Origin of the sequence: Nocardia araoensis NBRC 100135, assembly GCF_000308435.1 — a bacterium.
Lineage (GTDB): Bacteria > Actinomycetota > Actinomycetes > Mycobacteriales > Mycobacteriaceae > Nocardia > Nocardia araoensis.
On the sequence record NZ_BAFR01000130.1, the window covers coordinates 1 to 45,722 of the forward strand.

Genomic DNA, 45,722 nt, shown 5'->3' on the forward strand with positions numbered 1-45,722 from the left:
ATGTCCGCGCTCGCGTCATCGAGACTGCCGCCGCCCTCCTCGCCGAGATCGGGTCGCCGGGGCGCTGTTCGGCGAGCAGTTTTCGGATCAGCTCTTCGGTCTCGGTGTCCACGATGGTCACCGGGTCGGTCTCGTGGCTCTTGGACTGCACGGCGCCTTCGGCGGGCACGCCCGTGGGCCCGAACACTTCGGGACGGCGGGCACGAACGTGGGCGGCGGCCGTCTCGGCGATGTCGACCGCGATACGACGCAGGTCGGCTTCGTCGCCGCGCGCGACGATCGAGACGAAGGAGTCGGGGGTGTAGTCGGACACTGACGATGAGGTTTCCGGCACGCCCTTCATCGCATCACACATCCTCGCCGAACGCCCAGCCACGTGCTCCCATTACTCTTGTCGTGCACGACACAGCGCCGTCGTCGGGCATCCCGTTCGCACGCCCGCCGTGGCGTCCAGGGCCCCGTGCAGCGCTGTCATCACACCGGCCAGCACAGGGAGACGAGGGGTTAGTCATGTCCGCTCGGGGGCACGCATTCGGCATCGACATCGGCGGCAGCGGCGTCAAAGGCGCCACGGTCGATCTGGCCACCGGGGAGTTGGTCCACGAGCGGATCAAGATCGCCACTCCGCACCCCGCGACACCGTTCGCCGTGGCCGAGGCGGTGGCCGAACTGGTCGACAAAGCCCAGTGGACCGGGCCGGTCGGCATCACCCTGCCCGCGGTGGTGATCGGCGGCGTGGCGCGCACCGCGGCGAACATCGACAAGTCCTGGATCGGCACCGACGCGCGGGCGCTGTTCTCCGCCGCGCTCGGCGGCCGTCCGGTCACCGTGCTCAACGACGCGGACGCGGCGGGCATGGCCGAGGACCACTTCGGCGCGGCGCGCAATTTCGCGGGCCTGGTCATGCTGCTCACCTTCGGCACCGGTATCGGCTCGGCGTTGCTCTACCACGGCACGCTGGTGCCCAACACCGAACTGGGCCACCTCGAGGTCCAGGGCATGGAGAGCGAGCACCGCGCGGCCGCCTCGATCAAGGAACGCGACGGCCTCAGCTACGCGCAGTGGGCAGCGCAGGTCAGCCTGGTGCTGACGACGCTGGAGAACCTGTTCTTCCCGGTCGTCTTCGTCGCGGGCGGTGGCATCAGCAGGGATGCCGAGCAGTGGATTCCGCTGCTCACCAACCGGACGCCCGTCATCCCGGCCCGCCTGCGCAACACCGCGGGCATCGTCGGCGCCGCCATGGCGATCGCGGGGGGCGTCGCACCGTGAGGCGCGCGGGGACCGCGAGGATGCCGTTCCGGGCATCGTGCCGTAGGTACCCTGGTTAGATCGTTACAATGGAACGTGCCCGGCTGAGCCGGAGAAACCCCGACCGGCCCTCCGCCGGTGAAACCCGACAGATCGCTCCGCCGGAACAATACTCTGGCGTGACGCCGCACGAGACCGTCACGAAAGGGCGTACGTGGTAGCCACGAATACCCGTCAGACCGCCGAATCGGCCGATGCCGACTCCGCAGATGTAACCGCAGCACGGCCGGTCCGTAAGGCTGCCGCGAAGAAGGCTCCGGCGAAGAAGGCCGCCGCCAAGAAGGCGCCTGCAAAGAAGGCCGCGAAGGCGACCAAGGCTCCCGCGAAGAAGGCCACCACCAAGAAGGCGGGCCCCGACGGCGAGCCGGGCACCGACGAGGCGCTCGAGGACGAGTCGCTCGATCTCGATGACCTCGGCGATCTGGAAGTCTCCGAGGAGGACCTCGCCGACGGCGACGAGCTGGTCGACGTCGCCGAGGACACCGAGACCGAGGAAGCCGAGGGCGAGGAGTCCGACGAGCCGACGGCGGCCGACAAGGCCTCCGGCGACTTCGTGTGGGACGAAGAGGAATCCGAGGCACTGCGCCAGGCCCGCAAGGACGCCGAGCTCACCGCCTCGGCCGACTCCGTCCGCGCCTACCTCAAGCAGATCGGCAAGGTCGCGCTGCTCAACGCCGAGGAGGAGGTCGAACTCGCCAAGCGGATCGAGGCGGGCCTCTACGCCGCGGAGAAGGTGCGCGAGTTCGCCGAGCAGGGTGAGAAGTTGCCGGTCGCGATGCGCCGTGACTTCAACTGGATCGTCCGCGACGGCAACCGGGCCAAGAACCACCTGCTGGAGGCCAACCTGCGCTTGGTGGTCTCGCTGGCCAAGCGCTACACCGGCCGCGGCATGGCGTTCCTGGATCTGATCCAGGAGGGCAACCTGGGTCTGATCCGCGCGGTGGAGAAGTTCGACTACACCAAGGGCTACAAGTTCTCCACGTACGCCACCTGGTGGATCCGGCAGGCCATCACCCGCGCCATGGCCGACCAGGCCCGCACCATCCGCATCCCGGTGCACATGGTGGAGGTCATCAACAAGCTCGGCCGCATCCAGCGCGAGCTGCTCCAGGATCTCGGCCGCGAGCCGACGCCGGAGGAGCTGGCCAAGGAAATGGACATCACGCCGGAGAAGGTGCTGGAGATCCAGCAGTACGCGCGTGAGCCGATCTCGCTGGACCAGACCATCGGCGACGAGGGCGACAGCCAGCTCGGCGATTTCATCGAGGACTCCGAGGCCGTGGTCGCGGTGGACGCGGTGAGCTTCACACTGCTGCAGGATCAGCTGCAGTCGGTGCTGGAGACGCTGTCGGAGCGCGAGGCGGGCGTGGTTCGGCTACGCTTCGGCCTCACCGACGGCCAGCCGCGCACGCTGGACGAGATCGGCCAGGTCTACGGGGTCACCCGAGAGCGCATCCGCCAGATCGAGTCCAAGACCATGAGCAAGTTGCGCCACCCGAGCCGCTCGCAGGTCCTGCGCGACTACCTCGACTAGGTCGCACCGCCTCGACGCCCGCATTCGTTGTCCGCTCGAATCTTCCAGCGGTCGGCGAATGCGGGCGTCGCGCTTTTCCGCGTCCGAGCTGTGCGCCTGCACGCGGGATCGCAATAACCTCCAGCGCTCACGGTCATCCCTGACCGCTAGCCGAATATCTTGCTGGACAACACCTCCACTCACGATCGCACTCGCTGAGTACCGACCGGCCGACCCGGATCCGATGTGCGGTTACGCACGGCTCGGCCGCGTCGAACGGCCGCTCGACGGTCCGATCGCGCCACAAACGGGGGCACTTCGCCGCGCTCACCTCCCACCCGGCAGACTTGCGGGGTGGTTGCCTCGACCTCGACACCGAGCTGGCTGCGGTCACCGTGGACGCGGACCGTCGACCTGCGCGCCGAGTGGCGCGACGCGCAGGCCTGGCTGCGGCGTCCCGGGCTGGCGCGGCGGCTCCTGCCCGCGATCCGCGCGCACCTCGGGGCCGCGCCTGCCAGCACCGCCTACGCGTTCACGCTGTTCGTCACCTGGTGGACGCTGCGCGGAGTCGGTGACTCGGTGGAGCGCAGATTGATCTTCTCGGCGTCGACCAACCTCTACAACATGCGGCACAACCCGGTTCAGGTGCTGGTCGCTTCGGCTTTCTGGACCGACGGCGGCTTCCCCTGGACGACCATCGCCGGTTTCCTGGTCGTCATGGCATATGCCGAGCGCTGGCTGGGCACCGCGCGCTGGATCCTGCTGTTCGCGACCGGGCACATCGGGGCGACGCTGCTGACCGTCACCGGCATCTCACACGCCATCGACCGTGGCCTCATCCCGCTGCGGGTGGCCGTCGCCGCGGATGTCGGTACCAGCTACGGCTTCTCGGCCGTACTGGCGGCGCTGGCGTTCCGGTTCCGCGGCCGGGTGCGGCTGGTGTGGGCCGGTACGCTCCTCGTGACGCTCGGCGTGGCGCTGTGGGTCGAACCGACATTCACCGACTACGGCCATCTCTGTGCCGCCGTCATCGGGCTGGCGGTCGGCGCCATCGCGAGCCTGTTCTGGCACCGCTTGGAACGGACCGCCGCCAAGAGAGCCCCCGCCGCCCAGGACTGATCAGGAGACCTGCGGCTCGCGGCGGCCGCGGTTGCGCCACAGCGTCACCGCTGGCTCGACCACCCGCGCCGCGATCGGACCCAGCACCGCCATCAGGAGAACGTAGGTCGAGGCGAGCGCCGTGAGCTGACCGTCCATCGCGCCCGCGCTCACGGCCAGTCCCGCGATGACGATGGAGAATTCGCCCCGTGCGACCAGCGCGGCGCCCGCCCGGGCCCGGCCCATCTGCCGGATGCCCTCGCGTGCGGCGGCCCACCACCCGGTCGCCACCTTCGTCCCGGCCGTCACCGCCGCCAGCACGATCGCCCAGCCCAGCACCGGCGGGATCGCTCGCAGGTCGGTGTTCAACCCGAAGGCCACGAAGAAGATGGCCGCGAACAGGTCGCGCAGCGGTTCGAGCATCTTCGCCGCCGCGTGCGCGGTCGAGCCGGAGATCGCGATGCCGAGCAGGAACGCTCCGACCGCCGCTGACACGCTCAGCGCCGAGGAAACGCCTGCCACCAGCAGCGCCCCGCCGAGCAGCGTGAGCAGGAAGACCTCACGGTCGGCGCTGTCCACGATCGCCGAGACGTACCGCCCATAGCGCAGCGCTACCACGAGCACCAGCGTGATGGTGATCAGTGCCACCGCCAGCGCACGCAACCCGCTGATCCAGCTCAGCCCGGCCAGCACCGTGGTGAGGATCGGCAGGTAGACCGCCATCGCCAAATCCTCGAAGACCAGGATGGACAGGATCACCGGCGTCTCGCGGTTGCCCAGGCGCCCGAGGTCGTCGAGGACTTTCGCCACGATGCCCGAGGACGAGATGTAGGTGACGCCCGCCATCGTGATCGCGCCGTCGACACCCCAGCCCAGCATCAGCGCGACCACCGCTCCCGGTGACGCGTTGACCACGATGTCCACCAGACCGGCCGCCCAGGAACGGCGCAGGCCGGTCACCAGCTCCGCCGCCGTGTACTCCAGGCCGAGCAGCAGGAGCAGCAGCACCACGCCGATCTCGCCGGCGATATGGCCGAAGTCGTGGGCGGCCCGGAGTTCGATGAGACCACCCTGGCCGAAAGCGACACCGCCGAGCAGGTACAGCGGAATGGGCGACATACCGACGCGGCCCGCGACACGACCCAACATGCCGAGAACGAAAAGAACCGCTCCGAGCTCGATCAGGGCGAGCGCGGTGTCCGTCACGGTTCAGCCGTGCGTCAATATCTTCGCGGCGGCATCCAAGCCCTCCGGAGTGCCGACGACCACGAGCAGGTCGCCCGCGGTGAAGGTGAAATCGGGCCCGGGCGAGGGATGCAGCTGCCCGGCCCGCATGACCGCCACGATGGAGGCCTTCGTGCGGGTGCGCATCTCGGTCTCGCCGAGGGTGCGGCCGTCGTAGGGGGAATCGTCCCCGATCGGGAGCTGGCGGGTGGTGATCCCGGGCAGGTCGCGGTGGTCGTCGTTGAGCTTCGCGACCAGCTGGGGCGCGCCGAGCAGGTTGGCCAGGACCGCCGCTTCATCGGTGGTCAGCGGGATCTGCGCGGCACAGGCGTCGGGATCGTCGAGCTTGGAGACGATCAGGTCGATATCACCATCGCGGTGGGCGACCACGCCGATTCGGCGACCGGAACGCACCTCGAAGTCCTTCCGGACACCGATCCCGGGTAGTGCGGTGACGTCGACGTTCACGTCTTCCAGATTAGCCGGAACACCGTTCCCGCGAACGAATCGGTCATCACTTCGGCCGATGGCGCGTCGCAGGCGCTGTGCTGTGATGGAGACGTGTGGCGGTGGGCGGAGGTGCCGGAGCGGACGCGCGATGCGCTGGGCGCCGTCATCGCGTTCGCCGGCGGCGCGGCGCTGTACCTCGCGGGCCTGTCCACCATGACCGAGCGGGGCGAGCAAGTGCCGTTGTGGGTGCGGTGCGGTGTGCTGGCCGTCCTGTGCCTGGCGACCTTCTCCCGCCGCCGCGTGCCGATCGCGGCCATGCTGGCCGGACTCATCCCACTGGCCGTGGACATCCGGCTCGGCGCCACGGTGCCGGTGTGGATCGTCTACGCCGACTTGATCTACGCGGCCGTGCTGTACGCAGGCCGCCGGAGGTCGCGGATCACGGCTCTGTCCTGGTCGGCGCTCTCCGTCGTCGCCGTGGTGCTGACCCTGGCCCTGACCGGCGACCTGCGGTCGGTCGCGCTGGCGCTGGTGGCGGTGTTCAGTTTCGTCGCGACGCCGATCTGGTGGGCGAACTCGGTGCGCACGCACAAGGAGGTCGCGGACGCCGAGCGCACCCGCGCTCGAGCGCTCACCTTGGTCGCCGAACTCGACCGTCGCGCGGCCATCGCCGACGAGCGCACCACGATGGCGCGCGACCTGCACGACGTGATCGCCGGGCACCTGTCGGCCATCGCACTGCACTCGGAGGCGGCGCTCGGCGTGCTGGCCCGCCGGGACGCCGACCCGGCGGTGGCCGGGATCATGCGTTCCATCCGCGCCAACAGCGTCAGCGCACTGGAGGAGATGCGCACCATGATCGGATTGCTGCGCAGCGACGACGGCGCGGCGGAGGTGGCCGCGCCGCGCACACTCGCCCACTTGCCCATCCTGGTGGAGGCCGCACGCGCGGCGGGGATCTCGGTGCGGGTGCGCGAATCACTGGACGACGCAGCGCTGCCCAGCGCCGTCGACCAAGCCGCCTATCGCATCGTCCAGGAGGCTTTGACCAACGCCATGAAACACGCCCCGGGACAGGAGGTCTCCATCGACGTGCGCGCCGAGAAAGAGATACTCACGATATCCGTTCGCAACCGGACCGCAGCCGCGCGGCCGCAGCAGGCCGTGGCCCGAGCCGGGCGCCGCGGTTTGGTGAACATGCGCGAGCGGGCCGCGGCGCTCGGCGGAAGTCTGCGCGCCGGAACGGATTCCGGCCACTGGGAAGTCCTGGCTACCCTCCCGCTCGGCTGCGTGGGTGCCGCATGACGATTCGGGTGGTGATCGCCGACGACCACGCCGCGATCCGCGCGGGCCTGCGGATGATCCTGGAGGCCGAGGACGATATCGATGTGGTCGGCGAGGCCGCCGACGGCGATGTCGCGGTGGCCCAGGCCAAAGCGCTGCGGCCGCAGGTGGTGCTGATGGACGTGCGCATGCCGGGGGTGGACGGCATCACCGCGACCGAGCGGATCACCGGGGACGGCCTGGCGAAGGTGCTGATCCTGACCACATTCGACTTGGACGAGTACGTCTTTCGCACGCTGCGCGCCGGCGCCTCGGGGTTCGTGCTGAAATCCACGTCGGGCCAGGCGTTGGTCGCGGCGGTGCGCGCGGTCGCGGGAGGGGACGGCGTGCTGGCTCCGGAGGTGACGCGAGCGGTGATCTCGGCGTTCGCCGCGTCGAATCCGGCTGTCGCGCAATCGGCTCCCGCCGGGCTCGGCGAACTCACCGAACGCGAACGCGAAGTGCTCGATTGCCTCGGGGACGGCCTGTCCAACGCGCAGATCGCGGGTCGGCTGTTCATCGGTGAGACGACCGTCAAGACGCACGTATCCCGTGTGCTGACCAAACTGGGTGTGCGGTCGCGGGTTCAGGCCGCCATCGTGGCGCGCGAGATCCGCGACCGGTAGTCACGCCGGGAGCGGGGCGAATGTCCCGTCCGCCGTCGGCAGGTACTCCACGACTCCTGTGACCGCTCCCACCGGCAAGGGGCCGTACAGGTGCGGGAAGAGCATCGATTCCGGATCGGTCGGGACCCCCGGCTCCCATTTGATCGGCGACCCGACGCGGCGAGGGTCGATCCGCAGCAACACCAGATCACGCCGCCCGGCGAACAACCGATTCGCCGGCAAGTGCACCTGTTGCGGCGACGAGAGATGGATGAACCCCGCCTGGGCGAGCGAGGGCGCTCGGTACTCCCCCGTTTGCCGAGCGGATAACCATTCATCCAAAGTACATAGGTGAACAAGCGTGTGAGTGTCATAGGTCACGGGTAATCTCCCGGTAGACAACTGGATCGGCCGATCGAGAGTGTGACGCAGTGCACATCGACGACGGGACCTGGAACGTTCGCCCGTAGCGAAATCCCTGGTCGTGTTATCGAAAACACACTGCTTCCTTCGCGGGAACAAAGTCCCCCGTCCCGAACGTCTGACAGAGTAGTCATACCCCTGCTGGGAAGTAGCGGTAGCGAGCTCGTGGTGAGTGACCACGAGCCCCACACCAGGTGAACGGTCGTCGGGACCGGGAGCCAGGACGGAGGAGTCATGCCAGGAACCCTGACAAGCACCCCACTGACCGCGGTCGATCGTTGCGACCGCTGCGGGGCGGCGGCCCGTGTGCGCGCCGTACTGCCCGCAGGTGGAGAGTTGCTCTTCTGCCAGCACCACGCGAACGAACACATGGATCGGCTGCGTGAGCTGGACGCCGTGATCGACACGGAGTCCGCTCCCGCGCTCTGACCTGCTCCTCGCGTCCTGACACAACAGCATCGAACAACAGAACACGGTTTCCACCGGCAGCGGGCGACCCACAGGTCGCCCGCTGTTGGCGTGTCCGGCGGCGCTCAGTCCGCGCCGAGGATGCCGTCCAGCAGCCTGGCCAGGCCGTATTCGAACGCGCCGTCCGGGTCGGCCGGCGCCTGGTACAGCTCACCCACCGCCGCCCCGACGCGTGCGGCGAGCGGGAACCGGCTCGGCGGCATGACCTCGGCCAGCAGCGGACCGTGTACTTCCCACCACCGTGCGTCGCTCATGCGCGCGGTCTCGCGGGCCGCGGCCACCGCCATACGCGCGTTACCGGTGGCGAACTCCGACAGCACGGCGATCGCCCGGTCCATCGCCACATCCGGCAAGCCGAGCCCGTCGATCGCGGTCAACTGCCGCTCGTAGCGACGCATCCGTCCCGGCCCGAGCACGAGCCGCCACGGCGACACCTCGAGCAGCCAGGGATGGGCGAGGAGTTCCGCGCGGACCTGGCGGGCCACGGCGGCGAGGCGCTCACGCGGTGGGAGATCGGCGGGAATGGGCTCATCCTCTTCGGCCACCGCGTCGACCATGAGCACCGTCAGCGCGTCCTTGCTCGGCACGTATGTGTAGAGGCTCATCGGTCGCAGCCCCAGTTCGGCGGCGACCGTGCGGATGGAGACCTTCTCGTAGCCCTGCCGGTCGGCGAGCGCGACCGCCGCCGCGACCACCGCGTCCACGCTGACCGTCTGCTTCGGGCCGCGCCCGGCCGGACGCGCCGGTAGCTCGTGCCGCCACAGCAAGTCCATCAGCCGCCTGGCCTCGTCGGATATGACGTCGTCGCTCACGGGCTCCTCGGAACCGATCCGGTACGGTGTACGTTACTCCGTACACCATACGTTGATTTTAGGGGTGCGCCCTGCCAAGCACACATGCCACTTATCTACCGGACCGGCACATGTTCGCGCTGTGGACCTGGCTCGGACACGCCACCGGTGCGGCCCCGGCCGACCTGGGTGACCAGGAGACGCTCGCGCTGGCCGTCCCGGTCGCCGCGGACGGAGCCCTCGAGGTCATCGACGTCGATGCCGCCCTGGTGGATCCCGCGACTTTCGCCGACTCGAGCCTCGACCACCCGGGAGAGTCGGTCCTGGCCTGGCAACGGGTGGTGCGTTCCGTGCTCGCCGACCCCGCCGGGGAGTCGCCCGGCGCGGACGCCGAGGCCCTGCCCCTCGCCGCGCACGCCGTGCCCGATGCCTCCGGCACGGCCATCGTCTCCGCGCGACGCGCACTGGATGTTCTCCGCGATACCGAGGCGATCACCGCCGACCTGCGGGCCACGCTGAAAGCCCGGCTGCGGCCCTACCAGGCGCGCGGAGTCGGCTGGCTGCGCGAAACGGTGGCCGTGCACGGCGGCGCGGTGCTCGCCGACGAGATGGGGCTGGGCAAGACCGTGCAGACCATCGGCTTCCTGCTGGACCGGGCCGAGGCCGGGACGCAGCTGGTGGTGTGCCCGACGTCGCTGGTCGGCAACTGGGCCCACGAGATCGGCCGGTTCGCGCCGGGGCTGCGCGTGGTCGTGTGGCGTGGCGGCGCCGTCGACGCCGACGCGATCGTTGTCACCGGTTACCCGACGCTGCGCTTACACGGGCAACTGCTGGCGCAGCGGAACTGGGCGACGGCCGTCTTCGACGAGGCGCAGGCGCTGAAGAATCCCCGCACCCAGGTCGCGAAGGCGGCGCGCGCGATCGGCGCCGCCGCGACGGTCGCGCTGACCGGCACGCCGGTGGAGAACCATCTCGACGAGTTGTGGGCCCTGCTGCACCTGGTGGCACCCCGGCTGTTCGGACACCGCACGCAGTTCCGGCGGCGCTTCGTGCGGCCGATCCACGAGGGTTCGGCCGCCGCAGCGGCGCGGTTGCGCGACACCATCGAACCGGTGGTGCTGGCCCGCACGAAACGTCAGGTCGCCGCCGCCCTGCCCGCCAAGATCCACAGCGATCTGCTGTGCGACCTCACCGCCGAACAGGAACGGCTCTACGACCGACTACTCGACCGAGCCGTCGCCGATGGATTCGGCGCGGGCATCGAGCGCCACGGCCGCGTGCTCGCGGCGCTGACCGCCCTGAAGCAGGTGTGCAACCATCCCGGGCTGATCACCGGCGAACTCGACGAGCTGGCCGGCCGGTCCGGAAAACTCGACCTGTGCACCGATATCATCGCCGCCAATCTCGAAACCGGCAGCCCGACGCTGATTTTCACGCAGTACCGGCAGACCGGCGAGTTGCTGGTGCGACATCTCGCCGAGCAGTTCGGCGTGCGCGCGCCGTTCTTCCACGGCGCGCTCTCGCAGGCCGAACGCGCCGAGATCGTCACCAGGTTCCAGGCCGAGGACGGGCCGCCGGTGCTGGTGCTCAGCCTGCGCGCGGCGGGCACCGGTCTCACGCTGACCCGCGCCGCCGATGTCGTCCACTTCGATCGCTGGTGGAACCCGGCGGTGGAGGCGCAGGCCTCCGACCGGGTGCACCGGATCGGACAGACCCGCACGGTCACCGTCACCACCCTCACCTCGATCACCACCGTGGAGGAGCACATCGCGGGCATGCACGACCGCAAGGCGGCGCTGCGCGACCTCGGCGACGCGGCGGGCATCGCTGCGCTGGCCGCACTGGACGACGCCCAGCTGATCGAGATACTGCGCCGGAAGCGGGAGAACTGATGGCGGACAACGAATTCGGCTACACCGCATGGGGGATGGACTGGGTCCGGCTGGCGGAGCCGCTGCGTCAGACCCGGCCCGACCCGATGCTGCCCCGCGCGCGCAGCATCGCGCGCAACAACGGCGTGCAGGCCGCGATCGAAGGACGGGTGGTGCGCGCCACCATCCACCGGGGTGGCCAGGCGTCGGTGACGCAGGTGGAGGTCGCCCCGCTGTCCCGGCAGACCATCGCCGCGATCGCCGGGATCGTGCCGGACCCCAGCGTGCTGACCGACGACATGTACCGCGGGATCAGCGCGGCCGGGGTCTCGCTCGCGCCCGTCCTCGCGGGTACCGACTGCTCGTGCACGGCGCGCAAGACGCGGTGCGTGCACGTCCTGGCCGTTTTCTACGAGATGGCGCGGCGAGTCGACGAGGATCCTCGACTGGGCTTGGCGATCCAGGGCTACTTCGCTGCCGCGCCGCCGGATTCGGACGCGTCCGCACCGGCGACGCGGTGGACGCCGATCAGTGCGCTCGACCCCCGGCGATTCTTCACGACGACCCCGTGCTGAACCGCGGGCGCTCCGGCCGTCTGGCCCGGAAGCGGAAACCTTCGGTCAGTGGCGCACGCGGATCCGGCTGGCCGCTTCGCTGTCGCTGCTCGCCGCGGGGATGCCGATCGCGCGGATCGCGGGCCGGGTCGGTCATGCGACGCCGAGCGCGTACGTCGCGGCGTTCCGGCGGGACGTCGGTGTCCCGCCGGGACGGTATTTCGCCGGCTGATCAGGCGTTGGTGCCGCTGTCCACGGTGAGGAACGCACCGGTCACACTGCGACCGGACGGCCCGGCCAGGAAGGCCACCGTGGCCGCGACATCGTCGGCGGCGCCGAAGCGCCCGAGCGCGGTCAGGTCGCGCTGCCGCGCCGCGTGCGCGCCGTCGCCCGGATTCATGTCGGTGTCGGTGGAACCCGGCTGGACGAGGTTCACCGTGATCGCCCGCGGGCCCAGTTCGCGCGCCAGCGCCTTGGTGAAGCCGTTGAGGGCGGACTTGCTGAGGTTGTAGAGCGTCACCCCTTCGAACGGCGCGTGATCGGTCAGGTTGGTCCCGATGCTGATGATCCGTCCGCCGTCGGGCATGTGCGCGACGGCGGCCTGCGCACCGACGAACGCGGCACGAGCGTGCACGTGGAGCGCGTTGTCGATCTCCGCGACGGTGAATTCCCCGAACGGCTTCGCCGGGAAGATTCCCGCGTTGTTGACCAGGATGTCCAGGCCGCCGAGTTCGGACGCCGCACGGTCCACCGCCGCGCGCACAGCGGCGGCATCGGCGCTGTCGGCCTGGAGCGCGACGGCTCGGCGCCCGAGCGCCTCCACCTCGCCGACCACCGTCTTCGCCTGCCCCTCGGCGTGCTGATAGGTCAGCGCCACGTCCGCGCCCGCCGCGGCGAGGCGGCGCACGATCGCGGCCCCTATCCCGCGACTGCCCCCGGTGACCAGCGCGACCTTGCCCGTCAGCTCCGACATCGGTACTCCTTCTATTTTTGTGTCAATCAGTACACAAATAGCCAAGCCCATTCGCCGCCGCGATGTCAAGAGGTATATTTAACGATCGACACAGAAAGGTCCGGCATGGCTGAACGGGGACGACCGCGCGCCTTCGATCGCGCCGAGGCGTTGCGCCGCGCCATGGAGGTGTTCTGGGAGCACGGGTACGAGGGCGCGTCGATGAGCGACCTGACCGCCGCGATGGGGATCAACTCCCCCAGCCTGTACGCCGCGTTCGGCGGCAAGGAGGCGCTGTTCCGCGCGGCCGTGGACCTCTACGGGCACACCGACGGCGGCTACACCGCCCGCGCGCTGCGCGAGGAACCCACCGCGCGAGCAGCCATCGAGGCGATGCTGCGGGACAACGCGGTGGCCTACACCGAGGAGAGCAAGCCGCACGGGTGCATGGTCGTGCTCGCGGGCTCCACCTACACCACCCGCAACACCGGCATCCGCGACTTCCTGATCGACAAGCGGCGCGCGACGACCGAGGACATCCGACGACGGATCGAGCGCGGCGTCGCCGAGGGCGATCTCCCGCCCGGCACCGACAGCACGGCGCTCGCCGGCTTCTACACCACGGTTCTCTACGGCCTGTCCATCCAGGCGCGCGACGGCGCGACGCTGGCGGAACTCACCGCGTCCATCGACTGCGCCATGTCCGCCTGGCCCACCCCGGACCGCTGACGCGGACTACTTCCGGCGCAGCGCCGCGATGCGCTCGCCGAGTTGTTCGGCGCTGGCCAGCGCGGTCGGCGGCCCGCCGCACTCGCGGCGCAGCTCGCCGTGGATCACGCCATGCGGCTTCCCGGTGCGATGGTGGTGCATCGCCACCAGGCTGTTGAGTTCGCGCCGCAATTCGCCGAGCCGATCGGCGGTGGCGACCCGCTCCGCGGCGCCTGCCACCTGCGGCCCGGGATCGGGGACGGGCACGGACACGCTGCGATCCGCGACCTGTCTGGCCTGTCGCTCGCGCAACAGCGCGCGCATCTGCTCGGCGTCGAGCAGACCCGGGATTCCCAGATAGTCGGCTTCCTCGTCACTTCCGGCGAAGGTCGCGGTACCGAAGGAGGATCCGTCGTAGATCACCTGGTCGAGCTCGGCGTCGGCGGCCAGCGCGACGAAGGACTTCTCCTGTTCGCCCGGCTCGTCCTGCTGCTTGTTCGCGTCGATCAGCAGCTCGTCGTCCAGGCCGTTCTTCTCCCGGTGCGGCTTGCCGATGACGTGGTCGCGCTGCAACTCCAGCTGCGCTGCCAGATCCAGCAGCACCGGTACCGAGGGCAGGAACACGGTCGCCGTCTCGCCGGACTTGCGAGCACGCACGAAACGCCCGATCGCCTGTGCGAAGTACAACGGGGTGGAGGCGCTGGTCGCATACACCCCGACGGCGAGGCGCGGCACGTCGACGCCCTCGGACACCATACGGACCGCGACCATCCATGGCTGGGTGCTGTTGCTGAATTCGGCGATGCGGTGGGAGGAGGCGGGGTCGTCGGACAGCACCAGCGCCGGCTTCTCGCCCGAAATGTGTTCCAGCAGTTCCGCGTAGTCACGGGCACGGTCCTGGTCGGTGGCGATCACCAGGCCGCCCGCGTCGGGCATGCCGGAGGCGCGCTTCTGGCGCAGCCGGATGTCGGCGGCGCGCAGCACGGCGGAGATCCAGTCGCCGGCCGGATCGAGCGCGGTCCGCCAGGCACGGGCGGTCTGCTCCGCGTTCAGCGGCTCGCCGAGGCGGGCGGAGTACTCCTCGCCCGCGCTGTCGCGCCAATGCGCTTCGCCGGAGTAGGCCAGGAAGACCACCGGCCGCACCACACCGTCGGCGAGCGCCTCGGCGTAGCCGTAGGTGTGGTCGGCGCGGGACTTCGGGAAACCTGACTCGTCGGGTTCGTAGACGACGAACGGAATCTGGCTGTCGTCGCTGCGGAACGGGGTACCGGTCAGGGCGAGGCGGCGGGTGGCGTCGCCGAACGCCTCGGCGGTCGCGTCACCCCAGCTCTTGGCATCTCCCGCGTGGTGGATCTCGTCGAGAATGACCAGTGTCCTGCGATTCTCGGTGCGCACGCGGTGGCGCGAGGGATGCGCGGCGACCTGCGCGTACGTGACCACGACACCGTGATAGTCACCCGAGGTGCCACCGGTGGAGTTGGAGAACCGCGAGTCCAGGGCGATCCCGCTGCGCGCCGCGGACTGCGCCCACTGGTGCTTGAGATGTTCGGTGGGCGCCACCACGGTGATCTGGTCCACGGTGCGGTCGGCCAGCAGCTCGGCGGCCACCCGCAGCGCGAAGGTGGTCTTGCCCGCGCCCGGGGTGGCCACGGCGAGGAAGTCCCGAGGTTTGGTGGCCAGGTACTTCGTCAGCGCACGTCGCTGCCAGGCACGGAGGGAGCCTGCGCCGGCGGGGCCGGCCGCCTTCGAATCGCCCGGCGTCTCTGCCTCTCCCGCCACAGCGGCGCCACCCGACCCAGTCACGCAGACGACCCTAGCGGCCCGGCACGGCGTGTCGCCAAACCGACGCGGCAGGCGCGACGGGCATCACACGGCCACCAGCCAGGACGCTGGGAGTTCACCCCATGCCCACCGAGACGTCGCACGCACACTCCGATGCCGATCGACGAAGTGCGCGATGCTGTAAGCACGATGACCGAGCAGCACGCCATTCCGGGCGATCCGCCGCAGACCGACGCACCGTCGACCCGCGCCGCCGCCGTGCGCCCGCCCACCTGGGCCGATCGCGCGAGCGCGCGGACCGCGGTGGTGAGCAGGCGGGCCGCCGCGCTGACCATGCGGGTGGCGGAGAAGGCCTGGGCCGATTCCATCTTCGCGAAGTCGGCCGCGGCGGCGTTCTGGCAGACGCTCTCGCTGGCGCCCCTGTTGCTCGGACTGCTCGGCAGCCTCGGTTACGTGGGCGGATGGTTCGGCCCGGACACGGTGCAGATCGTCGAGTCCAAGATCATCGCGTTCAGCCGGGACCTGTTCAGCGCGAACGTGGTGACCGATCTCATCGAGCCCACGGTCCAGGACGTCCTCGGGCGCGGGCGCGGTGCGGTGGTGTCGGTGGGCTTCGTCCTGTCGCTGTGGGCCGGGTCGTCGGCGATGGCCACCTTCGTCGACTCGATCGTGGAGGCCCACGACCAGCAGGACGCACGGCACCCCGTGTGGCAGCGCATCTTCGCGCTGTTGCTGTACCTGCTGTTCCTGGCGGCGTCGGTGTTCATCCTGCCGCTGGTGGCGCTGGGGCCGACGCTGATCGGACGGGTGCTGCCCACCGCGTGGCGGGCGACCGGACTGCAACTGCTGGACTTCTTCTACTACCCCGGCGTCGGCCTGCTGCTGATCGTCGGGCTCACCACCCTGTACAAGCTGGCCCTGCACACCTCGTTGCCCTGGCACCGGCTCTTCGGCGGGGCGCTGGTGGCCGGCGTGTTCTTCATGGCGGCCAGCGAAGTGCTGCGCCGCTACCTGTCGTGGGTGAGCCGCACCGGCGTCACCTACGGCGCGCTGGCGACGCCTATCGCGTTCCTCCTGTTCACGTTCTTCCTTGGCTTCGCGGTGATCCTGGGCGCGGAGTTCAACGCGGCGGTGCAGGAGTTCTGGCCAGCCCGCGCGACGCGCATGGAGCAGGTGAAGGAGTGGATCGCCAATCAGGTGCGCGGAGAGAGCGGAGCCGACGAGGACACGGAGGATCGGGACGAGGCCGCGGCGGGTCAGGACGACGCGGGCTCCGACGGCCGACGCGCCGTGCTCGACCTGCGCGCAGCGCGGTCCTCGTCCGGCGAGTAGATCTTCGCCTCAGTCGCCCTTGCGTAGGCCGTCGTAGACCTTCTTGCACTCCGGGCACACCGGAGAGCCCGGCTTGGGCGAGCGGGTCACCGGGAAGACCTCTCCGCACAGCGCGACCACGTGGGTGCCCAGCACGGCGCTCTCGGCGATCTTGTCCTTCTTCACGTAGTGGAAGAACTTCGGGGTGTCGTCGCCCGTCGTCTCGTCGGTCGTCGTATCCGGGCGAACCATGGTGTCGGTGCTCACGCACTCCATGATGCCGCATCGCGCGACGACCCCGCTGACCACGGTGTCACCTCTGAGCCGACCACGAGGGCTCCCACCAGCAAAGGATGGGAATTCGACCTCCGTATGTGCGCGGACGGACCCCGAGTGGAAGACTCGGGGTATGCAGCAGAACGGCGATTCCCCATCCGCCGACGGCCGCGACCGCGAAGAGCACCCCGACGTGACGATGCCGACGCAGCCCCGCCGTTCCTCCGGATACTTCCCAGGCAATGACGACAAGCACCCCGCCTTGATCACCGAGGCGGCGCCCTCGCTGGAAGACCAGCACCGAGCCCGGGTGCGTCGGTACACGATCATCATGGCGTTCCGCATACCGTGCCTGGTCCTCGCGGCGATCGCCTACAGCGCGTTCGGCAACCCGCTGCTGTCCATCCTGATCATCGTCGCGTCCATTCCGCTGCCGTGGATCGCGGTGCTGATCGCCAACGATCGCCCGCCCCGCCGCAAAGACGAGCCCAGCCGATGGGACCGTCCGCGCACGGCCATCGAGTCGCGCCCGCACAACGCCATCGACAACTGACCCCGCCGGGAGGACCGGCTCACCACGGGCGGGTCACCGCGCGGCTGCCGGGGCCCTGCGAACGACCGCCGACATCACGGCGGCGGCGCCGCACAGCGCGCCCGCCAGATACCACGCGAGGTCGTAGCTGCCCTGGAGATCACGGATGACGCCCGCGCCGGTGGCCGCCACCGCCGAACCGATCTGGTGGGAGGCGAACACCCAGCCGAACGCGACCGGGCCGTCGGCGCCGAACAGTTCGCGGCACAGCACGACCGTCGGCGGTACTGTGGCCACCCAGTCCAAGCCGTAGAAGACGATGAACACCCACAGGCTCGGTTGCGTGTCCGGACCCAGCAGCGCCGGCAGGATCAGCAGCGACAGACCGCGCAGCGTGTAGTAGCCGATCAACAGATAGCGCGGATCGATCCGGTCGGTCAGCCAGCCCGAGGCGATGGTGCCCGCCACGTCGAAGACGCCGACGACGGCCAGCAGGCTCGCCGCGGTGGTCGGCGGCATGCCGTGGTCGTGCGCGGCACTGACGAAATGGGTACCGACCAGCCCGTTGGTGGACGCGCCGCACACCGCGAAACCGCCGGCGAGCAACCAGAATCCAGGACGACTCGCGATCGCGCCGAGCACCGTGAGCGCGCGCGACGCGCCACCGACGGCGGGTACGCGCAGGCCGACCGTGCTGTCCGGCTCGGCGCCGTAGGCTCGCGCGCCGAGGTCGCTCGGATAGTCCCGGATGAACAGCAGCACCAGCGGCGCCACGGCGAGCGCCGCGCCCGCGACGATCAGCGACGGCAGCCGCCAGCCGTGGGCGTGCGCGAGCGCCGAGACCAGCGGCAGGAAGACCAGCTGTCCGGTCGCGCCGGCGGCGGTGAGCACGCCGGTGACCAGACCGCGCTGCCGCACGAACCACCGGCCGGTGATCGTGGCGACGAACGGCATCGACATCGACCCGACGCCGACACCCACCAGCAGGCCCCAGGTCAGCACGAGGTGCCACGGCTGGGACATGAACACCGTCAGCCCGCTGCCCGCAGCGACCAGCAGCAGCGCGCAGGTGACCACCCTGCGGATGCCGAAGCGATCCATCAGCGCGGCGGCGAACGGCGAGATGAGACCGTACAGCAGCAGATTCAGCGAAACCGCTGCCCCGATGGTGCCGTGTGACCAGCCGAACTCCTCGTGCAACGGGTCCATCAGCACGCTGGGCACGGAGCGGAACCCGGCCGCACCGAGCAGGGCGATGAAACCCACGCCTGCGACCAGCCACGCCGGGTGCAAGCGCCGGCGCGGCGCGGAATCGAGGGAAACAGGAGTCGGCGTCTGCAGTTCGGTCACCCGTTGAGCCTGCCCGAACTATGTCCACGCATCGAGTGGCTGAAATGCCACATCCCATCAAATTCGTGCCAAACGCGGCGGCGCCGGTATTTTCTCGACATGGCGGGCACGTGTACCTAGGGTCGCATGAAGCCTCGCGCACCACGATCACCGGCCACGGTTTGTTGCGGGCAACGAGACAGGAGTGCACATGATTCGGTGGATCTGGGTCTTCCTGGACCGCCCGGCGCAGCGTTTCGACGACTGCGCGAAGTTCTGGTCCACGGTCACCGGCACCGAGCTCTCCCCTCGGCGCGGCGCGAACGACGAGTTCCTCACCTTGTTGCCGGACCCGGCGCTGTTCGCCGCGGCGAGCGTCAAGATGCAAGCGGTGACCGGCCTCGGCGGCGTCCACCTCGACCTGGACGTCGACGACATCCCCTCCGCCGTACGCACCGCGCTCGACCTCGGGGCGGAGCTGGTCGCCAACCATCCCGACTACGCCGTGCTGCGCTCCCCCGGCGGCCAGACGTTCTGCCTGACTCCCAGCGGCCGCGCGACGAGCACGCCCGCGCCCGCGGTGCGAGCTCCGGATGGCACGCTGTCGCGCCTGGACCAGGTGTGCCTGGACATCGGCCCCGACGACCACGAGGTCGAGACCCGGTTCTGGAAGCTACTGACCGGCTGGACCCATCAGCCCGGGAGGCGGCCGGAGTTCGCCCGGCTGCGCTCGGAAGACCGGCAGTTGCCCGCGCAACTGCTGTTGCAGCGCCTCGGTGAGAACCGCCCGACCAGCGCGCATGTCGATCTGGCCGCCAGCGACATCGATGCCACCGCCGCGTGGCACGAGTCGCTCGGCGCGACCGTGGTGGAACGCCACGAGCACTGGATCGTCCTGAGCGATCCCGGCGACGCGCTGTACTGCGTCACCGGACGCGATCCCAGCGGTGTCTGATCGCCCTCCCGCGAAAGCATCGCGGTGTGGTGATACCGCGGGCGCCTGATCCGCGCCCGGTGGCCGCGGTGGCAGAGTACCGGTGTGCCTACGAACCGATCGACGACCACCGGATCGCTGCTCACCGCGCTGTGCCCGGATCTGCGGGCCGCGCTCACCCGGGTGGGCTACGACGCCGACACCCTGCTCGAGACGCTCGGCGACGCGCACGCCGCACTGGGCCGGTCGGAGCCGGCACCGGTACGCCGCGCGGCCCGTGCGGCCGGTGAGCTGGGCACCCTCATCCGCCTGTTGCTGCTCGGCGACGCGCTGCCGGAGCGGGAGGTGGCCGCGGCGCTGGCGCCCGTGAAGGTGGATCGCGCGGTCGCGGCGGGCCTGCTGGACCGCGACGGCGACGAGGTGCGGGCGGCGCTCGATCTGCGGCCGCTGGACGCGGGCACGGGCACGCGGTGGGTCCTGTCGGACCTCGACGACTCGATGCGCAGGCGCACGCTGACCGAGCATCACGTCCTCGGCGTCGGCCACGCCTCTCTCTCGCTGCTGCGCGCCACCCCCACCCGGCCGGTCGGCACGGTGCTCGACCTCGGCACGGGGTGCGGCGTCCAGGCGGTGCACGCCGCCTCCTACGCGCGACGCGTGACCGCGACCGATGTCAATCCCCGGGCGTTGTGGCTGGCCGAGGCCACCGCGGCGCTCAACGAGCTGGACATCGAACTGGTGGAGGGTTCCTGGTTCGAACCGGTGCGGGGGAGGCGCTTCGACCAGGTGGTGGCCAATCCGCCGTTCGTGGTGGGTCCGGGGCGTGTCGAGCACACCTATCGCGATTCCGGCCTCGCGCTCGACGGCGCGAGCGAATTGGTCATCTCGCAGGCCGCCGACCTGCTCGCCCCCGGCGGCACCGCCGCGATGCTCGCCGCCTGGGTCCATGTGGACGACGAGGACTGGCGCGGGCGCGTGTCGTCCTGGTTGCCCGCGCACGGCGTCGACGCCTGGGTGGTGCAACGTGACGTGGCCGACCCCGCCCTCTACGTGGGCACCTGGTTGCGTGACGCGGGCGCGGACCCGCGTGATCCCGCCGCGCAGGCCCGTGCGGAGCGCTGGCTGGACGCCTTCGAGGCCGCGAACGTGGCGGGGATCGGGTTCGGGTTCGTCTATCTGCGCGCCATCGACGGGCCGACCGAACTTCTCGCCGAGGACCTCACCCACGGCTTCGACGATCCGCTCGGCGCGGAGGCCATCCGGTATTTCGAGCGCTCGGCCTGGTTGCGGGCCGTCGCCGGTGACGAAAATCTCGCCTGGTCTTCACGTTTCGTCGTGGACCCGGCGACCGCGCTGGAGCGGGTGTACCTGCACGGCGCCGAGGGATGGGCTCCAGAGGTCGCGCGATTGCACCGCGGCGACGGTCCCCGCTGGCAGCACGAAGTGGATGAGGCGACGATCTCGCTGCTGGCGGGAATGCGGGCCGAAGGCTTGCCGTTGTACGAGCTGATCGAACTGCTGGCGCTCGCCCATGGAGCCGACGAGGTGGGCGCCGAGTTCGCCGCCGACGCGTTGTCCGTGGTCACCGGCCTGGTGCGGCACGGATTGATCAAGCCCGTGTGAGGTAACGGCAACCGCGCGCCGGCCGGTGCAGGTCCTGGCCGGGGATCGTCCCCGCGCTGCGGCGCTTCTCAGGAACTTCTCAGACGAGAAGGGCGAAAACCGCTGCTCAGAGCGGTTTATGCCAGCCGTAACGGGGAACTTTCTCCCTGTCGGGTCCGTTTATCGGAGTGAGACACCACCGACAGGAGGCAAGTCATGACAAGCCCCGCCACCACTCGTGTGCGCACCAGCGATTCGGACCTCGACGCTCAGAGCCCCGCCGCCGACCTGGTACGTGTGTACCTGAACGGGATCGGCCGTACCGCGCTGCTCACCGCTGCCGACGAGGTCGAGCTGGCCAAGCGCATCGAGGCGGGCCTCTACGCGCAGTACCTGCTGGAAACCGGCAAGCGACTGTCGGCGTCCCGCAAGCGTGATCTCGCGATGATCGTCCGCGACGGTCAGGCCGCCCGGTCTCATCTGCTCGAAGCCAACCTGCGCCTTGTTGTCTCGCTCGCCAAGCGGTACACCGGCCGCGGCATGCCGCTGCTCGACCTGATCCAGGAGGGCAACCTCGGGTTGATCCGTGCCATGGAGAAGTTCGACTACGCCAAGGGCTTCAAATTCTCCACCTACGCCACCTGGTGGATCCGGCAGGCCATCACCCGCGGCATGGCCGACCAGAGCCGCACCATCCGCCTGCCCGTCCACCTGGTCGAGCAGGTGAACAAGCTGGCCAGGATCAAGCGCGAACTGCACCAGCAGCTGGGCCGCGAGGCCACCGACGAGGAACTGGCCACCGAATCCGGCATCCCGGTCGACAAGATCTCCGATCTGCTCGACCACAGCCGCGACCCGGTGAGCCTGGACATGCCGGTCGGCAACGACGAAGAGGCCCCGCTGGGCGATTTCATCGAGGACTCCGAGGCCACCTCGGCCGAGTCCGCGGTCATCGCGGGTCTGCTGCACCACGATGTGCGCAGCGTGCTCGCCACCCTGGACGAGCGCGAACAGCAGGTCATCCGGCTGCGGTTCGGTCTGGACGACGGCCAGCCGCGCACGTTGGACCAGATCGGCAAGCTCTTCGGACTCTCCCGCGAGCGGGTGCGTCAGATCGAGCGTGAAGTCATGGCGAAGCTGCGCAAGGGTGAGCGGGCCGACCGGCTCCGCGCCTACGCCAGCTGATCGTCCGGCGCCGGCCGCCTCGAGACAGCGCCGGCGTTCGGCCCGGTGACCCTTCCGCCGGGGTCACCTTCCCGCGCCGACCGGTATGCGCGCGTGCCCGTCCCCTCCGGGCGTCGCGCGAGCCGGTCGGCGGTGTCGTATCCCCCTCGGGCGCCCTCCGGGCAGGTCAGCTCTGATCCACCGCGATGTCGTATTTGACCGTGTCGCCCTCGACCGAGGTCACCGTCAGCATCACACCGAGCGTGTCCCCGCCCGCGGTGAGCGTGCAACGCATGATGGTCCCTTCCTTGCCGGTGAGATCGCCGGGGCAATCGATCGCGTCGGGTTCCTGTCCGACCTTCTCGGTGAGTGAGTCTTTGACCGACTTCTCCAAGTCGGCCTCGGTGACCTTCGGTGTGCCGATGCTGACGGAACACGCGGTGAGCGTCGCCGCGAGCAGCGACAGCAGGGCGATACTGCGGATCTTCATGGCGAGCGGACCTTTCCTTCGACGAATGTGACATCGTCCAGATCGCCGTAGGAGCGATCGTCCGTTATCGGACATGTCATCTATGACGTGTGCGGGCCGATGTCTCAGCCGTGCCACGCTTCCGGAAGACAGCTCGCCGAATATCCGCCGGAGTCAACCCAATCGCCGCGGCCCCGTGTCGAAACGGCTGGGCTCCGGGCCGATACGGGCACGCGCGTAGATGATTTCGGCCGAGGTCGGCGAGGCCAGCACCGGATCGAAGGACAATTCCCGCATCTCCGGCAGATCGTCGAACAGGGCTGAAATGCGCTGGGCAAGTTCGGCGAGAGCCGCTTTGTCCACCCGGGGGCTCGCCGGAGTACCCGACAGCAACGGCGCGGCCCGTGGCGCGTCGATCAGGGCCGTCGCCTCGTCGGCGGTCAACGGCAGTGCCCGATAGGCGCGGTCGCCGAGCAACTCGATGATCAGGCCGGACAGGCCGAACTCGATCACCGAGCCGAACGACGGGTCGTCCTGCACGCGCAGAATGCAGCCGACGCCCTTGGTGGCCATCTTCTGGATGTGCAGTACCGGATCACCGCACAGCTCGGCCAGATCCGCGTATCCCTGTCGCACCGCTTCGGGCCGCCACAGATCGAGCCGGACGCCGGTGAGGTCGGGTCTGCGCCGCCACAATTCGCCGGTCGCCTTGGCCGCCACCGGATAGCCGAGTTCTTCCGCGGCCGCGACCGCTTCCTCGGCGCTGCGCACCTCGCGGAACTCGACGACCGAAATGCCATAGCAGGCGAGCAGTTCCACCGTTTCCAGATCGGTGAGCCTGCGACCGCCCGTCCCGACCATCCAATCGGCGACCAATTGGCGCGCGCGGTCGGTGTCGATGCCATCCGGGCGCACTACTGGAGAGACCGGCCTGGTTCGCCATTCGGCGTATCGCCGCACCCTGGCCAGCGCCCGCGCCGCGCGTTCCGGATCCGGATACGACGGGATGGAGCCGTGCGCCGCCGTGGCGCCGGGACCGCGCACCGCGAGCAGGTTCGGGATCCCTTGCTCGGCGACGAACGTGGTGAGGATCGGCTTCTTCGCCTCGGGCACCGCGGCTACCGCCGCCCGGATCGCGTCGGCGAAACCGGCGGTCGGCAGCGGCACCGGCGGCGCGAAAACAACGATCACGGCGTCCGTCTCGTCCGAGCGCAGCGCTGCGACCAGCGCGTCCAGATACGCGCCCGGCGTCGCCTGCGGGCCGAGGTTGACCGGCTCACCGACTTCGAGGCCCTCCCCCTGTGCCGCGTCGACCGCCAGCCAGTTGAGCGCCGTGCTGTTGCCGACGACCGCCAGCCGCGAACCGCGGGGCAACGGCTGATAGCCCAGCAGAGCGGCGCAATCGAACAGTTCGGAGATCGAATCGACCTGGACGATTCCGGCTTGGGCGAACAGATCCCGCACGATCGAACGATCCATGTCCCCCGCGGGCTGGGCGACCGAGCGCCCGCTGCTCACCGCGACGATCGGCTTGGTCCGGGCCACCCGGCGCGCGATCCGGGAGAACTTGCGCGGATTGCCGAAACTTTCCAGGTACAGCAGCACCACATCGGTGTCCGGGTCGCTGTCCCAGTACTGCAAGAGGTCGTTACCGGACACGTCGGCACGGTTACCGGCCGACACGAACGTCGACAAACCGAGATTGCGGGCTGCCGCCTCGCCCAGGATGGCCGCGCCCAACGGCCCGGACTGGCAGAAGAACCCGATTCGTCCGCGACCGGGCAACACCGGCGCGAGCGTCGCGTTCATGGCGACCGCCGGATCGGTGTTCGCGATGCCGAGCGCGCTCGGCCCGACCACACGCATGCCGTGACCACGAGCGGCGGCCACGAGTTCGCGCTCGGCCAGCAGTCCCCCGTCGCCGGTCTCGCCGAAACCCGCGGTCAGCACCACGAGCCCTTTGACTCCCTTGGCCATGCAATCGTCGAGCACCGACCCGATCGCCGCGGGCGGCACCGCGACCACGGCGAGATCCACCTCGTCGGGGATTTCCCGGACCGTCGCGTACGCCCGTACCCCGCGCACCGACTTGCGGTTCGGGTTCACCGGGAACACCGGCCCCTGGAACAAGCCCGACAGCAGATTCGCCAGCACCGCCCCGCCGACCCGGCCGGTCGCGGGGGTGGCGCCGATCACCGCCACCGATCGCGGCGTGAGCAGATTGCCCACGCTGCGCGCCTCCGACGCGCGTTCGCGCGAATCACGCACCGACAGCAGCGCTTCGGTGGGGTCGATGGCGAACTCGAGATGCAGCACCGACCCGTCCCTGCTGCGCTCGACCTGATAGCCCGCGTCACGGAAGACCGTCACCATCACGGTGTTCTCCGCGAGCACCTCGGCGACGAAGGTCTCGATCTTGTTCTCGGCGGCGGCGCCGGCCAGATGCTCCAGCAGGATCGAGCCGAGCCCACGCCCTTGATGGCCGTCGGCGACCACGAACGCGACCTCCGCCGCCCGCGGCCCGTCCCGCTCCAGCAGCTCGTAGCGGCCCACCGCGACGATCGCCTCACCCAATTCCAGCACCAAGCCGACCCGGTCGTGGTAGTCGACATGCGTGGTCCGATACAGGTCCTTGGGCGAGATCCGCGGGTAGGGGCCGAAATACCGCAGATACCTGGTGCGATCCGACAGCGCGCCGTGGAACTCCTGCAGCCGATCGGCATCGTCGGGAGTGATCGGACGCAGTCGTACGACGCCACCGTCGGAGGCGAGCACGTCGGCGAACCAGTGTTGCGGCGGCGGGGGCGGGGTGGCGGGAGCGTCCGCGGTATCGGGGAAGTCAGTCACGGGGATCCTCCGGGTCCAGACCCAGCAACCCGAAAGTCGCTCGGCGGGTGGCCAGCACGGCCATGTCTACGGCGCGTTGGGCGCGATCGACCCGCGCGTCACCGGTCTCACCGGTACCGCCGGGTCCGTCCCATGGACGGTAGGCGACGTCACCGCCGTCGCCCATGGTGCGCGGCGGGTCCGCCCGCGGCACCGCCGCGCGGATCATGTCGATCCAGTCCTGCGGAATCGCCGTCGCGGGGTCGATGGTGCGATCCAACGCGGTGGCCAGCAAGTGGGTCCATGCCCGCGGGACCACCCGGACCAACCCGTATCCGCCACCGCCGACGGCCAGCCAGCGCCCTTCGGCATAGCGGTCGGCGAGCTCCCGCATGGCGCGGAAGGCCGCGCGCTGTCCGTCGACGGTGAGTTCCAGATCGGCCAGCGGATCTTCGCGATGGCTGTCCACCCCGCACTGGCTGACCACGATCTGCGGACGGAAGGCCGCCACCGCGCCGGGGACCACGGCGTGGAAACCGCGCAGCCACTGCGCGTCCCGGGTGCCTGGCAACAGCGGCAGATTGATCGACGTGCCCTCGGCCGCCCCCACCCCGGTCTCCTCCGGCCAACCGGTGTTGGGCCACAGGGTGGCCGGATGCTGGTGCAGCGAGATGGTCAGCACCCGAGGATCGGCGTAGAAGGCGCGTTGCACGCCGTCGCCGTGGTGCACGTCCACGTCGATGTAGGCGATCCGGTCGAAACCGTGGTCCAGCAGCCAGGAGATGGCCACCGCCGGGTCGTTGTACACGCAGAAGCCCGCCGCCGAATCGGCCATCGCGTGATGCATGCCACCGCCGATGCTCACCGCTCGCTTGGCGCGGCCTTCCGCGATCTCCCTGGCCGCGGCGAGGGTGCCGCCGACGATAGTGGACGCGGCCTCGTGCATACGCGGAAACACCGGATTGTCCGGGGAACCGAGGCCGTAGGGCGGGGCGGCCGGCGAACCCACCGGCGGCACGGCGCGTTCGACCGCGTCGAGGTAGTCGGGCGTGTGGATGCGCAACAGCTCCTGGCGTTCGGCGGCGGCGGGTTCGAGCACTTCGACGCCTTCGAGCAAGCCGAGACTGTCCGCCAGCGCCATGGTGAACTTCAGGCGCGCGGGCTGCATCGGGTGCTCCGGAGTCCAGCGGTAATCCAGGAACCGCTCGGTCCAGACGACGGTTCCGGGACGGCTCGTTCCGGGCGAAATCGGCGCCCGGGGTTCGCCGCGCGGTGCAGTGGCCATGATCGCAACGCTAGCGGGAAGTAAGGAACCCCGCGAAACGTTCCTATGCAGTACAAATACAAGAAAGTCCGCTCACGGCCGCCTGCCGTGCGCCGATCGCGTTCCCGCAATGCCGCCGGAGATGTCGTGCGCAGCGCGGAGCGACACGATCCGGCACACGGAGGCGCCGTCGTGCGTGGGTAGAATTCGTGCCGACGAAGGGGTAACAGGTGAAGGATCTGGTCGACACCACGGAGATGTATCTCCGTACCATCTACGACCTCGAAGAGGAGGGCGTAGTGCCCCTGCGCGCCCGGATCGCCGAGCGCCTCGAACAGAGTGGTCCCACCGTGAGCCAGACCGTCGCGCGCATGGAACGAGACGGTCTGCTGCTGGTCGCGGGCGACCGTCATCTGGAACTGACCGAGAAGGGGCGCAGCATGGCCGTCGCGGTCATGCGCAAGCACCGGCTGGCCGAACGGCTGCTCGTCGACATCATCGGCCTGGACTGGCAGAACGTGCACGCCGAAGCCTGTCGCTGGGAGCACGTGATGAGCGAAGACGTCGAGCGCCGCCTGGTCGAGGTGCTCAACCACCCCACCACCTCCCCGTACGGCAACCCCATTCCCGGCCTGGACGAACTGGGCATCATTCCACCCGCCGCCGCCGACGAGACGCTGCTTCGCCTGTCCGATCTGCCACACGGCCAGCAGCACGCCGTCGTCGTGCGCAGGCTCGCCGAGCACATCCAGACCGACCCGGAGGTCATCGGCAGGCTGCGCGAGGCGGGCGTGGTGCCCGACGCCCGCGTCACCGTGGAGACGAAGCAGGGTTCGGTGATCATCACCGTGCCCGGCCACGACGGCTTCGAACTGCCCGACGAGATGGCGCACGCCGTCCAGGTGAAGCTGGCCTGACACGTGAAACTTCTCGTCACGGGTGGCGCGGGTTACGTCGGCGGCGTCTGCGCACAGGTTCTGCTGGAAGCCGGCCACGAGGTGGTCGTGGTCGACGATCTGTCCACCGGCAACGCCGAGGGCGTGCCCTCCGCCGCCCGGTTCGTCCAGGGTGACGTGGCGGTTGCCGCGCCGGAACTGCTGGCCACCGAACCCTTCGACGGTGTCCTGCATTTCGCGGCACAGTCGCTGGTCGGCGAGTCGGTGCAGCAGCCGGAGAAGTACTGGCACGGCAATGTCGTGAAGACGTTCGAACTGCTGGAGGCCATGCGGCGCGCGAACACACCGCGATTGGTCTTCTCCTCCACCGCCGCGGTCTACGGGGAACCGGAGCAGGTTCCGATCACCGAGGACGCCCCGACCCGCCCGACCAACCCGTACGGCGCGTCGAAGTTGGCCATCGACCATGCCATCACCTCCTACGCCATCGCGCACGGACTGGCGGCGACCAGTCTGCGGTACTTCAACGTCGCGGGCGCCTACGGCGGGCTGGGCGAGAACCGCTTGGTGGAAACACATCTCATCCCGCTGGTCCTGCAGGTCGCGGCCGGGCATCGCAAGGCGATCTCGGTCTTCGGTACCGATTGGCCCACCCCTGACGGGACCGCGGTCCGCGACTACATCCACATCCGCGATCTCGCTCAGGCCCATCTGCTGGCCTTGGACACCGCGGAGCCGGGCACCCACCGGATCTACAACCTCGGCAGCGGCACCGGATTCTCCGTTCGCGAGGTGATCTCGGCGTGCGAGCGCGTCACCGGCCTGCCGATCGCCGCGCAGGACGCGCCCCGCCGTCCCGGCGACCCGGCGACGCTCATAGCCTCCAGCGAACGCGCCATCGCCGAACTCGGCTGGCGTCCCGAGCACAATGACCTCGACGAAATCGTCACTGACGCCTGGGCTTTCCTCCGGTCGCTCGGCTCCCGCGCACACAGCGCGAAATAATCCGCTGCGTACTGCCCGAGTCGGCTCCGCACCGACTCGGGCCGCCGCGGCGGCGCCACTGCCCCGCAACCGCCTCGACGCCGTACGCCCGGAGGAAGCACTCCACTCCGCCGAATCGTCGCGGTGATCCGGTACCGGCCACACCGGCCCGGTACGACCGACTCGCATATCCGGCTTCACGGTGTCGGTTCCCCGAGGTCGACACCGAGGCCGGCGGCGGTCCGGTAGCCGCTGTGCGCCAAGCGGCGCAACTGTTCCGGGCGCATGCCCAAGCGCAGCGAGGTGTCGAGCAGCATCGCCATCGGATGTCCCGGATCCGCCTCCAGCGCGGCTTCCAGGGCGATGCCCGCCAGCGGTCCGTCACCACGGACATAGGCGCTGTAGCCGAGCAGAGCGGCGGCCTCGGCACGATCCGTTCCGGTCAGCGCGCGGGTCAGCGCGGTCCACACCGCCTCGGCCGCGGCGGCATGGTCGCCGACGGCCAGGGCGAACATCGTGTCCCGCACCGCCCGATCACGCAGAGCCACCGTGATCTTCGCGAGTTCGGGCGCCATCAGCGCGGCGCCCGAGGCGGTGTTGGCGATCTGCCACAGCACATAGTCCAGCGCTTGCCTGCTGTATCCGATCGGGTCGCCGCGACGCGCGGCTCGCGCACAGCGCTCCCCAGCGCGGGCGAGCGCATCGGTCAAGTGCGCCGCCACCTCGGCACGGGCCGGCGGGTCCGGAGCGACCAGATCGGTGAGCTCGGAACGCGAACCGCGGATCGGCCTGCCCTCCAGCACATGGGTCAGGGTCACCAGGGACGCCGCCGGGTCCCGGAGCACCCCGCGCCGCTGCGGTCCAGCCAACGTCCACCAGCGCTGACCCGCGGCGATCGCACGCACCGCCCATACTCCGGCCAGCGCGATGTCACACGCCGCCAGCCGCCTGCCCAGCGAGCCGGCCAGCACGTCGAATCTTCCCGCCGCGCATCCCTCCCCCTCGGCGCCCGGCTCCACGGCACGTTCGTCGACGACGACGGCCATGACTTCGGCTGCCTGGTCGTGCGCGCAGATCCGCGCGACCGCGGCCGCCAGCGTCGCACCCCGCACACGCCGGCCACCGGGCGAATCCAGATCGAACCGCACCACCGCGTCGACCGTCGCACCGCCGGACGTCCCGTGCCGGAGGACGAGCACGACCACCGACCGTTCCGGAGTGAACCCGAGCATCGCGGGCACCGCGGCGATCAGGTCTGCCGGATCCTCCACGCAGACAACGTGTTCCGGAGCACCATGAAACTGCGGAGGATCTTCGCGGCACCGAGCGGGCCGAGATCGGCCACCGGGGTTCCAGGCACCTGCCGCGCCCTCCGCCGCACGCGAATGCACCTGCCGCGCAACCATCGCGGCGGGATCGACGCGCGGTACGGCGTCGGAAGGACCGCCGCGCATCGCTGGATGGTTACGGCCGGAGCCCGGCCGGAATTCGTCGTCCATGCCGGTATGTCCGGCATCGACCGGTTCGGGGGCTCGGAAGGGGTTCGCGGAAGTGGTCATGCTCCGACCATGCGGCTGGGCGGTCGCCGGTCTTCGACGCCGACCTGGCGATTCCGCTGCCCTGGGGATCGGCTTCGCGCTGTGCACGACTCGACCGATACGACGGCGGTCTCGCGATTCGTGTCGGAGGCGCCTGCTACCGTGCCGCCCGCTACCCTTCGCGCACTTTGCGCACCGCCACGGCGAACAACTCGTCCAGCGCCGCGGTATCCGGTTCGCTCTCGGCGAAAGACATGTAGGTCACCGAGATTCGCACGTCCCCCAGCTGCGCGACGTGCGTGCGCATGGATTGGGTCAGCCGGGCGCCTCCGGATTCCGGCCGCACGGTTCTGCGCAGCGAAAGTGTGTCGTCCGCGGCGACCGGCGGCGGCGAGGCAGGCTCGGACGTCACGGTGGTGGCGGCGCCCGCTCGGTTGACCCGCACCGAGCCGCACTGCTCCAGCCGGGCGCGCACAGCTGCCAACGGTTCGCCGGTGCGGGTCAATTCGACGGTCAGCGTGGCGCGCGTGGCATCGTCCGTGCCGACCACCATCGCGGTGCGATCTGGCCCGAAGTCCTGGCTCGGCGGCACACACCGGCCGGGCTGGACATTCGCACCGCGGCCCATCCCGTCCAGGTCTCCCGCCGCTTGCGCCACGGCTTCCTGGGGCAGCACCACCGCCGTGTACGGCGGAGGGAACTGGTTCGGATCCGGCAGCAGTGTCGGCAATTCGGCGCCCACGTGCCGGGTCACCGCGATCGGCGCCGACGCGACCGGGCGCCCCGGCACCGTCGACCCGCATCCTGCGAGCAGTACCGCGCAGACGACGGGTACCATCCGGTCCAGCCGCATGCGCCTCGAATCCGCCACGGTCACATCCCCACTGTGCCAAACTCCTGGTGTCCGGTCGGCGATGCCACGCCGCCGGGCCGGGAATGCGCGGCCCACCGATGCTGTTGGCTCGGAGTGAGGGTCGGTGTCCGGCCGTGCGCGGTGACCGCCACGGGTATGGGGGACAATGGACAGTGGTCCCCGGTTCGGACGACTGCTCGTCTCGCACCACCAGGGTTGGCGAACGATCGGGCAGGCAACCACACTGGCGCGTGCGGCACGCGTCCGGGCCGCAGGAGCCGCGCAGGAAGGAGTACGCGATGGACTACGAGTCGCGAATGTACGAACTGGAGTTCCCAGCTCCGCAGTTGTCGTCCGCCGACGGCGCGGGCCCAGTCCTGGTGCACGGGCTGGAAGGCTTCACCGACGCCGGGCACGCGGTGCGACTCGCGACCACGCACCTGCGCGAAAGCCTCGAAAGCGAACTGGTCGCCTCGTTCGACGTGGACGAACTGCTGGACTACCGGTCGCGGCGTCCGCTCATGACGTTCAAGACCGATCATTTCTCCGATTACGCCGAGCCGGAACTCAACCTCTGGGCACTGCGCGACACCGCGGGGACCCCGTTCCTGCTGCTCGCGGGTCTGGAGCCGGACCTACGCTGGGAGAAGTTCACCACCGCGGTGCGGCTGCTCGCCGAACAGCTGGGCGTGCGGCGCAGCATCGGCCTGAGCGCCATTCCGATGGCGATTCCGCACACGCGCCCGCTGGGCGTCACCGCGCATTCCTCCAACCGCGACCTGATCTCCGAGCACCAGCGGTGGCCGGGTGAGCTGCAGGTTCCGGGCAGCGCGTCCTCGCTGCTGGAATTCCGCATGGCGCAGCACGGTCACGAGTCGGTCGGCTTCTCGGTGCACGTACCGCACTACCTGGCGCAGACCGCCTACCCGGAGGCCGCGCAGACGCTGCTGGAGAACGTCGCCGACAACGCAGGCCTGGAGATCCCGCTGGCCGCGCTCGGCGAGGCCGCCGCCCGGGTACGCGAACAGGTCAACGAGCACATCGCGGGCAACGTCGAGGTGGAGACGGTCGTACACGCGCTGGAGCGACAGTACGACAGCTTCGTCACCGCGCAGGAGCGGCAGTCCAGCCTGCTGGTGGGTGACGGCGAGCTGCCCAGCGGTGACGAGCTGGGCGCCGAGTTCGAGCGATTTCTGGCCGAGCAGAGCCGTAACAACGGCGACGACGAGGGCGAACAGAACTGATCCGCTCGGCCGCCCGGCCCGGATCGCCCCTGCACGCGTGCCCGCGGACGAGGCCGTAGGGTTGTCGGAGTGGATCTGACCGAACTGCTCGACATCCCGGGGACCGACGCCGACGCGCTCTACGAGTCGTTCGGCATGTGGGCCGCCGAGCAGGGCACCCCGCTCTACCCCGCTCAGGACGAAGCGCTGCTCGAGCTGGCCTCCGGATCCAACGTCATCCTCGCCACCCCAACCGGTTCCGGGAAGTCGCTGGTCGCGGTCGGCGCGCATCTGTTCGCCCTCACCCAGGGTCTGCGCACCTACTACACCGCTCCGATCAAAGCGCTGGTGAGCGAGAAGTTCTTCGCCCTCTGCGATGTCTTCGGAGCCGACCGCGTCGGCATGGTCACCGGCGACGCCGCGGTGAATCCCGAGGCGCCGATCATCTGCGCGACCGCGGAGATCCTGGCCAATCTGGCGCTGCGCGAGGGCGCGGACGCCGATGTCGGCCAAGTCGTGATGGACGAGTTCCATTTCTACGCCGACCCCGATCGGGGGTGGGCCTGGCAGGTCCCCCTGCTGGAACTGCCCCGCGCCCAGTTCCTGCTCATGTCGGCCACCCTCGGGGAGGTCGATTTTTTCGCCCGTGACCTGGAGCGAAGGACCGGCCGCTCCACCGCGGTCGTCGCGGGCACCGAGCGCCCGGTGCCCCTGACTTTCTCCTATGCCCGCACTCCGATCACCGAGACGCTCGAAGAGCTGGTCACCACCCACCAGGCCCCGGTGTACGTCGTGCACTTCACCCAGGCCGCCGCGCTCGAGCGGGCCCAGGCGCTGACGAGTGTGAACTTCGCGACGCGCGCCGAGAAGGACGCGATCGCCGACGCGCTGGGCGAGTTCCGCTTCGCCGCCGGCTTCGGCAAGACCCTGTCGCGGCTGATCCGGCACGGCATCGGCGTGCATCACGCCGGCATGCTGCCGAAGTACCGGCGGCTGGTGGAGCGTCTGGCCCAGGACGGCCTGCTGAAGGTGGTCTGCGGGACCGACACCCTCGGCGTCGGCATCAACGTGCCCATCCGCACGGTGCTGCTCACCGGGCTGACCAAATTCGACGGCGTCCGCACGCGCAGGCTCAAGGCGCGGGAATTCCACCAGATCGCGGGTCGCGCGGGCCGGGCGGGTTACGACACCATGGGAACCGTCGTCGTGCAGGCTCCCGAGCACGAGGTGGAGAACACCCGGCTGCTGGCCAAGGCGGGCGACGATCCCAAGAAGCAGCGCAAAGTGCAGCGGCGCAAACCGCCGGAAGGCTTCGTCTCCTGGAGCGAGGAGACCTTCGACCGCTTGGTCGCCGCGCAGCCGGAACCGATGGTGTCGCGTTTCACGGTCACCAACGCCATGCTGCTGAACGTGATCGCCCGGCCGGGCAACTGCTTCACCGCCATGCGGCACCTGCTCGAGGACAACCACGAGCCGCGTCCCGCCCAGCGCAGGCACATTCTGCGCGCCATCCGCCTGTATCGCGCACTGCGCGACGCCGGGGTGGTGCAGCAACTGCCGGAACCCGACGCGCAGGGCCGCCGCGCCCGCCTGACCGTCGACCTGCAGCGCGACTTCGCCCTCGACCAACCGCTGTCGCCGTTCGCGCTGGCCGCGCTGGACCTGCTGGACAAACAGTCCCCGAGTTATACCCTCGACGTGGTGTCGCTCATCGAATCCACGTTGGAGGATCCGCGCCAGCTGCTGATGGCCCAGCAGCACAAGGCGCGCGGCGAGGCGATCGCCGAGATGAAGGCCGACGGCATCGACTACGACGAGCGGATGGAACTGCTCGAAGAGGTGACCTGGCCCAAGCCGCTGGCCGAACTGATCGAACCGGCCTACGAGACCTACCGCGCCGGGCACCCGTGGGTGTCGGAGTTCGCGCCCGCGCCCAAGTCGGTGGTGCGGGACATGATCGAACGCGCCATGACCTTCGCCGAGCTGATCTCCTTCTACGAGCTGGCCCGCTCCGAGGGCGTGGTGCTGCGCTACCTCGCCGACGCCTATCGGGCGCTGCGGCGTACCGTGCCGGAGTCAGCGCGCACCGAGGAGCTCGACGACATCACCGAGTGGCTCGGAGAGCTTGTGCGCCAGGTCGATTCGAGCCTGCTCGACGAATGGGAGCAACTGACCAACCCGGGTGCGGAGACCGACGCCGACCAGCTCGCGTTCGGCGCCGAAACCGTTCGCCCGATCTCCGCCAACGAACGCGCGTTCCGGGTGATGGTCCGCAACGCGATGTTCCGCCGGGTCGAACTGGCCGCGCTGCGCCGCTGGGACGAGCTGGCCGATCTCGGCGCCGGCCCGGACTGGGCCGAGGCGCTCGCGGACTACTACGCGGAGTACGAGCGCATCGGCACGGGACCCGACGCCAGGGGGCCGCAACTGTTCCAAGTGGAACGAAGACCCGGATTCTGGCACGTGCGGCAGGTGCTGGACGATCCGGCGGGCGACCACGGCTGGTCGATCGACGCGGTGGTCGATCTGGCCGAGTCCGACGCTGCGGGCGAGGTCGTCTTCGACGACGTCACCGTGTCCGCCGGCTGACCCCGCACCGCCTACCGGTCCACTGTCCCCGCAGGTCAGCAGCTCCGTCGCGTCCGAAGGACGGGGGTGCGCGACCATATGGCGAATCCAGGTTTCGACGGATTCGTTACTGGGTAGGGGCCGCTGATACTCTCTCCCCCGCTGCCGAAGCGAAAGATCAACTATGCCCGAATCGCCGTACCTTGTCATCCATCCCGAGCGTGTCCGCCAGAATTACCGCGCGCTCGACGGCGCCCTGTCCCCGGGCACGGGTGTCACGACGAGGATCCGTTTCGCCGTGAAGGCGAGTCCGGTGCCGGAGATCGTGCGGCTGCTCGACGAGGAAGGCGCGGAATTCGACGTCGCCAGCATCGGCGAGATCGACCTCTGCCTCGGGCTGGGTGTGGCGCCGGAGCGGCTGTGCTACGGCAACCCGATCAAGAAGGCCGCCCACATCGCCCGCGCCTACGCCCTCGGGGTGCGCCGCTTCGCCTTCGACACCGAGGACGACCTGCTGCGCATCGCCGAGTACGCGCCCGGCTCCGAGGTGGAGTGCCGCTTCCTCGCCTCGGCGCCGGAGTCGCGCACCCCGTTCGGCACGAAGTTCGGCTGCAGCCCGGGCGAGGCGTTCCGGCTGCTGGTCCGGGCCAGGGATCTCGGGCTGGTCGTGGCCGGACCGTACTTCCACGTCGGCTCCCAGCAGCTGGACCCCACCGCGTGGCGGATCGGGATCGAACAGGCGGGCCGGATCGCCGAGGCACTGGCCGACAAGGACATCTCGGTCAGCTCGGTGAACATCGGCGGCGGGCTGCCGATCTCCTACGCCGACCCAGCGCCCGCGCTGGGTGAGATCGCCGCGGTGGTCAACCACGCGGCGACCGAATTCCTCTCCGGCAACACCGGATTGGTCGTCGAACCGGGCCGGGCACTGGTCGGTTCGGCGGGCACGATCCACGCCGAGGTCGTCGGCGTCCGCACCGCGCCGGACGGCCGGCGCTGGGTGTATCTCGACATCGGCCGCTACAACGGCATGGCCGAGACCGAGAACGAGTACATCGCCTACCGGTTCGTCACCGACCGGGACGGCGACCCCGTCGACGAGGCGGTGGTGGCCGGTCCGACCTGCGACGGCGACGATGTACTGTATCAACGCACGCGAGTCCTCCTACCGACCACGTTGCGAGCCGGTGATCGCGTTCGAATCCTCGACACCGGTGCCTATACCGCGAGTTATTCGTCGGTGTCCTTCAATGGTTTTCCGCCCTTGACCGTTCATGTCTCGGGCGCTGAGCGAGAGTGAGTTTGCCCATGACGGCGGAATTCACCGGTTGGCATGTGCTGGCCGAGTTCGGTGGTGTCGACGCAGACCTCTGCGACGATCTCGAACGACTCGAATCGGCGTTGCGTGAGTCTCTGATCGCGGCGGGCGTCACCATCTGCGATGTCGTACACAAGAAGTTCGAACCGCAGGGGGTGACCGTCCTCGCGCTGTTGTCGGAGTCCCACGCCTCGATTCACACCTATCCGGAGTCCGGCGACATCTTCGTCGACGTCTTCACCTGCGGCAGCATCGGCGCCGGCGCCTCGAAGGCGGTCGAGCTACTGCGAGACGCGTTGGCGCCCAAGGATGTTCGCATGCAGGTCATCCGCAGGGGACACGGCGGTCAGCGGATCGAGGAACCGGTGGGCGCGGGCCTGACCCGCATCTGGGACCTGCACGAGGTGATCGTCGACACCAACACACCGTTCCAGCACATGGTCATCGCGCGGACCGAGCAGGGCATCAGCCTGTTCTCCGACGACGACCGCCAGTCCACCGAGTTCTCGCAGCTCACCTACCACGAGGCGATGATGGTCCCCGCCTTCGTGCTGGCCGAGAAGCTGGACAAGGTGCTCATCATCGGCTCCGGCGAGGGTGTGGCCAGCCAGATGTCGGTCGCCGCGGGCGCCACCCTCGTCGACCACGTCGACATCGACCAGCTCGAGGTCGAGCTGTGCGCCGAGCACCTGCCCTACGGCTACACCAGCGACGAGCTGGCCGCGGCGGTCAAGGGCGAGGGGCCGATCAAGGTGCACTACGCCGACGGCTGGGACTTCCTGGCCGAAGCCGAGCGGGCGGGCACCCGCTACGACGTCGTCGTGATCGACCTGCCGGACGAGCGCGTCGAGGACGCGCAGCACAACCGCCTCTACGAAGCGGAGTTCCTGTCCCGATGTCGTGCGCTGCTCGCGCCCGGCGGCGTGCTGTGCGCCCAGGCCGGCTGCGCGACGATGTGGCGCAACGAGACCCTGAAGCGGTCCTGGCAGCGTTTCCACGAGCAGTTCGGCACCGTGGTGCACTACGGCAGCGACGAACACGAGTGGTCGTTCCTGTTCGGTCTGGTGGACCGGGTCGACGACCCGGTCGGCGGGATGACCGATCGCCTGGCGCTGCTGCCCTACAAGCCCGAAACCATCGACGCCAGGGCGCTGGAGCGCGGCGCGATCGAGCCGCACGCCCTGCGGGTCTAGACGACGGCGCCCGAATGCGCCGGTTCCGGATCCGGGACCGGCGCATTCGCCGTTTCGAACCGATCAGAGCCGCGCCGGGTCCGCGGGCGGCCGCGGCGCCGTCGCCCGAACGGTCCGGCCGACAGGCCGTGCTCGCGGGTCACGCCTTCGTCGGTGACTTTGATGTTCACATAAGGCATTTCAGGCCGCCCTTCCAGAGATGTACCCGCCGTCGACGGGGAGGATGTGTCCGGTGGTGAAGGCCGCGTCGGCGAGATACAGCACCGCGGCCGTCGTTTCGGCGACTTCGCCGATACGGTTCAACAGCGCGAGTCTGCCCGACGCAGGCTCGTCGCCGTCGCCGAACAGCGGCGTGCGGATGATGCCGGGGGCAACGGCGTTGACCCGGATGCCGTCGGAGGCGAGTTCGGCGGCGAGGCTGGTGGTGAGCGCGTGCACGCCGCCCTTGCTGACCAAGGCCGCTGAGGCGGGCAACCCGGCGAGAGCGTGATCGATCAGCACGGTGCCGATGTTGACGATGCTGCCGCCCCTGGCTTGGGCCAGGAACCGCCGCACCACGGCCTGCGTGGTGAAGTACGTGCCTTTGAGGTTTCCGTTCAGATAGACGTCGAGATCTTGCTCGGTGACATCCACGAACGGTTTGGCTCCGAAGACGCCCGCGTTGTTGACCAGCACATCCACACCGCCGAACCGTTCCACCGCGACGCGCACCAAGGTCGTCGCGGTGGTGGCGGCGCCGATATCGCCCGGCACCGCGGCCACTCGCTCCGGGGCGCCGAGTTCGGCGGCCACCCGGGTCAGCTTTTCCGCGTCTCGGCCGTTGAGCACGACATTGTCGCCGCGTTCCACGAACGCCCGTGCGATATCGCGACCGATCCCGCTGGAGGAACCGGTCACGATGACGGTCTTCGCCACAGTGATCCTTTCTTCTATACGACCGGTCGTCTCGGAACAGGTAGCCGAATACGCCGGACAGTGGTGCTGCCGGGAATCAGGGCAGGAAGTAGTCACCGAGGAGGCGATCGAGACACTTGTGCAGCGGAGCGAGGGTGCGCTCCATCTTCATCCTGATCACCGCCCCTTCCCAGGATTCGAGCAGGAGATCGGCCAGTTCGACCGCCTCGATGTCGGCGCGGATCGTGCCGAGGCGCTGCGCCTGCGCGAGTTGCTCGGCGACGCGATCGCGCCACGCGCGCCAGGCCGCCGACAGCGATTCGCGTAACAGCTCACTGCCTTCCAGCTCGCCCCCCAGATTCGCGATGAGGCAGCCGCCGGTGAAATCCGTCGCGACGAAGTCGTCCATCAGCCGCCCGAAGAACGCTCGCAAGCCGCTCACCGGATCCGGCGCCGCGCCGAACGCTTCGGTCAGATTGCGCTGCACACAGACGGAGTGATGCTCGATGATCGCGCGACCGAAACTCTCTTTGCTGTCGAAGTAGTTGTAGAACGAACCTTTCGGCACACCGACCTTGTCCAGGATCTGTTTGATCCCGGTGCCGTGGTATCCGTTGGTCAGGAATCCCGCGGCGCCCTCTTCGACGAGAAGCCGCCGGGTGTCCTCACTGCGCCGGGGTCGTGCCATGTGCCGACTATACGACCGGTCGTCTTGGAATTGCAACAGCGCGCGGCGGCCTCACGCCACAGGACCGGACCACCCGGGCCCGGCCGAGTCCCAGAAGCTCGCCGGGTCGCGCCGCCAGCGTGCGGACCGGGCGGCGAAGGACGCGAGATGCTCGGCGGCGAAGCGGTCGCGTTCCCAGTCCGCCGGGTCCGCCGCCACCGTCCAGACGTAGGTCCACACCGGAGCGTTCCGGCCGTCGAGGCGCACCTGGCGCAGGTCGTACTCGTCGTCCTCGAACGCGTCGAGAGTCGTCCACTCGGTCGCGCTGAGACCGCTCAGCACACAGCCGCGGGCGCACCCCTGTGCCGCGGCGACCAGTCCCGGATACAGCCGCCGCGGCAGCGCGGCGGCGCGCCATCCGCTCAGCTCGGCCTGCTCCAGCGACGGCACCCGTCCGAGCAGCGCCGTCAGTACCTCGGGGAACTGCAGCGTGCCGTAGACGAACAGCGCATGATCCGATCCGATCAGGCGACCCAGCCGCCCACCTCCCAGCGCCGCCGATGCCAACTCGCCTCTCCTCTCACCTGTTCTCCGCTGCGCCCCGGGTTCGACGCGGCTACATCGGCCGTTGCGCCCGGACGATGGCGGCCAGGTATTCGTAGTCGTCGGCGCGGGCACTGGACGCGCGGAAGACCAAGCCGATGGTGCGGCCGGGGGCGGGCGCGGAGAAGTGCGCCACATCCAGCGTGCCGCGGGCGGTCTCCGTCGGCACCGCCATCTGCGGGATCAGCGTCACGCCGAGGCCGCCCGCTACACACTGGACCACGGTGGACAGGGACGCGGCCCTGGTATCGCCGACAGCGGCCGGGTGCACATCGGCCGAGCGGCACGCCTCCAAGGTCTGGTCACGTAGGCAGTGTCCCTCGTCGAGCAACAGCAGTGGCTGGGCGTCCAGCACCGACGCCACGAGGTCGCTGCGCCCGGCCAATTCGTGGCCACGCGGGGTGACCAGCACGAATTCCTCGGAATACAGTGGGATCTCGACCACGCCCGGCATCTCGGTCGGCACCGCGAGCAGCGCGACGTCCAGCACGCCGGTGCGCAGCCCGTCCAGCAGCCGCGCGGTCTGGTCCTCGATGATCTGCGGGCGCAGCTCGGGCAGCCGCTTGCGCAGCTCCGGCAGCAAACCGGGCAGCACATAGGGGGCGACCGTCGGGATGATGCCCATCCGCAGGATGCCGCCGAGCCTGTCACCGGTGGCCGACGCGACGAAACGGTCCGCGGCCTCCAGCGTCGCCATTGCCTTGGGCAGCAAACGCATCCCGGCGGCGGTCACCAGCACGCGCCGGGTGCTGCGTTCGATCAGCTGGAGCCCGAGTCCGTGTTCCAGTGCGGCGAGCGCCTGCGATAACGTGGGCTGACTCACACCGAGACGGGCGGCCGCGGTGCCGAAATGGCGATATTCCGCGATCGCCACGAACGCACGCAGCTGTGACAGGGTGGGCTGATAAGTCTGATCAGTCACCCCTATCAGTGTAGTGCCACTGATCACCTTTACCTTTTACCGCCCCTTGGGCAAGATCGCCCATGAGCTTTTCACCCGCGGTGTGAGTACCGGGTCCGAGCCGGTGGCTCGCTTGCCGCAACGGTCCCGCAATGCCGCAGAACACCATTGGCAACCAAATGACGAGGAGACGAGCATGGCCCTGCTGACCATCGGCGACCAATTCCCGGCATACAACCTCACCGCGGTGATCGGCGGTGACCTGTCGAAGGTCGACGCTCAGCAGCCTGACGACTACTTCACCCGGATCACCAGCGACGACCACGCGGGCAAGTGGCGGATCGTCTTCTTCTGGCCGAAGGACTTCACCTTCGTGTGCCCGACGGAGATCGCCGCGTTCGGCAAGCTCAACGACGAATTCGAGGACCGGGACGCCGTGGTGCTCGGCGCGTCGGTGGACAACGAGTTCGTGCACTTCCAGTGGCGCGCACAGCACGAGGACCTCAAGACCCTCCCCTTCCCCATGCTCTCGGACCTCAAGCGTGAACTGGCCGCGGCCACCGGCGTGCTCAACGCCGACGGCGTCGCCGACCGGGCCACCTTCATCATCGACCCGAACAACGAGGTCCAGTTCGTCTCCGTCACCGCGGGTTCGGTGGGCCGCAATGTCGACGAGGTGCTGCGTGTGCTCGACGCCCTGCAGTCCGACGAGCTGTGCGCCTGCAACTGGAAGAAGGGCGACCCCACCATCGACGCGGGCGAACTCCTGGCCGCCAGCGTCTGAAAACCGCCGTCGCACCCGGATTTCCGGGTTCGTCCCACCCCACACCATCGAGAACCGACCTGGTCCACGCACGGACCGCTTCGAGTAGAGGAATCGCCGAATGAGCATTGAGAACCTGAAGAACTCCCTTCCCGAGTACGCCAAGGACCTCAAGCTCAACTTGTCATCCATCGCGCGCACCACGGTGCTGAACGAACAGCAGCTGTGGGGCACCCTGCTCGCGTCGGCGGCCGCGACCCGGTCGACGACCACGCTGCGCGAGATCGCCGAGGAAGCCGCCGACGTGCTGTCGGCGGAGGCGTACAACGCCGCGCTCGGCGCCGCCTCGATCATGGGCATGAACAACGTGTTCTACCGGGGCAAGGCGTTCCTCGGCGGTCGCTACGACGACCTGCGGGCCGGACTGCGCATGCAGATCATCGGCACGCCCGGCGTCGACAAGGCCGATTTCGAGCTGTGGTCGTTCGCGGTCTCCTCGATCAACGGCTGCGCGCACTGCCTCGAGGCGCACGAGCACACGCTGCGGGAAGCGGGCGTGTCGCGCGAGGTGATCTTCGAATCGCTGCGCGCGGCCGCCATCGTGGCCGGTGTCGGCCAGGCCGTGCAGTCGACCGAGGCCCTCACCGCGGCCGCGATCTGATTTCGCCGGAGAAGAGGCCCCCGTCCTGCGACGGGGGCCTCTTTCGCGCTCCCGATGTGGTCTGGACGACAGCTCTCGCCCGCGGCAGCCGAGTAGGCTCGGCGAGCATGAGCACACAGGTAGATGTGGTGCGAGTGTTCACCGACGCCGCCGGGCGGTTCGGCAACGAGCTGGGTATCGCGCGGGCGGCCGACGTGGCCGCGGCCGACCGGCAGGCGCTGGCCGCCAAGGCCGGATACAGCGAGACGGTGGTCGTCGAAGAGCCGGTCGACGGCACCGCCGCGGTACGGATCTACACCCCCACGATGGAGCTTCCGTTCGCGGGTCACCCTTCGGTGGGAACCGCATGGTGGTTCGCGGCGCGGGGCATCCCGGCGCGCACGCTGGATGTCCCCGCGGGCCCGGTGGCCGTGGAGCTCACCGAGGGGCTGACCTGGATCACCGCTCGGGGCGAGTGGGCACCCCCGTTCACCTTCCATCAACTGGAGGACGTCGAGGAGCTGGACGCCCTGCGGCCGGAGGAGTTCCCCGGCGGCCCGCACTACCTGTGGGCATGGACCGACGAGCATCGCGCCGCCCTGCGCTCGCGCATGTTCGCGCCGACCATGGGTATCGCCGAGGACGAGGCGACCGGCGCCGCGGCCGTGGCATTGACGGCGTTGCTGCGCAAAGGGCTGGTCATCACGCAGGGCAAAGGCTCTCAGTTGTTCACCCGGTGGGACTCCGATGGCTGGGTGCACTTGGGCGGCCGAGTCGTGGCGGACCAGCCCGTGGAGATCTGACGCCGCTCAGGGCAGGGTCACGCCCACGAGGGGATCGCCGCTCGGCGCGTCCGAGCCACCGTCCGGCTCGACGCTCACCGCGAGCACCTCGCCCGACCGGAAACCGGTGACGAACGGCCGCTCGATCGAGGGCACATCACTCAGTAGACCCGCCGAGCGTGGTTGTCCGTCGGGACCCACCAGCCACACCTGGTACACCCGGCCCCGCGGCGGCGGAGCGACCTGATCGAAGACGACGACGGCGCGTCCGAGTTCGGGTGAGGCGTCTACGACGAGCAGCCCGCCCCCGGCGAACGATCCGTTCACCGTTCGCATATGCACCCGGTCGGCAGCGGCCGGGTCCGAGCGGGAGTCGATGAGCTGTGCGGTCACCACGCTGCCACCGATCACCAGACACAAGACGGCCGCGATGGCCGCCGCCCAGCGCAGCGGCGGCCACCACGACGCGATCCGCGTGATCGACCGCTCGGCGCGCTCGTCGGGCAGCGCGGCCAGAATGCGGCGTTCCAGCTCCGGCGGCGGCGCGAGTTCACCGAGCACGGCCAGTCGGCCCATGACGTCGCGCACCTGCCACACGGTGTCCGAGAACGCCTGCCGCACCTCCGGAGCGGCGGCAGCGAGGCGGGCATCGATGTGCCTGCGTTCGATATCGGCGACCGCGTCCAGCGCGCAAGGGTAGGCGAGGTCGATGAGGTCCGCCTCCGACCGCGGCGAGGTGTCAACCATCGGTGCCGTCCCCGGACAAACATTTCTCCAATCGTTTCAGCCCGTCGCGGATGCGGGTCTTGATCGTGGGCAGCGGCACCGAGAGATGATCGGCGACCTCTCGGTAGGTCCACCCGCCGTAATAGGCCAATGTGATCGCTTCGCGCTGGGTCGGAGTCAGCGTATCCAGGCAGCCGGCCACCTGTTGCTCCTCGATGCGCTGGGTGACCGACTCGGCGACGACATCGTGGGCGCGCCCGAGCTGCTCGTGCGCGTAGACCAGGTCCCGGATGGTGGCCGAACTCTCCGCGCGGACCCGGTCCACCGCCCGGCGATGGGCGAGCATCATGAGCCAGCCGACGGGACTGGCCAGCGTGGCATCGTAGCGATCGGCCATCGACCACACCTGGAGGTAGACCTCCTGGGTCACCTCCTCCGCCGCGGCGTGACTGCGTAGGACGCGCACCGCGAGGCCGAACACCCGAGGGCTGGTCAACTGATAGAACTCGGTGAACGCGCCGCGATCGCCCGCACCGGCGGCGGCGAGCAACGCCGCGAGCTCACGGCTCGAACGGGTGGCCTGCGCGCGGTCGTAGCCGCTGGGCAGCGGGCACGCGAGCACCGGGTCATCGGTTTCCTCTCGCGCACGCGCCGGACCGCCGGAGCGATGGAGTGAAGCAGAACCGTGTTCGTTGCTCATGGCCGAATCCCGTGCCTGCATGCACAGGGGTTCGGTATGCGGAGGAAACCGGATTGGTCGCGGTCACCGAATGATCACGGCCACCAGCATGTAGGCGGTGCCCGCGTCCATCACCACGTGCGGCACCGCCGCCCACGGTTTCGCGGGACCGGTGAGGGCGGCGACGCAGCCGCCGGAACGCACCAGCAGCCGCAGCGGCCCCGGCACGTGCGCCCGCGTCCCGCCGGTACCGGCGGTGAACGTGACCAGGAGCGCGTCGAGGAGGAACAGGACGGCGAGACCGAGCGCGGGTCCGGCGGCCGGACCGCCGACATGGCCGGTAGCCGTGTGGCCGGACATCGCGTAGAGCATCGCCGCGGCGGCGACGATGTGGTAACCGAGCGGTACCAGCCGGTCGATCGGCAACGGCCGCCCCTGGGCGGCGTGCTCCGCGGCGCGGATCGTCAGCAGTCCGGCGAACACCACGGCCATCGCCGTCAGCACGCCGCGCACCGCGTGCGGGCTCGCGCCCGAGGGAAACAGCAGCATGCCGAGCATGACCAGGCACATCACCAGGTGCGCCGCGTCGGACTCGGAGTGCCCGGCCGAGACCTCCGATGCCGGAGGCGTTTCCGGGACGGATCCGGCCGACGACGGCGTCGCTGCCGCCGCGACCCGCGACAGCACGATCCCTGCGGCGATCACGAACGCCGCCACCACCATCCACCGCAATACGGCATACTCCTGCACGAACTGCGCCACACCCCACCACCTCTCAGCACGGCGACCACGGTCGTCGCCCTTCCATGCTCGCATCCCGGAGCGGTCGGGGTGTCAGTTTCGGATCGCGCACTTCAGATACGGTGTTGCGAGAAGCCATCTTGAAATGCGCTGTCGGACAGAGGCCTATGTGCGAGCGCTAGCCGCCGTCGTATCGACGCTCCGCGGCGTGCTCGGCCGTGTCGCGGGAAGTCTGCTCCGCGCCTCGATCGGCTGGTTGCACAATGCTCAGGTGCGGCCTCGGCGACTGCCCAGGATGATGGGAGCCGTGTCCGACCAGACCGAGCACTACACCACCGAGATCGAGCGCGACGGCCTGCGCATCGTCGTCGACGACCTGACCGGACCGGAGATCGCGGCATTGCTCACCGAGCATCTCGCCGAGATGGCCGCGCACTCGCCCGCGGAGAGCATGCACGCGCTGGACCCGGCAGCGCTGCGCCGTCCCGGCATCACGTTCTGGACCGCATGGGACGGTGCGGCCCTCGCGGGATGCGCCGCGCTGAAACGCCTCGACGACGACCACGCGGAGATCAAATCCATGCGCACCGCCGGGACGCATCAACGCCGTGGCATCGGTTCCATACTGCTGCGTCATCTGCTGGCCGAGGCCACCGAGCGCGGCTACCGCCGCCTCAGCCTCGAAACGGGTGCCCATGATTTCTTCCGGCCCGCACGGCGGCTCTACGCCGCCCACGGCTTCGCCGATTGCGCGCCGTTCGGCGACTACCGCCCTGATCCGCACAGTGTCTTCATGACCCGCGCACTGTGACGATGGGTCCGGTGCACGCCGCCCGACGCGTCAGACATCGTTCAACGCGCGGGTGAACCCGTCGACGAGCTCGGTGACCTGGTCGTCGGTCATGACGAAGGCCGGGGAGACCTGCATCGCCCCTTGGCCCGCGGCGCGACTGGAGATGCCGTGCGCGCGCAACGT

The 45,722-nt window shown here is 69.5% G+C and carries 45 protein-coding genes and 2 pseudogenes; 25 read left to right on the forward strand and 22 right to left on the reverse strand.

Annotated features, from left to right (window positions below):
• Positions 1 to 343: pseudogene (locus ON21_RS17355) on the reverse strand (inositol monophosphatase family protein); the annotation flags it as partial.
• A gap of 167 nt (positions 344 to 510) precedes the next feature.
• Between ON21_RS17355 and ppgK the strand changes: the two are divergent.
• From ppgK to ON21_RS17370, 3 genes are all read left to right on the forward strand, one after another.
• Positions 511 to 1,269, forward strand: a complete 759-nt coding sequence (ppgK, locus tag ON21_RS17360) for a polyphosphate--glucose phosphotransferase (RefSeq protein ID WP_039799162.1) — start codon at positions 511 to 513, stop codon at positions 1,267 to 1,269.
• A gap of 193 nt (positions 1,270 to 1,462) precedes the next feature.
• The gene (locus ON21_RS17365) at positions 1,463 to 2,842 is read left to right on the forward strand and encodes an RNA polymerase sigma factor (protein ID WP_039799163.1); all 1,380 of its coding nucleotides are present in this window, start codon (positions 1,463 to 1,465) and stop codon (positions 2,840 to 2,842) included.
• 333 nt (positions 2,843 to 3,175) lie between these two features.
• Positions 3,176 to 3,940: a rhomboid-like protein gene (locus ON21_RS17370; RefSeq protein ID WP_039799164.1), complete on the forward strand. Its 765-nt coding sequence runs from the start codon at positions 3,176 to 3,178 to the stop codon at positions 3,938 to 3,940.
• Here the strand turns inward: ON21_RS17370 and ON21_RS17375 are convergent, their stop codons facing one another.
• Together ON21_RS17375 and ON21_RS17380 are read right to left on the reverse strand one after the other, a co-directional pair.
• Entirely contained in the window at positions 3,941 to 5,125 is a 1,185-nt protein-coding gene (locus tag ON21_RS17375) for a cation:proton antiporter (protein WP_039799165.1), read from the reverse strand.
• Positions 5,126 to 5,128: 3 nt separating this feature from the next.
• The gene (locus tag ON21_RS17380) at positions 5,129 to 5,611 is read right to left on the reverse strand and encodes a cation:proton antiporter regulatory subunit (RefSeq protein WP_039799166.1); all 483 of its coding nucleotides are present in this window, start codon (positions 5,609 to 5,611) and stop codon (positions 5,129 to 5,131) included.
• Between the two features lie 111 nt (positions 5,612 to 5,722).
• Between ON21_RS17380 and ON21_RS17385 the strand changes: the two genes are divergently transcribed.
• Complete coding sequence (locus ON21_RS17385) at positions 5,723 to 6,898, forward strand: sensor histidine kinase (protein ID WP_245562636.1); 1,176 nt, start codon at positions 5,723 to 5,725, stop codon at positions 6,896 to 6,898.
• On the forward strand, positions 6,895 to 7,542 hold the full coding sequence (locus ON21_RS17390; RefSeq protein WP_039799168.1) for a response regulator transcription factor: 648 nt from the start codon (positions 6,895 to 6,897) through the stop codon (positions 7,540 to 7,542). Before ON21_RS17385 ends, ON21_RS17390 begins: the two co-directional genes overlap by 4 nt.
• On the opposite strand, the gene ON21_RS17395 is transcribed toward ON21_RS17390, so the two are convergent.
• Positions 7,543 to 7,902, reverse strand: coding sequence for a DUF952 domain-containing protein (locus ON21_RS17395; RefSeq protein ID WP_039799169.1), 360 nt, complete (start codon positions 7,900 to 7,902; stop codon positions 7,543 to 7,545).
• A 276-nt stretch (positions 7,903 to 8,178) separates the two neighbouring features.
• On the opposite strand from ON21_RS17395, the gene ON21_RS17400 reads away from it, so the two are divergent.
• Complete coding sequence (locus tag ON21_RS17400; RefSeq protein ID WP_036538000.1) at positions 8,179 to 8,373, forward strand: DUF7455 domain-containing protein; 195 nt, start codon at positions 8,179 to 8,181, stop codon at positions 8,371 to 8,373.
• A gap of 104 nt (positions 8,374 to 8,477) precedes the next feature.
• Here the strand turns inward: ON21_RS17400 and ON21_RS17405 are convergent, their stop codons facing one another.
• Entirely contained in the window at positions 8,478 to 9,185 is a 708-nt protein-coding gene (locus ON21_RS17405; RefSeq protein ID WP_039799210.1) for a TetR/AcrR family transcriptional regulator, read from the reverse strand.
• A 149-nt stretch (positions 9,186 to 9,334) separates the two neighbouring features.
• Between ON21_RS17405 and ON21_RS17410 the strand changes: the two genes are divergently transcribed.
• Genes ON21_RS17410 through ON21_RS37175 form a run of 3 tightly spaced genes read left to right on the forward strand, consistent with a single transcriptional unit; the run spans position 9,335 to position 11,860 of the window.
• The gene (locus ON21_RS17410; protein ID WP_039799172.1) at positions 9,335 to 11,095 is read left to right on the forward strand and encodes a DEAD/DEAH box helicase; all 1,761 of its coding nucleotides are present in this window, start codon (positions 9,335 to 9,337) and stop codon (positions 11,093 to 11,095) included.
• The gene (locus ON21_RS17415) at positions 11,095 to 11,649 is read left to right on the forward strand and encodes an SWIM zinc finger family protein (RefSeq protein ID WP_039799174.1); all 555 of its coding nucleotides are present in this window, start codon (positions 11,095 to 11,097) and stop codon (positions 11,647 to 11,649) included. Before ON21_RS17410 ends, ON21_RS17415 begins: the two co-directional genes overlap by 1 nt.
• Positions 11,606 to 11,860, forward strand: coding sequence for a helix-turn-helix domain-containing protein (locus tag ON21_RS37175; RefSeq protein WP_245562637.1), 255 nt, complete (start codon positions 11,606 to 11,608; stop codon positions 11,858 to 11,860). Before ON21_RS17415 ends, ON21_RS37175 begins: the two co-directional genes overlap by 44 nt.
• Here ON21_RS37175 and ON21_RS17420 read toward each other — a convergent pair whose 3' ends face one another.
• Positions 11,861 to 12,601, reverse strand: coding sequence for an SDR family NAD(P)-dependent oxidoreductase (locus ON21_RS17420; protein ID WP_039799175.1), 741 nt, complete (start codon positions 12,599 to 12,601; stop codon positions 11,861 to 11,863).
• 105 nt (positions 12,602 to 12,706) lie between these two features.
• Here ON21_RS17420 and ON21_RS17425 point away from each other — a divergent pair, with 105 nt between their 5' ends.
• Entirely contained in the window at positions 12,707 to 13,309 is a 603-nt protein-coding gene (locus ON21_RS17425) for a TetR/AcrR family transcriptional regulator (RefSeq protein WP_039799176.1), read from the forward strand.
• Positions 13,310 to 13,315: 6 nt separating this feature from the next.
• On the opposite strand, the gene ON21_RS17430 is transcribed toward ON21_RS17425, so the two are convergent.
• Positions 13,316 to 15,067, reverse strand: coding sequence for a DEAD/DEAH box helicase (locus ON21_RS17430; protein ID WP_039799178.1), 1,752 nt, complete (start codon positions 15,065 to 15,067; stop codon positions 13,316 to 13,318).
• Positions 15,068 to 15,259: 192 nt separating this feature from the next.
• Between ON21_RS17430 and ON21_RS17435 the strand changes: the two genes are divergently transcribed.
• On the forward strand, positions 15,260 to 16,402 hold the full coding sequence (locus ON21_RS17435) for a YihY/virulence factor BrkB family protein (RefSeq protein ID WP_086006438.1): 1,143 nt from the start codon (positions 15,260 to 15,262) through the stop codon (positions 16,400 to 16,402).
• Positions 16,403 to 16,411: 9 nt separating this feature from the next.
• Here the strand turns inward: ON21_RS17435 and ON21_RS17440 are convergent, their stop codons facing one another.
• A complete protein-coding gene (locus ON21_RS17440) occupies positions 16,412 to 16,648 on the reverse strand; it encodes a DUF3039 domain-containing protein (protein WP_039799212.1) in 237 nt (78 codons plus the stop codon).
• A 208-nt stretch (positions 16,649 to 16,856) separates the two neighbouring features.
• On the opposite strand from ON21_RS17440, the gene ON21_RS17445 reads away from it, so the two are divergent.
• A complete protein-coding gene (locus tag ON21_RS17445) occupies positions 16,857 to 17,210 on the forward strand; it encodes a DUF3099 domain-containing protein (RefSeq protein WP_039799213.1) in 354 nt (117 codons plus the stop codon).
• Between the two features lie 33 nt (positions 17,211 to 17,243).
• Here the strand turns inward: ON21_RS17445 and ON21_RS17450 are convergent, their stop codons facing one another.
• Positions 17,244 to 18,539: an MFS transporter gene (locus ON21_RS17450; protein WP_039799179.1), complete on the reverse strand. Its 1,296-nt coding sequence runs from the start codon at positions 18,537 to 18,539 to the stop codon at positions 17,244 to 17,246.
• Between the two features lie 190 nt (positions 18,540 to 18,729).
• Here ON21_RS17450 and ON21_RS17455 point away from each other — a divergent pair, with 190 nt between their 5' ends.
• From ON21_RS17455 to ON21_RS17465, 3 genes are all read left to right on the forward strand, one after another.
• The gene (locus ON21_RS17455) at positions 18,730 to 19,473 is read left to right on the forward strand and encodes a VOC family protein (protein WP_039799181.1); all 744 of its coding nucleotides are present in this window, start codon (positions 18,730 to 18,732) and stop codon (positions 19,471 to 19,473) included.
• An 84-nt stretch (positions 19,474 to 19,557) separates the two neighbouring features.
• Entirely contained in the window at positions 19,558 to 21,075 is a 1,518-nt protein-coding gene (locus ON21_RS17460; protein WP_083880691.1) for a DUF7782 domain-containing protein, read from the forward strand.
• Positions 21,076 to 21,270: 195 nt separating this feature from the next.
• Entirely contained in the window at positions 21,271 to 22,239 is a 969-nt protein-coding gene (locus ON21_RS17465; RefSeq protein WP_039799182.1) for a sigma-70 family RNA polymerase sigma factor, read from the forward strand.
• A 166-nt stretch (positions 22,240 to 22,405) separates the two neighbouring features.
• Here ON21_RS17465 and ON21_RS17470 read toward each other — a convergent pair whose 3' ends face one another.
• From ON21_RS17470 to ON21_RS17480, 3 genes are all read right to left on the reverse strand, one after another.
• On the reverse strand, positions 22,406 to 22,708 hold the full coding sequence (locus ON21_RS17470) for a DUF4333 domain-containing protein (RefSeq protein ID WP_039799183.1): 303 nt from the start codon (positions 22,706 to 22,708) through the stop codon (positions 22,406 to 22,408).
• Between the two features lie 153 nt (positions 22,709 to 22,861).
• Complete coding sequence (locus tag ON21_RS17475; RefSeq protein WP_039799186.1) at positions 22,862 to 25,534, reverse strand: bifunctional acetate--CoA ligase family protein/GNAT family N-acetyltransferase; 2,673 nt, start codon at positions 25,532 to 25,534, stop codon at positions 22,862 to 22,864.
• Positions 25,527 to 26,798 (reverse strand): acetoin utilization protein AcuC, encoded by a 1,272-nt coding sequence (locus ON21_RS17480; RefSeq protein ID WP_083880692.1) that lies wholly within the window; start codon positions 26,796 to 26,798, stop codon positions 25,527 to 25,529. Before ON21_RS17480 ends, ON21_RS17475 begins: the two co-directional genes overlap by 8 nt.
• 209 nt (positions 26,799 to 27,007) lie before the next feature.
• On the opposite strand from ON21_RS17480, the gene ON21_RS17485 reads away from it, so the two are divergent.
• Both ON21_RS17485 and galE read left to right on the forward strand, forming a co-directional pair.
• Positions 27,008 to 27,694 (forward strand): iron-dependent transcriptional repressor DtxR, encoded by a 687-nt coding sequence (locus ON21_RS17485; RefSeq protein WP_039799187.1) that lies wholly within the window; start codon positions 27,008 to 27,010, stop codon positions 27,692 to 27,694.
• A 3-nt stretch (positions 27,695 to 27,697) separates the two neighbouring features.
• A complete protein-coding gene (gene galE / locus ON21_RS17490) occupies positions 27,698 to 28,678 on the forward strand; it encodes a UDP-glucose 4-epimerase GalE (protein WP_039799188.1) in 981 nt (326 codons plus the stop codon).
• A 176-nt stretch (positions 28,679 to 28,854) separates the two neighbouring features.
• Here galE and ON21_RS17495 read toward each other — a convergent pair whose 3' ends face one another.
• Together ON21_RS17495 and ON21_RS17500 are read right to left on the reverse strand one after the other, a co-directional pair.
• Positions 28,855 to 29,928 (reverse strand): DUF4192 domain-containing protein, encoded by a 1,074-nt coding sequence (locus ON21_RS17495; RefSeq protein WP_039799217.1) that lies wholly within the window; start codon positions 29,926 to 29,928, stop codon positions 28,855 to 28,857.
• 439 nt (positions 29,929 to 30,367) lie between these two features.
• Entirely contained in the window at positions 30,368 to 31,066 is a 699-nt protein-coding gene (locus tag ON21_RS17500; RefSeq protein WP_306307703.1) for a sensor domain-containing protein, read from the reverse strand.
• Between the two features lie 281 nt (positions 31,067 to 31,347).
• Between ON21_RS17500 and ON21_RS17505 the strand changes: the two genes are divergently transcribed.
• The 4 genes from ON21_RS17505 to speD all read left to right on the forward strand — a co-directional run bounded on the left by ON21_RS17505 (position 31,348) and on the right by speD (position 37,350).
• Positions 31,348 to 32,292 (forward strand): PAC2 family protein, encoded by a 945-nt coding sequence (locus ON21_RS17505; RefSeq protein ID WP_039799219.1) that lies wholly within the window; start codon positions 31,348 to 31,350, stop codon positions 32,290 to 32,292.
• Between the two features lie 69 nt (positions 32,293 to 32,361).
• Complete coding sequence (locus tag ON21_RS17510; protein ID WP_039799190.1) at positions 32,362 to 34,860, forward strand: DEAD/DEAH box helicase; 2,499 nt, start codon at positions 32,362 to 32,364, stop codon at positions 34,858 to 34,860.
• 163 nt (positions 34,861 to 35,023) lie between these two features.
• Positions 35,024 to 36,139, forward strand: a complete 1,116-nt coding sequence (locus tag ON21_RS17515; RefSeq protein ID WP_039799192.1) for a type III PLP-dependent enzyme — start codon at positions 35,024 to 35,026, stop codon at positions 36,137 to 36,139.
• 8 nt (positions 36,140 to 36,147) lie between these two features.
• Entirely contained in the window at positions 36,148 to 37,350 is a 1,203-nt protein-coding gene (gene speD, locus ON21_RS17520) for an adenosylmethionine decarboxylase (protein WP_039799193.1), read from the forward strand.
• Positions 37,351 to 37,530: 180 nt separating this feature from the next.
• Here speD and ON21_RS17530 read toward each other — a convergent pair whose 3' ends face one another.
• The 4 genes from ON21_RS17530 to ON21_RS17545 form a co-directional block, all read right to left on the reverse strand.
• Positions 37,531 to 38,265, reverse strand: a complete 735-nt coding sequence (locus tag ON21_RS17530; RefSeq protein WP_218004101.1) for an SDR family NAD(P)-dependent oxidoreductase — start codon at positions 38,263 to 38,265, stop codon at positions 37,531 to 37,533.
• Between the two features lie 76 nt (positions 38,266 to 38,341).
• The gene (locus ON21_RS17535) at positions 38,342 to 38,932 is read right to left on the reverse strand and encodes a TetR/AcrR family transcriptional regulator (RefSeq protein WP_039799197.1); all 591 of its coding nucleotides are present in this window, start codon (positions 38,930 to 38,932) and stop codon (positions 38,342 to 38,344) included.
• A gap of 51 nt (positions 38,933 to 38,983) precedes the next feature.
• Positions 38,984 to 39,478, reverse strand: a complete 495-nt coding sequence (locus tag ON21_RS17540) for a gamma-glutamylcyclotransferase family protein (protein ID WP_218004102.1) — start codon at positions 39,476 to 39,478, stop codon at positions 38,984 to 38,986.
• 49 nt (positions 39,479 to 39,527) lie between these two features.
• Entirely contained in the window at positions 39,528 to 40,436 is a 909-nt protein-coding gene (locus ON21_RS17545; protein ID WP_039799198.1) for a hydrogen peroxide-inducible genes activator, read from the reverse strand.
• Positions 40,437 to 40,611: 175 nt separating this feature from the next.
• Here ON21_RS17545 and ON21_RS17550 point away from each other — a divergent pair, with 175 nt between their 5' ends.
• From ON21_RS17550 to ON21_RS17560, 3 genes are all read left to right on the forward strand, one after another.
• Entirely contained in the window at positions 40,612 to 41,199 is a 588-nt protein-coding gene (locus ON21_RS17550; RefSeq protein WP_039799199.1) for a peroxiredoxin, read from the forward strand.
• 100 nt (positions 41,200 to 41,299) lie between these two features.
• The gene (gene ahpD, locus ON21_RS17555) at positions 41,300 to 41,839 is read left to right on the forward strand and encodes an alkylhydroperoxidase, AhpD family (RefSeq protein ID WP_039799200.1); all 540 of its coding nucleotides are present in this window, start codon (positions 41,300 to 41,302) and stop codon (positions 41,837 to 41,839) included.
• Between the two features lie 107 nt (positions 41,840 to 41,946).
• Positions 41,947 to 42,621: a PhzF family phenazine biosynthesis protein gene (locus ON21_RS17560; RefSeq protein ID WP_039799202.1), complete on the forward strand. Its 675-nt coding sequence runs from the start codon at positions 41,947 to 41,949 to the stop codon at positions 42,619 to 42,621.
• A gap of 6 nt (positions 42,622 to 42,627) precedes the next feature.
• On the opposite strand, the gene ON21_RS17565 is transcribed toward ON21_RS17560, so the two are convergent.
• The 3 genes from ON21_RS17565 to ON21_RS17575 form a co-directional block, all read right to left on the reverse strand.
• Positions 42,628 to 43,347: an anti-sigma factor gene (locus ON21_RS17565; RefSeq protein ID WP_039799204.1), complete on the reverse strand. Its 720-nt coding sequence runs from the start codon at positions 43,345 to 43,347 to the stop codon at positions 42,628 to 42,630.
• Positions 43,340 to 44,026: an ECF RNA polymerase sigma factor SigK gene (gene sigK, locus ON21_RS17570; RefSeq protein ID WP_039799206.1), complete on the reverse strand. Its 687-nt coding sequence runs from the start codon at positions 44,024 to 44,026 to the stop codon at positions 43,340 to 43,342. Before sigK ends, ON21_RS17565 begins: the two co-directional genes overlap by 8 nt.
• Before the next feature lie 63 nt (positions 44,027 to 44,089).
• Positions 44,090 to 44,767: a DUF5134 domain-containing protein gene (locus ON21_RS17575; RefSeq protein ID WP_039799208.1), complete on the reverse strand. Its 678-nt coding sequence runs from the start codon at positions 44,765 to 44,767 to the stop codon at positions 44,090 to 44,092.
• 286 nt (positions 44,768 to 45,053) lie between these two features.
• Between ON21_RS17575 and ON21_RS17580 the strand changes: the two genes are divergently transcribed.
• Positions 45,054 to 45,557 carry a GNAT family N-acetyltransferase gene (locus tag ON21_RS17580; RefSeq protein ID WP_245562638.1) on the forward strand — a complete coding sequence of 168 codons (504 nt, stop codon included), beginning with the start codon at positions 45,054 to 45,056 and terminating at the stop codon, positions 45,555 to 45,557.
• 30 nt (positions 45,558 to 45,587) lie between these two features.
• Here ON21_RS17580 and ON21_RS40160 read toward each other — a convergent pair.
• Positions 45,588 to 45,722 (reverse strand): annotated as a pseudogene (locus ON21_RS40160) (aspartate aminotransferase family protein); the annotation flags it as partial.

Coding starts and splice junctions, on each gene's coding strand:
- ppgK (WP_039799162.1), top strand. CDS start 511: ATGTCCGCTCGGGGGCACGCATTCGGCATCGACATCGGCGGCAGCGGC.
- ON21_RS17390 (WP_039799168.1), top strand. CDS start 6,895: ATGACGATTCGGGTGGTGATCGCCGACGACCACGCCGCGATCCGCGCG.
- ON21_RS17400 (WP_036538000.1), top strand. CDS start 8,179: ATGCCAGGAACCCTGACAAGCACCCCACTGACCGCGGTCGATCGTTGC.
- ON21_RS17405 (WP_039799210.1), bottom strand. CDS start 9,185: ATGGACTTGCTGTGGCGGCACGAGCTACCGGCGCGTCCGGCCGGGCGC.
- ON21_RS17410 (WP_039799172.1), top strand. CDS start 9,335: ATGTTCGCGCTGTGGACCTGGCTCGGACACGCCACCGGTGCGGCCCCG.
- ON21_RS17415 (WP_039799174.1), top strand. CDS start 11,095: ATGGCGGACAACGAATTCGGCTACACCGCATGGGGGATGGACTGGGTC.
- ON21_RS17420 (WP_039799175.1), bottom strand. CDS start 12,601: ATGTCGGAGCTGACGGGCAAGGTCGCGCTGGTCACCGGGGGCAGTCGC.
- ON21_RS17425 (WP_039799176.1), top strand. CDS start 12,707: ATGGCTGAACGGGGACGACCGCGCGCCTTCGATCGCGCCGAGGCGTTG.
- ON21_RS17435 (WP_086006438.1), top strand. CDS start 15,260: ATGACCGAGCAGCACGCCATTCCGGGCGATCCGCCGCAGACCGACGCA.
- ON21_RS17445 (WP_039799213.1), top strand. CDS start 16,857: ATGCCGACGCAGCCCCGCCGTTCCTCCGGATACTTCCCAGGCAATGAC.
- ON21_RS17455 (WP_039799181.1), top strand. CDS start 18,730: ATGATTCGGTGGATCTGGGTCTTCCTGGACCGCCCGGCGCAGCGTTTC.
- ON21_RS17465 (WP_039799182.1), top strand. CDS start 21,271: ATGACAAGCCCCGCCACCACTCGTGTGCGCACCAGCGATTCGGACCTC.
- ON21_RS17470 (WP_039799183.1), bottom strand. CDS start 22,708: ATGAAGATCCGCAGTATCGCCCTGCTGTCGCTGCTCGCGGCGACGCTC.
- ON21_RS17480 (WP_083880692.1), bottom strand. CDS start 26,798: ATGGCCACTGCACCGCGCGGCGAACCCCGGGCGCCGATTTCGCCCGGA.
- ON21_RS17505 (WP_039799219.1), top strand. CDS start 31,348: ATGGACTACGAGTCGCGAATGTACGAACTGGAGTTCCCAGCTCCGCAG.
- ON21_RS17515 (WP_039799192.1), top strand. CDS start 35,024: ATGCCCGAATCGCCGTACCTTGTCATCCATCCCGAGCGTGTCCGCCAG.
- speD (WP_039799193.1), top strand. CDS start 36,148: ATGACGGCGGAATTCACCGGTTGGCATGTGCTGGCCGAGTTCGGTGGT.
- ON21_RS17535 (WP_039799197.1), bottom strand. CDS start 38,932: ATGGCACGACCCCGGCGCAGTGAGGACACCCGGCGGCTTCTCGTCGAA.
- ON21_RS17550 (WP_039799199.1), top strand. CDS start 40,612: ATGGCCCTGCTGACCATCGGCGACCAATTCCCGGCATACAACCTCACC.
- ahpD (WP_039799200.1), top strand. CDS start 41,300: ATGAGCATTGAGAACCTGAAGAACTCCCTTCCCGAGTACGCCAAGGAC.
- ON21_RS17560 (WP_039799202.1), top strand. CDS start 41,947: ATGAGCACACAGGTAGATGTGGTGCGAGTGTTCACCGACGCCGCCGGG.
- ON21_RS17565 (WP_039799204.1), bottom strand. CDS start 43,347: ATGGTTGACACCTCGCCGCGGTCGGAGGCGGACCTCATCGACCTCGCC.
- sigK (WP_039799206.1), bottom strand. CDS start 44,026: ATGAGCAACGAACACGGTTCTGCTTCACTCCATCGCTCCGGCGGTCCG.